This is a genomic window from Rhizobium sp. BK456 (genome assembly GCF_014194045.1).
Lineage (GTDB): Bacteria > Pseudomonadota > Alphaproteobacteria > Rhizobiales > Rhizobiaceae > Rhizobium > Rhizobium redzepovicii.
Genome location: NZ_JACIAO010000015.1, coordinates 57,004 through 114,674 on the forward strand (window position 1 = coordinate 57,004; position 57,671 = coordinate 114,674).

47 protein-coding genes and 7 pseudogenes (2 of these 54 only partly in view) are annotated in these 57,671 nt (G+C 57.4%); 27 read left to right on the forward strand and 27 right to left on the reverse strand.

Going from position 1 to position 57,671, the window contains the following annotated elements; genetic code table 11:
* A pseudogene (locus FHX03_RS30940) lies at window positions 1–223 on the reverse strand (type II toxin-antitoxin system RelE/ParE family toxin) (it extends 71 nt beyond the left edge of the window).
* Window positions 220–528 (reverse strand): type II toxin-antitoxin system RelB/DinJ family antitoxin, encoded by a 309-nt coding sequence (locus tag FHX03_RS30945; RefSeq protein ID WP_062578764.1) that lies wholly within the window; start codon window positions 526–528, stop codon window positions 220–222. The pseudogene FHX03_RS30940 and the gene FHX03_RS30945 overlap by 4 nt, the downstream one beginning before the upstream one ends.
* Before the next feature lie 679 nt (window positions 529–1,207).
* Here FHX03_RS30945 and tnpB point away from each other — a divergent pair.
* The 5 genes and pseudogenes from tnpB to FHX03_RS35135 form a co-directional block, all read left to right on the forward strand.
* A pseudogene (tnpB, locus tag FHX03_RS30955) lies at window positions 1,208–1,472 on the forward strand (IS66 family insertion sequence element accessory protein TnpB); the annotation flags it as partial.
* 232 nt (window positions 1,473–1,704) lie between these two features.
* Entirely contained in the window at window positions 1,705–2,127 is a 423-nt protein-coding gene (locus FHX03_RS30960; protein ID WP_183856922.1) for an ester cyclase, read from the forward strand.
* Window positions 2,128–2,136: 9 nt separating this feature from the next.
* Window positions 2,137–2,820: a helix-turn-helix transcriptional regulator gene (locus FHX03_RS30965; protein ID WP_183780712.1), complete on the forward strand. Its 684-nt coding sequence runs from the start codon at window positions 2,137–2,139 to the stop codon at window positions 2,818–2,820.
* Window positions 2,821–3,147: 327 nt separating this feature from the next.
* Window positions 3,148–3,747, forward strand: a pseudogene (locus FHX03_RS30970) (hypothetical protein); the annotation flags it as partial.
* Window position 3,748: 1 nt separating this feature from the next.
* Window positions 3,749–3,868 (forward strand): annotated as a pseudogene (locus tag FHX03_RS35135) (IS110 family transposase); the annotation flags it as partial.
* Between the two features lie 277 nt (window positions 3,869–4,145).
* Here the strand turns inward: FHX03_RS35135 and FHX03_RS30980 are convergent.
* Together FHX03_RS30980 and FHX03_RS30985 are read right to left on the reverse strand one after the other, a co-directional pair.
* Window positions 4,146–4,350 (reverse strand): annotated as a pseudogene (locus FHX03_RS30980) (ISNCY family transposase); the annotation flags it as partial.
* A gap of 180 nt (window positions 4,351–4,530) precedes the next feature.
* Window positions 4,531–6,780, reverse strand: a complete 2,250-nt coding sequence (locus tag FHX03_RS30985) for a methyl-accepting chemotaxis protein (RefSeq protein ID WP_246699308.1) — start codon at window positions 6,778–6,780, stop codon at window positions 4,531–4,533.
* 909 nt (window positions 6,781–7,689) lie between these two features.
* Between FHX03_RS30985 and bioB the strand changes: the two are divergent.
* From bioB to FHX03_RS31015, 6 genes and pseudogenes are all read left to right on the forward strand, one after another.
* Window positions 7,690–8,619, forward strand: a pseudogene (gene bioB / locus FHX03_RS30990) (biotin synthase BioB); the annotation flags it as partial.
* On the forward strand, window positions 8,616–9,761 hold the full coding sequence (locus tag FHX03_RS30995; RefSeq protein WP_183856926.1) for an 8-amino-7-oxononanoate synthase: 1,146 nt from the start codon (window positions 8,616–8,618) through the stop codon (window positions 9,759–9,761). The pseudogene bioB and the gene FHX03_RS30995, both read left to right, overlap by 4 nt.
* On the forward strand, window positions 9,758–10,393 hold the full coding sequence (gene bioD, locus FHX03_RS31000; protein WP_183856928.1) for a dethiobiotin synthase: 636 nt from the start codon (window positions 9,758–9,760) through the stop codon (window positions 10,391–10,393). Before FHX03_RS30995 ends, bioD begins: the two co-directional genes overlap by 4 nt.
* On the forward strand, window positions 10,390–11,661 hold the full coding sequence (locus FHX03_RS31005) for an adenosylmethionine--8-amino-7-oxononanoate transaminase (RefSeq protein ID WP_183856930.1): 1,272 nt from the start codon (window positions 10,390–10,392) through the stop codon (window positions 11,659–11,661). The genes bioD and FHX03_RS31005 overlap by 4 nt, the downstream gene beginning before the upstream one ends.
* Window positions 11,658–12,644 (forward strand): beta-ketoacyl-ACP synthase III, encoded by a 987-nt coding sequence (locus FHX03_RS31010; RefSeq protein ID WP_183856932.1) that lies wholly within the window; start codon window positions 11,658–11,660, stop codon window positions 12,642–12,644. The genes FHX03_RS31005 and FHX03_RS31010 overlap by 4 nt, the downstream gene beginning before the upstream one ends.
* A gap of 36 nt (window positions 12,645–12,680) precedes the next feature.
* Entirely contained in the window at window positions 12,681–13,262 is a 582-nt protein-coding gene (locus tag FHX03_RS31015) for a carbonic anhydrase (RefSeq protein WP_183856934.1), read from the forward strand.
* A gap of 110 nt (window positions 13,263–13,372) precedes the next feature.
* Here FHX03_RS31015 and FHX03_RS31020 read toward each other — a convergent pair whose 3' ends face one another.
* From FHX03_RS31020 to FHX03_RS31030, 3 genes are all read right to left on the reverse strand, one after another.
* On the reverse strand, window positions 13,373–14,806 hold the full coding sequence (locus FHX03_RS31020) for an NAD(P)(+) transhydrogenase (Re/Si-specific) subunit beta (RefSeq protein ID WP_183856935.1): 1,434 nt from the start codon (window positions 14,804–14,806) through the stop codon (window positions 13,373–13,375).
* A 30-nt stretch (window positions 14,807–14,836) separates the two neighbouring features.
* Entirely contained in the window at window positions 14,837–16,411 is a 1,575-nt protein-coding gene (locus tag FHX03_RS31025) for a Re/Si-specific NAD(P)(+) transhydrogenase subunit alpha (protein WP_183857068.1), read from the reverse strand.
* A gap of 424 nt (window positions 16,412–16,835) precedes the next feature.
* Window positions 16,836–17,030, reverse strand: a complete 195-nt coding sequence (locus FHX03_RS31030; RefSeq protein WP_183856937.1) for a twin-arginine translocase TatA/TatE family subunit — start codon at window positions 17,028–17,030, stop codon at window positions 16,836–16,838.
* A gap of 914 nt (window positions 17,031–17,944) precedes the next feature.
* On the opposite strand from FHX03_RS31030, the gene FHX03_RS31035 reads away from it, so the two are divergent.
* Both FHX03_RS31035 and FHX03_RS31040 read left to right on the forward strand, forming a co-directional pair.
* Complete coding sequence (locus FHX03_RS31035; protein WP_183856939.1) at window positions 17,945–19,000, forward strand: aldo/keto reductase; 1,056 nt, start codon at window positions 17,945–17,947, stop codon at window positions 18,998–19,000.
* Between the two features lie 147 nt (window positions 19,001–19,147).
* Window positions 19,148–20,068, forward strand: a complete 921-nt coding sequence (locus FHX03_RS31040; RefSeq protein ID WP_183856941.1) for a LysR family transcriptional regulator — start codon at window positions 19,148–19,150, stop codon at window positions 20,066–20,068.
* 65 nt (window positions 20,069–20,133) lie between these two features.
* Here FHX03_RS31040 and FHX03_RS31045 read toward each other — a convergent pair whose 3' ends face one another.
* Both FHX03_RS31045 and FHX03_RS31050 read right to left on the reverse strand, forming a co-directional pair.
* A complete protein-coding gene (locus FHX03_RS31045; protein WP_183856943.1) occupies window positions 20,134–21,633 on the reverse strand; it encodes an aldehyde dehydrogenase family protein in 1,500 nt (499 codons plus the stop codon).
* A gap of 51 nt (window positions 21,634–21,684) precedes the next feature.
* The gene (locus FHX03_RS31050) at window positions 21,685–22,707 is read right to left on the reverse strand and encodes a zinc-dependent alcohol dehydrogenase family protein (protein WP_183856945.1); all 1,023 of its coding nucleotides are present in this window, start codon (window positions 22,705–22,707) and stop codon (window positions 21,685–21,687) included.
* 307 nt (window positions 22,708–23,014) lie between these two features.
* On the opposite strand from FHX03_RS31050, the gene FHX03_RS31055 reads away from it, so the two are divergent.
* The 4 genes from FHX03_RS31055 (at window position 23,015) to FHX03_RS31070 (ending at window position 26,883) form a co-directional block, all read left to right on the forward strand.
* Entirely contained in the window at window positions 23,015–23,971 is a 957-nt protein-coding gene (locus tag FHX03_RS31055; RefSeq protein ID WP_183856947.1) for a Bug family tripartite tricarboxylate transporter substrate binding protein, read from the forward strand.
* Window positions 23,972–24,043: 72 nt separating this feature from the next.
* On the forward strand, window positions 24,044–24,529 hold the full coding sequence (locus FHX03_RS31060) for a tripartite tricarboxylate transporter TctB family protein (RefSeq protein ID WP_210298790.1): 486 nt from the start codon (window positions 24,044–24,046) through the stop codon (window positions 24,527–24,529).
* An 11-nt stretch (window positions 24,530–24,540) separates the two neighbouring features.
* On the forward strand, window positions 24,541–26,046 hold the full coding sequence (locus FHX03_RS31065) for a tripartite tricarboxylate transporter permease (protein ID WP_183856951.1): 1,506 nt from the start codon (window positions 24,541–24,543) through the stop codon (window positions 26,044–26,046).
* Window positions 26,047–26,064: 18 nt separating this feature from the next.
* The gene (locus FHX03_RS31070; protein ID WP_183856953.1) at window positions 26,065–26,883 is read left to right on the forward strand and encodes a glucose 1-dehydrogenase; all 819 of its coding nucleotides are present in this window, start codon (window positions 26,065–26,067) and stop codon (window positions 26,881–26,883) included.
* Window positions 26,884–26,895: 12 nt separating this feature from the next.
* On the opposite strand, the gene FHX03_RS31075 is transcribed toward FHX03_RS31070, so the two are convergent.
* From FHX03_RS31075 to FHX03_RS31135, 13 genes are all read right to left on the reverse strand, one after another.
* Complete coding sequence (locus FHX03_RS31075; protein ID WP_183856955.1) at window positions 26,896–29,025, reverse strand: xanthine dehydrogenase family protein molybdopterin-binding subunit; 2,130 nt, start codon at window positions 29,023–29,025, stop codon at window positions 26,896–26,898.
* On the reverse strand, window positions 29,022–30,020 hold the full coding sequence (locus tag FHX03_RS31080; RefSeq protein WP_183856957.1) for an FAD binding domain-containing protein: 999 nt from the start codon (window positions 30,018–30,020) through the stop codon (window positions 29,022–29,024). The genes FHX03_RS31075 and FHX03_RS31080 overlap by 4 nt, the downstream gene beginning before the upstream one ends.
* Entirely contained in the window at window positions 30,017–30,589 is a 573-nt protein-coding gene (locus FHX03_RS31085; RefSeq protein WP_183856959.1) for a (2Fe-2S)-binding protein, read from the reverse strand. Before FHX03_RS31085 ends, FHX03_RS31080 begins: the two co-directional genes overlap by 4 nt.
* A gap of 33 nt (window positions 30,590–30,622) precedes the next feature.
* Window positions 30,623–30,853, reverse strand: coding sequence for an SDR family NAD(P)-dependent oxidoreductase (locus tag FHX03_RS31090; protein WP_183856961.1), 231 nt, complete (start codon window positions 30,851–30,853; stop codon window positions 30,623–30,625).
* Between the two features lie 30 nt (window positions 30,854–30,883).
* Window positions 30,884–31,765: a carbohydrate ABC transporter permease gene (locus tag FHX03_RS31095; RefSeq protein ID WP_183856963.1), complete on the reverse strand. Its 882-nt coding sequence runs from the start codon at window positions 31,763–31,765 to the stop codon at window positions 30,884–30,886.
* A complete protein-coding gene (locus tag FHX03_RS31100) occupies window positions 31,762–32,880 on the reverse strand; it encodes a carbohydrate ABC transporter permease (RefSeq protein WP_183856965.1) in 1,119 nt (372 codons plus the stop codon). The genes FHX03_RS31095 and FHX03_RS31100 overlap by 4 nt, the downstream gene beginning before the upstream one ends.
* 54 nt (window positions 32,881–32,934) lie before the next feature.
* On the reverse strand, window positions 32,935–34,587 hold the full coding sequence (locus tag FHX03_RS31105) for an ABC transporter substrate-binding protein (RefSeq protein ID WP_183856967.1): 1,653 nt from the start codon (window positions 34,585–34,587) through the stop codon (window positions 32,935–32,937).
* A 634-nt stretch (window positions 34,588–35,221) separates the two neighbouring features.
* On the reverse strand, window positions 35,222–36,577 hold the full coding sequence (locus tag FHX03_RS31110; protein WP_183856969.1) for an MFS transporter: 1,356 nt from the start codon (window positions 36,575–36,577) through the stop codon (window positions 35,222–35,224).
* Window positions 36,578–36,629: 52 nt separating this feature from the next.
* Window positions 36,630–37,577 carry an electron transfer flavoprotein subunit alpha/FixB family protein gene (locus FHX03_RS31115; RefSeq protein WP_183856971.1) on the reverse strand — a complete coding sequence of 316 codons (948 nt, stop codon included), beginning with the start codon at window positions 37,575–37,577 and terminating at the stop codon, window positions 36,630–36,632.
* 23 nt (window positions 37,578–37,600) lie between these two features.
* Complete coding sequence (locus FHX03_RS31120) at window positions 37,601–38,359, reverse strand: electron transfer flavoprotein subunit beta/FixA family protein (protein WP_183856973.1); 759 nt, start codon at window positions 38,357–38,359, stop codon at window positions 37,601–37,603.
* A gap of 40 nt (window positions 38,360–38,399) precedes the next feature.
* Entirely contained in the window at window positions 38,400–39,797 is a 1,398-nt protein-coding gene (locus FHX03_RS31125) for an MmgE/PrpD family protein (protein ID WP_183856975.1), read from the reverse strand.
* Between the two features lie 89 nt (window positions 39,798–39,886).
* Window positions 39,887–41,023 (reverse strand): ABC transporter permease, encoded by a 1,137-nt coding sequence (locus FHX03_RS31130; RefSeq protein ID WP_409565194.1) that lies wholly within the window; start codon window positions 41,021–41,023, stop codon window positions 39,887–39,889.
* Between the two features lie 90 nt (window positions 41,024–41,113).
* Window positions 41,114–42,652, reverse strand: a complete 1,539-nt coding sequence (locus FHX03_RS31135; RefSeq protein WP_312865350.1) for a sugar ABC transporter ATP-binding protein — start codon at window positions 42,650–42,652, stop codon at window positions 41,114–41,116.
* 432 nt (window positions 42,653–43,084) lie between these two features.
* On the opposite strand from FHX03_RS31135, the gene FHX03_RS31140 reads away from it, so the two are divergent.
* Both FHX03_RS31140 and FHX03_RS31145 read left to right on the forward strand, forming a co-directional pair.
* On the forward strand, window positions 43,085–44,053 hold the full coding sequence (locus FHX03_RS31140) for a sugar ABC transporter substrate-binding protein (RefSeq protein ID WP_183856977.1): 969 nt from the start codon (window positions 43,085–43,087) through the stop codon (window positions 44,051–44,053).
* A 100-nt stretch (window positions 44,054–44,153) separates the two neighbouring features.
* A pseudogene (locus FHX03_RS31145) lies at window positions 44,154–44,852 on the forward strand (SDR family oxidoreductase).
* Between the two features lie 39 nt (window positions 44,853–44,891).
* On the opposite strand, the gene FHX03_RS31150 reads toward FHX03_RS31145, so the two are convergent.
* Window positions 44,892–46,370: an NAD-dependent succinate-semialdehyde dehydrogenase gene (locus FHX03_RS31150; protein ID WP_183856979.1), complete on the reverse strand. Its 1,479-nt coding sequence runs from the start codon at window positions 46,368–46,370 to the stop codon at window positions 44,892–44,894.
* Window positions 46,371–46,779: 409 nt separating this feature from the next.
* On the opposite strand from FHX03_RS31150, the gene FHX03_RS31155 reads away from it, so the two are divergent.
* From FHX03_RS31155 to FHX03_RS31190, 8 genes are all read left to right on the forward strand, one after another.
* Window positions 46,780–47,625 (forward strand): SMP-30/gluconolactonase/LRE family protein, encoded by an 846-nt coding sequence (locus FHX03_RS31155; RefSeq protein WP_183856981.1) that lies wholly within the window; start codon window positions 46,780–46,782, stop codon window positions 47,623–47,625.
* A gap of 66 nt (window positions 47,626–47,691) precedes the next feature.
* Complete coding sequence (locus FHX03_RS31160) at window positions 47,692–48,471, forward strand: glucose 1-dehydrogenase (protein ID WP_183856983.1); 780 nt, start codon at window positions 47,692–47,694, stop codon at window positions 48,469–48,471.
* Between the two features lie 42 nt (window positions 48,472–48,513).
* Window positions 48,514–49,293, forward strand: a complete 780-nt coding sequence (locus FHX03_RS31165) for an SDR family NAD(P)-dependent oxidoreductase (RefSeq protein ID WP_183856985.1) — start codon at window positions 48,514–48,516, stop codon at window positions 49,291–49,293.
* Between the two features lie 121 nt (window positions 49,294–49,414).
* On the forward strand, window positions 49,415–50,023 hold the full coding sequence (locus tag FHX03_RS31170) for a VOC family protein (RefSeq protein WP_183856987.1): 609 nt from the start codon (window positions 49,415–49,417) through the stop codon (window positions 50,021–50,023).
* 25 nt (window positions 50,024–50,048) lie between these two features.
* Complete coding sequence (locus FHX03_RS31175; RefSeq protein WP_183856990.1) at window positions 50,049–50,432, forward strand: acyl-CoA thioesterase; 384 nt, start codon at window positions 50,049–50,051, stop codon at window positions 50,430–50,432.
* A 168-nt stretch (window positions 50,433–50,600) separates the two neighbouring features.
* The gene (locus FHX03_RS31180) at window positions 50,601–51,059 is read left to right on the forward strand and encodes a tripartite tricarboxylate transporter TctB family protein (protein WP_183856992.1); all 459 of its coding nucleotides are present in this window, start codon (window positions 50,601–50,603) and stop codon (window positions 51,057–51,059) included.
* 10 nt (window positions 51,060–51,069) lie between these two features.
* Window positions 51,070–52,572: a tripartite tricarboxylate transporter permease gene (locus FHX03_RS31185; protein ID WP_183856994.1), complete on the forward strand. Its 1,503-nt coding sequence runs from the start codon at window positions 51,070–51,072 to the stop codon at window positions 52,570–52,572.
* 48 nt (window positions 52,573–52,620) lie between these two features.
* Window positions 52,621–53,595: a Bug family tripartite tricarboxylate transporter substrate binding protein gene (locus tag FHX03_RS31190; RefSeq protein WP_183856995.1), complete on the forward strand. Its 975-nt coding sequence runs from the start codon at window positions 52,621–52,623 to the stop codon at window positions 53,593–53,595.
* Window positions 53,596–54,182: 587 nt separating this feature from the next.
* On the opposite strand, the gene FHX03_RS31195 is transcribed toward FHX03_RS31190, so the two are convergent.
* The 4 genes in view from FHX03_RS31195 to FHX03_RS31210 are tightly spaced (at most 42 nt apart) and all read right to left on the reverse strand, a layout consistent with a single transcriptional unit that may run on beyond the window.
* Entirely contained in the window at window positions 54,183–55,040 is an 858-nt protein-coding gene (locus FHX03_RS31195; protein WP_183856996.1) for a MaoC/PaaZ C-terminal domain-containing protein, read from the reverse strand.
* A gap of 3 nt (window positions 55,041–55,043) precedes the next feature.
* Complete coding sequence (locus tag FHX03_RS31200) at window positions 55,044–56,294, reverse strand: thiolase family protein (RefSeq protein WP_183856998.1); 1,251 nt, start codon at window positions 56,292–56,294, stop codon at window positions 55,044–55,046.
* A 14-nt stretch (window positions 56,295–56,308) separates the two neighbouring features.
* Window positions 56,309–57,055 carry a 3-oxoacyl-ACP reductase FabG gene (gene fabG / locus FHX03_RS31205; RefSeq protein ID WP_183857000.1) on the reverse strand — a complete coding sequence of 249 codons (747 nt, stop codon included), beginning with the start codon at window positions 57,053–57,055 and terminating at the stop codon, window positions 56,309–56,311.
* A gap of 42 nt (window positions 57,056–57,097) precedes the next feature.
* Window positions 57,098–57,671 carry the 3' portion of an acetate--CoA ligase family protein gene (locus FHX03_RS31210; RefSeq protein ID WP_210298792.1) on the reverse strand. It continues 1,457 nt past the right edge of the window, so 574 of the gene's 2,031 nt are visible here — the last part of the coding sequence; its start codon lies off the right edge, out of view — the gene reads right to left on this strand; it ends in the stop codon at window positions 57,098–57,100.

Genomic DNA, 57,671 nt, shown 5'->3' on the forward strand with positions numbered 1-57,671 from the left:
CGGTAATTGCATACGCCGCGACGTACGGCGTGCCGTTAATTACCAGTTCGCGGGTGCCAGCAATTCTGCCAACACGACCGCTCGCGGGAAAATCTACCAACCGACGGACGGCAGCAACGATCCGTTCATCGACCAGAATGGCGGCTGAGGGATTTTCTGCTCAAATGCATGTGAAGATGGCATCGCGATCCGATAGCGCGAACGCCGACCAGGTAAGCTTCACGATTTGCGAGCACCCGCGTTAAGGCGGGCTGCCGCTCGACGTTCAGCAAAATGTGCCTCGACTTCATCATCCGAAACGTCCGGTCGAGTATCGTTCAGGGCTTCAAGTACCTTGGTGCGAAACCAAGCGTCATGGGCCTCACTGCCTGAAAGAAGCTCCAGCGGCAGCGCACCCTCATTGGCCGTCCGGGTGAGTAAGATCCGAACCGCGTCCGATACCGTAAGCCCCATATTTCCAAGCACTGCGGAGGCACGATCCCGAACCTCGGCATCAATACGAGTTTGTACCAGTGCATTTGCAGCCATAGCTATCTCCACATTTCGGTGGAAGATAATGCAAATGAATGACAAATGCCATAGCGCTTTAGACCGCCGTTTCTTTTAGTTGCTCTTGAATGTATCTGAACCGACGAGCGTAATCTCAATCGTGTACGATAACGCTTATTTATGGAACCAGAACCTATGCATAAAGCGGATTGCGTGCGGAAATGGCGACGTGGCGAATGCCTCAGACACCGAAAAAATTGAGGCTTACTCGGACAGCACTAACCGATGTTCTGATCCCAAGTTGTCCTGTTCGCCCTAATCACTGGTCGCCTTTCCATGGACAAGCAACGGGAGTTTCTCCTGGAGAATACATTGGAGGTTCTCATAAGCAGGAAGCCTGGACTCGAGATTCATCGCATTAGCCTGACGAGGTCAAGGCGCAGATTGCTTCGGAGAGCTTGAGACCCGCTTCGATGGTCAATGAAATGGCAGAGCGGCATGGCCCGAAGGCGAACCACCTATCTACCTTGCGAACAGTGGCGCGGCAGGACAACTTGGTTCTCCCTGCGCCCGAGGACGCGGTGGAGTTTGCGGCGGTGATAGTTGATCACCCGTTAAGAGAGCCAGCCGTCCCGAGATCACCATCGGCTCTGTTACTATCCGTCTGCGCATCTGCAACCCGGATCGCCGCTGTCGCGCGTGCCTTTGTGCTTCCGGCATGCTCTTTCCACCGAACCGGGTTCGGATCATGGTGGCCACCAAGCCGGTCGACTTCCGAAAGGGCCAGATGGATTGACGGCGCTGGTCAAGAACGAGTTGCATAAGGACCCGTTCACAGGAGCAGTCTTCGTGTTCCGGTCGCGCAAAGCGGATAGGTTGAAGCTGATCTACTTGGACGGCAGCGGGTTGGTTACCTACAAGCGACTGGAAGCACCTTCACCTGGCCGGGCGTCAGTGATGGTCTAATCACGCTGGGCCACGCATAGTTCGAAGCGCTGTTTGCAGGCCTCGGCTGGCGTCGAGTCCGGTCCGTGGAAAACGCCGCTTCGCCGTTGGAATTTACCGCCCGAGTCATCGTGTCGCATCTATTCGATGTCATCCGGCGCTCTCGTTTATTCCAATCGCAGGAGGGAAATCTTATCCTGACAGTCTCCTGACATAACGGTGGCAGCAGGGGTGGTGTAGGTCTATTCATCATCGAGAAGGAACGAGTAGATGACCAACAACACCGAAATCACCGCACTGTTCGACCGCTGGGAAAAGGTCTGGCATGAAGGGCGAGCCGACCTCGCCGGGTCCTGCCTTGCGAGCGTTTACATCCGGAACGATGAAACCGGCACCCGATCGGTCAAGGGAGAGGACTACGCCGCCGAGGTCGCAGCGGTGAGGAAGGAACGCCCTGATTTCCGCACCGTGGTTTATGACCACATATTCGATGGCAATCGGGCGTGGTATCGTTTCTCTTTCAAATGGAATGACGTCGCTACAGGCGAGCCGCGTACGCGCGCCGGTCTGCAAACCTATAGGATAGAAGACGGCAAGCTGGCGGAGACATGGATTGCCATGCAGCCGATGGGGACCGACTGGCCGGACCCGATAGCGCAGGAGCGCTGGACCAGCCCGCCGCCGATCAAGTAACCGACTTCGATGCGCCGCGCCGACCGACTCTTTGAGATTATCCAGATACTTCGTCGGAACAAAACGACGCGGGCGGCTGACATTGCCGTCCTATTGGAGGTTTCCGAGCGGACCATTTACCGGGACATTCGCGATATGATGTCCCGAGGCGTTCCAATCGACGGAGAGGCGGGGGTGGGTTATATTTTAAGGCCGGATTTCAATCTGCCGCCGCTGATGTTTCAGGAAAACGAAATCGAGGCGCTCTTGCTGGGCACCAAGATGGTGCAATCGTGGGCTGATCCAGAATTGGGGAAAGCCGCCGCCAGCGCAATTGAGAAAATCGGTCAGGTAATGCCGGATAAGTTGCGCCGTCAACTTGAACTGGTCAACTTGTGGACGCCTACTGAACCAGTACGTGAGCCTATCACCATTGATCAGGCAGAACTGCGCCGTGCCATCCGGCACAAGCGCATGGTTCACTTCACCTATCGCGACCTAAAGGAGAACGTCAGCGAACGGTTGGCCCGGCCGTTGATAATGGCGTTCTACGGACAGGTGTGGCTTCTGGCGGCTTGGTGCGAAACCAGGGACGGCTTTCGAGTCTTTCGTGTCGACCGCATGTCGCAACTCAGATCACTGGACGAACGTTTCCGCGATGAACCTGGACGAACGGCGGAGGACTTTTTGAAACAGGACACGAAGCGCTTTTGAACGCGTTGCTCAAGGCTAGAGCTACCGCCATGAAGGCCTTAGTTGTGTACCCTCTTGAAGGAGAGCTCCTCGACAGCGTATCTTGCGCCGGGCGAAGGATTTCGGACGCGATTTGTCCCTTGACCTCGTCTGGCCAGTGCCGCTGAAACCCAAGCCCAGCACTCCTGGTCGTGAGAACGTCCAATCTACTCTGCATGGAGAAACTCCTCCCGCTGCTCTTTGATTCATCGTCGCGCTCGGTTGGCGCTTGGCTCGGGCTGACAACGCGGCGACTGAGAGCAGTCCCAAGAGCTGGGACTGAAGCTGCGTGAGCGGTTGGCATCTCAACAACTTAGCAGCCAGATCCGCGGCCTGATGAAGACGTTCGGTCTTATCGTCTCCAACGGAAGAGGTTGGGTGTTCGATGGTAATGTGAGGGGACTCCTGGACGGAAATGAGGGCCTGGCCAAGATCATCTTGCCTCTGCTTGAGGCGTGGCGCGACATACGCAAGCGCGCAGCCGATCTGGATCGCAAGTTGCTCGCAGCGGCGCGGGGAAGCCAGGCGACGAAGCTCTTGATGACGATCCCGGGCATCGGCGCCGTTACGGCCGTCTCCTATGTCGCCGCGATTGAAGACCAGAAAACTTCAAAACCGCCAGCCAATGGGTTGAACACTTCCCCGGTCTTGAGCATGCTGTGCATGATGACTGAAAGCTTTCGGGCGGGCGACCGCCACCGCAGCGCGCTTGAAGCCGTTATCAGTCAGGCGAGGTTGACTACGTGGGACATCGGTTACGGACAGCAGACTCAAGGTACAGGGAATGCCGCTCACTGATCAGGGCGGAGAAGGCAACGTGGGACGCCATATCTCGCGACGGGCGACAGCCATCTGGGGGGCCTGCTTTATGAAGCAGCAACGGTGATCCTCACGAGAACCAGTGCCAACTGCCAATGATGCGGATGGCTTGGCGCAACTGGCCGAAACCGGCTTCTACAAGGCCGTTCGGGTTAAGGCGTTCGACAGCATGCTGACACGCACGCTGGTGGCGGCTCGCAATAAGCTCCTGAGCAGCCACAGCATAGTAAGCGCGATTTTCCATCCGCATTGACTGCTGTGACACGGCTGAATCGCCCCCGCATCGGTAGCGATATCCGGCTCTATTACGCCGCAGAGGTTTTGAAAAAGTTGATGTATCCGGCACGACCTTCGGCGCAATGTTGTCGAGCCACACCTTCAGGGCGGTCAGGAACTTGAACCGCACATTCTGCAGGACCTTTGCCTTGACCTCGATATGGAGCTGCTCGGTCACAGCCTCGTCCATGCGATGCTCTTCGAGATGGGGAGGCCAGTTCCTGATAACTCAACTGGCGATGCTGCTTGAGCAGTGCGCAGAGCAGCACTGCCTCTGCTGGCAGCCCCTCGCGGCCGTTAGCCCCAGCAAATCGCGATGTCATCCAGCCATTGCGACAGCGCCTTTAGTTCATGACCGATCTCCTGTTCGGCGAAAAGATCGAATACACTGGCTTGGACAGTGTGTTCTTGGCGCATTGTCGGCTCCGGCGGTTACGGGTTCGTCTTTAGAATCAGTAGCTCGATCTAAAGTGTGCATGAAACCGCCGGGCTTTGCCCGCCGAGATATCGATTCCGTCAATAATTTCAGCGATTTACCGTTTATGGATGGGGACTAGCTTGCGAATAACCTCCGCCCGCTTATTGGCGGGTCGCTTGTCAACCATAAAGCCGCTGCACACCCGATTCTGCCAAATGGTATGGATTTAGCTGAGCGCGGTCGACGGCGGGCTCCGACAGTTTGAATTGAGATACCAGCGTATTTAATGCACCTACCTCGTGTGCCAACCCATGGCTGGCCGCTGTGGTTTCCTCCACCATTGCCGCGTTCCTCTGGGTATCCTGATCCATCTGATTGACGGCCGCATTGATCTGCTGGAGGCCAGATGATTGCTCCTGGGCGGTTTCCACGATTGCGGCGACATGGTGATTAATTTTCTGTACCTCTAGGACGATGTTCTCCAGCGCACGCCCGGTCTCCTTAACAAGATGCACCCCCTTCTCGACCTGACCGTTCGATGTATTAATTAAGGTCTTAATTTCTTTCGCGGCCTTAGCCGATCTTTGTGCCAGATCCCGTACTTCCTGCGCAACCACTGCAAATCCTTTTCCCGCTTCCCCTGCGCGGGCGGCCTCGACGCCAGCGTTCAAGGCGAGAAGATTTGTTTGAAAGGCAATTTCGTCGATGACTCCAATGATACATGAAATCTCAGATGATGATTTTTCAATTTGCTCCATTGCTGCAATAGCGGCAGAAACGATTTCTCCAGAGTCCTCAGCGTTTTGCTTTGTATGGGAAACCAAGTCGCCCGCGTCTTGAGCGCGTTCCGCCGACAATTTGACAGTTATGGTGACTTCCTCGAGTGCTGCCGCAGTTTGTTCGACGGCCGCTGCTTGCTGCTCCGTGCGTTTAGCAAGATTGTCGGCCGCGGAGCGAATTTCCCTAGCCCCGACATCAATGTTTGTCGTACTGCCGACGACTTGTGAGAGAGCAGCCTCCAGCTTGTCAGCCGCGACATTAAAATTATCACGCGCCGACACAAGGCTCTCTACAAACCGATCATCTATGCGGTACTTCAAGTTGCCTTCCGATAGCTGCAGAAGTCCCGTTGCTAGGCGGCCTACGGCGAACTGTAGCTCAAGAGCCTCTTTCGCCTTTCGGTCTTCTTGATCAATGCGCTGCATGTCGGAAAGTTTGCGGTTTGTTTCCGCGTCCGTCTGCAATCGTTGACGTTCTACGGCGTTTTCACGGAAGACGCGGACAGCGTTCACCATGTCGCCAATTTCGTCACGTGGTATCTTGGCGTCGAAATCTACATGCATGTTGCCACCCGCCAGGCTTCTCATAAGCGAGGAAAGTTTCTGAACAGGATTTACGATCATGCGATGAATGAGGCATCCGAGGATGAAGACAAGCGCGAGAACGGCCACGAATGCGATGGCCATGGCGACGAGCTGTCGCTCAACTGGCGCGCTGATGGCGGCTATCGGCACATCCACTACTGCGACCCAAGTTACGTTGAAATCGGGTATTTCGAAGGGGAAGAACATTCGCCTCACCGCAGTTCCGTCCGACCATTTGTAGTCGTGCACGAATTGCGGAGTGCCGGAGGCTAGAGCAGCTTTCAATTCCGCGCTTCCTTGAGCTTCACCATATGGCTTGGTGAGAAGGGAGGTATCAGAATTAACAATCCAGCTACCCGCCTGCGATAGAAGGCCGATCTTTCCTGTTCCCATCGGGTTCATCTCGGCAATACTCCGAGAGAGGTGGGTCAAGTTCAGGTCGTAACCCTGGAGAGCTATTTTTTTCCCATCAACGACAATGACCCGTCCAGAGGTAATAATAATCGGATGGCTCGCAATTGGAGAGATCCACGGTTCGGTCAAGATCCACTGCTGCGATGTCTCAACCGGCACTCGATACCAGTCGGCTGTTTTCACCCGCTCGAAGATAGTTTGTGTTAGAGAGCCATCGTCCTCACGCGTGATCGCTATCGAAACGAAACCCTCCTTGTTGATAGGGGCATTCTGAGCGTCGCTGCTAAGACTCGAGGGGAATTTCGATCCGGGCAAGGAGAGGAACCAGGCATTGTAACGATCCGGAAATGCATCCATCTGCGCTTGCATCGCATTCCTAACCGAAATGGGATCGAGTATTCCTTGTTGATATTGCATCCCTAGCAAAGCGACGGTACTTTCAGTCAAGCCTTTATATTCTGCAATCAAAGCGTTGACATGGATCGAAGCCTGGGCGGCTTCTTCGCTCATAATTTTATGGGACATCTCTTCCAAGTTGGACTTTGAGCTTGCCCATAGGAAAATTCCTGCTGGAACCAGTACCGCCGCGAGCAGGAGGCTCATTGCGATGAGAATCTTGGTCCGAATTGACCTGTAAGCCGATGCTTTCATCAAAGTTTCCCCAAAATTCGCGGAGCTAACAAAACGAAGTTTTCTCAGTGTCGAAGGTTGTCTGTAGACGCTCAATAAATAATCTTAATAAGCGCTCGTTTTTGCCTGCACACGGTTTTATTACTGAATCTCATAATAAGAGATTAACGAGATGGTAGCGCATGGTGGGCGACCTTGCACCCGTCCTATTAGCGGCAAGGCCGTATCGTCTCTTTGCTCCACAATCCCCTGCTGTGCGACAGCGCGCTTGTCTTCTTCCAGCCTGCGCTTGCAGATCCTCAACCAAAGCAACGCAACCCGTTCCTGCCTTCGCTTATGAATCGCGACGTTCTAGTTTGAGCTTGCCGCTCTTGTAGAAGTTGTCTGCGCCGTTGGACCTACTTGAGCCTCAACAAATGAATGTTCATGCTCGTGGAAAACTCCGGGATACCAGCGCCGCGCATTTTCAGCCGGTTAGGACGTTTGATGCCGCGCTCGTTCATCTCGTGCGGAAAAATCTAATTGTTGTCATCATTCAACGAGCTTCTTTCCATCACCACGCCATCGAAATTTTTGCCTTGAAGCAGGCGCAGTGGAATTGTCGATCAAATGCAAGCTTATTTGTGAATCCTCTACGTCACTTCGCTCGATCAATCCCAACACGTCACCCGCAACTCAAAAAAGAGAGTGTTCAGGAATACCTCAGAGGGGCGCTAATCGATTTTATGCCACTTAGTGAGATTTTCTTATTGCGAAAGTGCACGGGACGCGTCTATTTCGTCGATCGTCAGCAAATGGTCCGACGACCGAGATGACATGCTGCCCTCGTGAACGACTGCCCGCAGGAGAGATCAATCGATGCCAGAGGAGCAAACTTTCGTGCACGCGACCAATGATGTATCGACAGCGCGTCCGCGCTTCACTTTCGATGAAGTGCAGGCGATATATTATCTGCCGTTTAATGATCTGCTCTTCCGCGCTCAAAGTGTGCACCGGAAGAATTTCGATCCCAACGCCGTTCAGTTGAGCCGGCTGCTGTCGATCAAGACGGGTGGCTGTGCCGAAGACTGTGGCTATTGTAGCCAATCCGCCCACGCACCGACCGGTTTGATCGCCTCGAAATTGATGGATAGTGAAAGTGTCGTTGCGGAGGCACGAAAGGCCAAGCAAACAGGCGCCACTCGCTATTGCATGGGGGCGGCGTGGAGAAGCCCAAAAGATCGTGATATGGGCGCCCTGGTTGCGATGGTGGAAGGCGTCAAGGCGTTGGGGCTGGAGACGTGCATGACGCTCGGAATGCTGAGCGAGCAGCAAGCGGGTCGCCTCGCAGAGGCTGGGCTCGATTACTACAATCACAATATCGACACGTCCGAGCACTTCTATCCTGAAATCATCACGACGCGGATCTTCGAAGATCGCCTCGAAACGCTTGAGCGCGTTCGAGCTGCAGGGATGAAGGTTTGCGCCGGGGGAATCCTGGGCATGGGCGAAACGGTCGCCGACCGTATCTCAATGTTGCTGACACTCGCAAACTTGCCAGTTGCCCCCGAAAGCGTGCCAATCAACCACCTCATTCCCGTCCCGGGGACGAAACTCGCTAACGCCAACTCTGTCGACCCTATCGATTTCATAAGAACCGTTGCCCTGGCACGGGTTCTCATGCCGACCTCCCACCTGCGACTTTCTGCCGGACGAATGCAAATGAGCGATGAGATGCAGGCCCTCTGCTTCTTCGCGGGTGCGAACTCCATCTTTATCGGAGATACGTTGTTGACCGCGGATAATCCTGACGAAACGCATGATGACTTGCTGTTTCAACGTCTCGGGATCTATCCTGCGACAGTGGAACCGCGAGGGTGAGCGGCGGCTCGTTGCTGTCGGCCTATGCCGCTACGCTTGACGGTCTGGAACGAAAGTCAAGACGACGGTATCTCGCGCGTCAGGACGGCGTTGATTTCACCTCAAACGATTTCTTGGCTCTCGCCGATGACGCCCGGATAAGGCTCGCAATTGCGCACGCGCTTCAAAGGGGTGTACCCCTGGGCTCCGGCGGTTCGCGGCTCCTGCGCGGGAACCACCCGGAACACGAAGCCTTGGAACTGGAGGCCGCAAAATTTTTCGGTGCAGAACGCGCCCTCTTCTTCGCGAGTGGCTATGTAGCAAATTACGCATTATTTTCGACTCTGCCACGTCGAGAAGACCTGATCGTCTATGATGCGCTTCTGCATGCGAGCGCACTTGATGGCATCAGCGCCAGTAAATCCGAAAGCCACAGTGTGCGCCATAACGATGTCACGGCCTTCGACGACGCGATCAAAGATTGGCGCCGTCGTGGGGGAAAAGGTCGTCCATGGATTGCCACTGAGAGCATCTTTTCTATGGACGGTGACAGAGGTGCGGTACAGGAGCTCACAACGCTGGCTGACCATCACGATGGCTTTCTCGTCGTGGATGAGGCTCATGCGACAGGGGTGTTTGGCAAAGGCGGGCGCGGCCTCGCTTGCAGCCTGGAGGGAAAGGAAAATGTCCTGGTGCTCCATACGTGCGGCAAAGCGCTCGGCGTCTCAGGCGCGATCCTGTCGTCGCCGGCTGTTCTGGTCGACTACATGATCAACAGGGCAAGGTCGTTCATCTATTCCACAGCGCCATCTCCTCTCCTTGCATGCGCCGTTCGTGAGGCGTTGAAAATCATCGACGACGAGCCATTGCGCCAAAAAGCTCTGCATCGTCTGATTGCCGAGGTGGGAGACTTGTTGGCCGCCCATCTCGGCATTACGCCAAGTGGATCGCAGGTCCAGCCGATAATCATCGGCGACAGCGCGCGCACGGTCAAAATTGCCAGAGAGCTTCAGTCGAACGGCTTCGATGTTCGCGCCATCCGCCCGCCAACGGTTCCCGCAGGGACATCACGTCTACGTCTGTCGATAACCCTTCATGTCGCGGTGAGCCAGGTCAATGCCATGCTCGGTTGCCTGGCAGATGTTTCGAAGGTTTCAACATGACGCGGCTTCTCGTCTCCGGAACAGACACCGGGATCGGCAAAACGGTATTCGCGGCCGCGTTGGCTGGAGCTTTGAACGCCCGGTACTGGAAACCTGTGCAATCAGGTCTTGAAGGACCTACGGACAGTGAAGCTGTTGCAGAACTGAGCGGTTTGCCGTCTGCAAATATCTTGCAGGAAGCTTATCGTCTGTCGCTACCCGCTTCCCCTCACCTTGCCGCACGTCAAGAAGGTCTGATCATCGATCCATCGCGTTTGGTGCCGCCGGTCTGCGACGGGTCACTGGTGATCGAAGGTGCGGGTGGCCTGCTTGTTCCTCTCAATTCATCGCTGCTTTTCGCGGATGTGTTTGCGGAATGGCATTTGCCGATGATCCTTTGCGCCCGCACCGCGTTGGGCACAATTAATCACACGCTGCTTTCGATCGAGGCGGCTCGTAGGCGAAACATCCCACTTTTAGGTGTGGCGTTCATCGGTCCTGAAAATACCGATACCCAAACAACGATCGCGACATTCGGTAAGGTGCCAGTTTTGGGCCGCCTCCCCTGGCTGGAACTTCTGACCGGTGAGACGTTGCGCAGATCCTTCCAAGACAGCTTCGACGTCGGTTCATTCACGGGAGGATATTTTTGAGATCTTCTAGGGTCTGGCACCCGTTCACTCAACACGCTCTGGAAGCGCCGATGAGGAGGGTTCTGAAAACAGAAGGGGCCTTCCTCTTCGACGAAGACGGCCGACGCATCTTCGACGCCATCTCGTCCTGGTGGGTCATTACCCACGGTCATCGTCATCCGGTGATCATGAACTCGATTCGCAAGGCGAGCGATCAATTTGATCAGGTCATTTTCGCCGAATTTACCCACGAACCTGCCGAGGCGCTCGCGGAGGGATTGATTGATCTCTCACCGCGCGGACTGCAGCACGTGTTCTTCTCCGACAGCGGTTCCACCGCGGTCGAGGTCGCAATCAAGATGGCGCTTGGAACATTCCATAATCGCGATATCAAACGCAATCGGATCGTCGTAATGGAAGACGCGTATCACGGTGACACGATCGGCGCCATGTCGGTCGGAGCGCGGGGGATCTTCAACGCGCCCTTCGAGCCTCTGCTTTTCGGTGTTGAACGGATACCCTTCCCGGAGGCAGAACACGAGCAGATCAGCCTCGACGCCTTCGAAGCAAGCTGCCGCTCCGGAAAAACTGCGGCCATCCTCATAGAGCCCTTAATTGTCGGGGCGGGTGGGATGAAACCCTATTCGCCTTCAATCCTGCATGAACTGCGGGCGATAGCGCGCCGATATGGCTGCCTTTTTATTGCCGACGAGGTGATGACAGGGTGGGGACGAACAGGGACCCTGTTTGCGTGTGAGCAGGCAGACGTAAAGCCTGACATTCTCTGTACGTCGAAGGGCCTGACAGGCGGGTCCCTTCCTCTTGCCGCAACCCTTTGTACCGAAGACGTGTTCGAGGCGCACTTGTCGCAGGATCGACGGAAGACGTTTTTTCACTCCAGTTCCTATACGGCAAATCCAATCGCGTGCGCCGCAGCAGTGGCCAACCTCTCCGTCTGGAACGACGAGCCGGTCAGAGCGAGGCTGGCCGCGCTGTCTGACATGCACACGCATCACCTGCGGCGGTTCGCAGGCGATCCGAGGTTTGCAAATGTCAGGAAATGCGGAACAATCGCGGCGCTTGACCTGAATGTCTCTTCGGGCGGCTACTTGGCAGAGGTCGGACCTCGGATGCGCAAGCTTTTTCGCGAGCGCGGCCTCCTCATACGTCCCCTTGGAAACGTCATTTACTTGATGCCGCCCTATTGCACGGCAGCAGCGGAGCTTGCTCTCGCCTATGACGCGATCGATGAAGTGGCGTCGGAGATTATAAGGGAAAGAGCGCCATGACGCCGGTATCGTCTCGACTGGTCGGTTTTGGTCATGCGGTTCCTGCGCGGATTGTTGTCAATGCCGAGATCGAGCAGGTTCTCGGTCTTGAGGAAAGCTGGATTGAGAGGAGGACCGGAATCAAGCAACGTCATTGGGCTGAAGATGGTGACACGTTGACGGGACTTGCCGCCAAGGCAGGCAAGATGGCGCTCGACGATGCGGCGATGCCGGCAGATGATATCGCCCTTACGCTTCTTGCAACCTCTACGCCTGACCATTTGCTTCCTCCATCCGCCCCCCTGCTCGCACATAAGCTTGGACTGGCCAGTTCCGGCGCAGTCGACCTTGCCGGAGCGTGCTCCGGATTCCTCTATGCGCTGTCGCTTGCCGATGGCTTCGTGCGGGCGCAGGGTCGTCCCGTGTTGGTCGTGGCAGCAAACATTCTCAGTCGCCGAATCAATCTTGCGGAACGTGCAAGTGCCGTTCTGTTCGCAGACGCCGCGGGCGCCGTTATCCTGACACCTTGCGAGGACGCAACGAGTGGCCTAAGGGCCGCCAGCCTCATAAGCGATGGCAGCGGTTATGACCTGATTTCGATTTCCGCAGGCGGCAGCAGTCAGCCCTTCTCTAGCCAAACATCTAGCGAGCAGACCTTGATGCAGCTCAGGGATGGTCGTGAGGTCTTTACGCGGGCCGTAAAAGTAATGACAGAGACATCCCGCCAGGTCGTCGCGCAGGCTTCAGCCAACTTCGTGGATGTCGCGCGGTTCATTCCGCATCAGGCGAACGCACGTCTATGTGATGCCGTCCGTCATAATCTTGGGGTGGACGAGGACCGCACTGTCAGCACGATCGCCGACTTCGGCAATTCCTCTGCTGCCACCATCCCTCTGTCTCTTTCAGTGCAACACCGAACGAAACCGATCGTCCGAGGAGAACGGCTGCTGATGACGGCCGCGGGTGCCGGCTTTAGTGGCGGCGCCATCCTCTTTGAGGCCTGAACAGAAGGTACCAACAGACTTTGCTGGAGAGCTTATATGATCGCTCATCTTTTCGACAATAATCGAGCCTGGTCTGCCGAGCGCACGGCTGAAAGACCTGATTATTTCGAGAGGCTCTCGAAACTTCAGCAACCTGAATATCTATGGATCGGCTGTTCGGACAGTCGCGTACCGGCAAACGTCATTACCGGGCTTCAGCCAGGCGAGTTATTTGTCCATAGAAACGTCGCCAACCTTATTCATCACACCGACTTCAACATGCTTTCAGTTCTGGAGTTTGCCGTCCGCGAACTCAATGTGAAGCATATTATCGTCTGCGGGCATTATGGCTGCGGTGGGGTGCGCGCCGCCGTCGGCCGTCAGACCATCGGACTTATCGATCATTGGCTTCAGCCAATCCGGGACACTGCGGACCGCCATTTCGGATGTCGGGAATGTGGAGAATGGAGTGAGCCCGAAATCGACAGGCTCTGCGAAACATCGGTCGTCGCTCAGGTCGAACGTCTGGCACGCACTCCGACGATGCAAACTGCCTGGCGCAGCGGCCGACAAGTGGCGATACATGGTTGGATCTACAGCATCAAAGACGGGATCTGTCGGATCTCAACTGCACGGTAAGCGGCTGCGCAGTGCAGACTGAAAACGAGTCTTTAACGGGAACAACCTTTGAACAAATTCGTGATCGGGCAACGGCACGGCTGTGAAACCAGCCGTGTCGTTGCCATTTTCTAGGCAATTTGAGGGAGCAACTCGCCCATCATTTTCTTGGCGTCACCGAACAACATTCTCGTGTTCTCCTTGTAGAACAGCGGGTTCTCGATACCGGAATAGCCGGTGCCCTGGCCGCGCTTGGACACGAACACCTGCTTGGCCTTCCAGACTTCCAGAACCGGCATGCCCGCGATTGGAGAGTTCGGGTCTTCCATTGCAGCAGGATTGACGATGTCGTTGGAGCCGATGACGATGACGACATCCGTTTCGTGAAAATCCTCGTTGATCTCGTCCATCTCAAGCACGATGTCGTAAGGCACCTTGGCTTCGGCGAGCAGCACGTTCATGTGACCGGGCAGGCGGCCGGCGACCGGGTGGATCGCGAAGCGGACGGTCTTGCCGGCGGCGCGCAGCTTGCTTGTCAACTCGGAAACGGCCTGCTGCGCCTGTGCCACCGCCATGCCGTAGCCCGGCACGATGACGACGCTGTCGGCATCGTTGAGCGCGGACGCCACGCCCTCGGCGTCGATGGCGATCTGCTCGCCTTCGATTTCCATCGCCGGACCCGTGGTGCTGCCGAAGCCGCCGAGGATGACCGAGACGAAGGAGCGGTTCATTGCCTTGCACATGATGTAGGAGAGGATCGCACCTGATGAGCCGACCAGCGCCCCGGTGACGATCAGGAGATCGTTGCCAAGCGTGAAGCCGATAGCGGCCGCCGCCCAGCCGGAATAGCTGTTCAGCATCGAAACCACGACCGGCATGTCGGCGCCGCCGATGCCCATGATCAGGTGGTAGCCGATGAAGAAGGCGAGCAACGTCATCAGGATTAGCGTCCAGACGCCCGCGTTGTTCACATACATGAGGAGCAGGATCAGCGACAGGATCGCAGCAGCCGCATTCAGAAAATGCCCGCCTGGCAGCTTCTCCGCCTTACCATCGATCTTGCCGGCGAGCTTGCCGAAGCCGACAATCGAGCCGGTGAAGGTGATGGCGCCGATGAAGACGCCGAGGAACACCTCGATCTTCATGATGGCGAGCTCGACCGGGGTCTTGTGGGCGAGAATGCCGGCGAAGCTGTCAAGTGATGCGCGCGCCGCCTCGTCCATGCCGGCAATGCGCCATGCCTCGATATGGGCGTTGAAGCCGATGAAGACGGCCGCGAGACCGACGAAGGAGTGGAGCGCAGCCACCAGCTGCGGCATCTCCGTCATCTGCACGCGGTTTGCCACGTAGTAACCGGCGATGGAACCGGCCAAGATCATCGGAAGAATGATGACCCAGTTAGCCACACCGGGGCCGAAGATGGTCGCGACAATGGCGAGCGCCATGCCGACAATGCCGTACCAAGCGGCGCGTTTGGCGCTTTCCTGACCGGAGAGACCGCCCAGCGAGAGTATGAAAAGCACAGCCGCAGAGATGTAGGCGGCCGAAACGATACCAATCGTCATATTGAAAATCCCTTGATATCCCTGGCCCGATCAGGACTTCTGGAACATGGCGAGCATGCGCCGCGTGACAAGAAAGCCGCCCACGATGTTGATCGTCGCGACCAGAACCGACAGCGCGGCCAGAATGACGACCAGCCAGTTGCCGGAGCCGACCTGCAGCAGCGCGCCCAGAATGACGATGCCCGAAATCGCGTTTGTCACCGCCATCAGGGGCGTATGCAGCGAGTGCGAGACGTTCCAGATCACCTGGAAGCCGATGAAGCAGGCGAGCATGAACACCACGAAATGATTCATGAAGCTTGCCGGGGCGTAAGCGCCGACCAAAAGCAGCAGCGCGGTGCCGATCAGAAGCAAGAAGCCCTGACTCTTGGTCTGCGCCTTGAAGGCCGCGGCTTCGCGTGCACGCCTTTCCGCAGGCGTCGGCTCCTTGGCCTTCTCTTTTGGCTTCTGGGGGGCGATCGCCTGGATCTTCGGCGGCGGTGGGGGGTAAGTGATGGCCCCCTCGAAGGCGACCGTCGCCCCGCGGATGACGTCGTCTTCCATGTTGTGGACGATCTTGCCATCCTTGGCAGGTGTCAGATCCGTTATCATGTGGCGGATATTGGTGGCGTAGAGCGTCGACGACTGCGCGGCCATTCGGCTTGGGAAATTGGTATAGCCGACGACGGTCACGCCATTGTCGGAGACGATCTTCTGGTCCGCGACGGTGAGGTCGCAGTTGCCGCCGCGTTCGGCCGCGAGATCGATGACGACGGAACCCGGCTTCATGGCGGCGACCATACCGGCCAGCCACAACTTCGGCGCGTCGCGGCCGGGGATCAGCGCGGTGCTGATGACGATGTCAATCTTGGGAGCCAGTTCGCGGAACTTCTCCAGCTGCTTCTCGCGGAACTCCGGCGAGGAGGGTGCTGCATAGCCGCCGGTGGCAGCGCCATCCTGCTGGCTCTCGTTAAAATCGAGAAAGACAAACTGGGCGCCCATGCTTTCGATCTGCTCAGCCACCTCGGGGCGAACGTCGAAGGCATAGGTGATGGCACCGAGCGAGGTGGCGGTGCCGATAGCGGCAAGGCCGGCGACACCGGCGCCGATGACCAGCACCTTGGCCGGCGGAACCTTGCCGGCGGCAGTGACCTGGCCAGTGAAGAAGCGGCCGAAATTGTTGCCGGCTTCGATGACGGCGCGGTAACCGGCGATGTTCGCCATGGACGACAGAGCGTCCATCTTCTGGGCGCGCGAAATGCGCGGCACCATGTCCATGGCGATGACGTTGGCACCCGTCGCCTTCGCCTGCTCGAGCAGGGCGGTGTTCTGGCCGGGGTAGAAGAATGAGATCAGCGTCCTGCCAGGCCCCAACTGCTCAGCTTCGGACGGCTGGGGTGGGCGCACCTTCACAATGACATCACAGAAGGACCAAACCTCTGCCGCTGACGACAGGACCTCAACGCCTGCCGCGCGGTACGCGTCATCTGTAAATCCTGCGGCCAGACCAGCACCGGTTTCGATCGAACAGCCATATCCAAGTTTCTTTAGTTCGATAGCGCTGTCAGGGGTAAGTGCCACCCGCGCTTCATCGCGATGGACTTCCCTGCAGCTTCCAATCTTCATCGTCATCGAGTTCCCCTCCTGCGCATCCGGCCGCGATGCGATGCGACCGTTCCGACATCAAATGCGGGAACCTCCCAAGCAGACTTCAAAGCCGCTGTCCAGTACAGCAAGGCGTGTTATTCGGCTCGAAACCGATTTTCGAAAATATCTAAATCGATTTTATTTTCAAAGGCTTGGAGAGCTGTCATAGTCGGTTTGCGTGATCGCGGCCGGACAGCGAAAGGCTTCGCACAGATGTTAAAGCGGAATTTATACGGGATCTTCTGCAGCAGGCGCTCGCTACCGGCCTGCAGTCTGTCCTGCATGCCGCAGATGGCTCACAAGAGAGAAATATCGTTTTCGCCTACGAGAACGCCCTCGTCGGAAAATGGACAGCTAGGTTCCAACGCTACGTTCTATTGTCGCGCGATTGGCGACGTAAGGCTCAGCGGAACTGTCTGGTTTTGTCCTTCTGATCGTTCGAGAGCTGAGGCGTGTCATCAACCTCAGCGATGCCTTTCTTGAAGTTCTTAATCCCACCGGCAAGATCGCCCACGAGTTCCGGGATCTTACCGCGCCCGAAGAACAACAGCACGACAACAAGGACGATCAGCCAGTGCCACAAGCTTAGAGAACCCAATTCTTACTCCATTCAATCTTGAAATCGCGCTCACGCTCAAGAGCAAAGCAAGCGTACGTTTTAGCGTTGGATAGGCGTTGAAACTATAACTGTTTTCTGCTTGGCGTCATGAGCAGTGTTCATCAATGAATTGACGGCTTGAAAGCCTGCTCGGCGTTTGCTGTGGTTCTTCGAACGCTTTTCAGTGTGTTTCGGAGCGGTAGGAGTTCGCGAAGCCAGCTCTTTCGAGCGCCAACGTGCAGTGCGTGACGACTGGGATCTCCTAACGCTTTATGGAGCGTTGCATGTAAGGGCGCGATTGGTGCACGGCGTTGCATGACGTCATAAGTTCTACTCATGAATATTGTCGATCTTGGCGATTCAGAACGAGCTAAACGCTGGTTTTCGTTAAAGAGCAGATCTTTGATCTTAGACCATTGTAGCCCACTGCCGCAAAGCGACCGGTTGCGAACAACCCTGCTGAGCCTTGAGGCGTGGAAAAACCTGAAGCAATCGATAAGGGGCATGATGCGTTCTCGCGCAAAAGGTAGCCTGTGGGTATCGACATCGATTCCGAACTGCATGCCCGTCCGTCGATTTACTTCGAGGGGCCGAGCTTCGTTGAACACGTAGCTTTGCTGCCGCTCCCGCGCGCTCTTGCATCGCGGTGCTGCGCATGAAGCACGCTTTGAAGACCGAGCCATGACCTGTTCAACTAGTAAGACGCACCCGGCTCTCGCTGGGCAAAAAGCATGTTATGGGGTTTGTCGGCAACATATCTTCCGAGATCCCGCTTGACAAACATATCTCACAATAAGAGACTAATTAACAACTGAAGCCCACTGTGGACCGGAAACAGTCAGACACAGGTGGAGCGGTAATCCAGGGCGAGACGCCCAAGTGATAAAACGGTCATAGATTATTGGGAGGACATAATGGAATACCGACTGCTCGGTAATACGGGATTGAAAGTCTCGACGATCACCATGGGCACCATGACGATCGGCGGCAAGAACTGGGCGAAGATGACGGGCGAGCTCGAAGTGAATGAGGCGCGCCGGCTTGTCGATCTTTGTGTCGATAAGGGTGTCAACCTGATCGACACGGCTGACATATACTCTGATGGCCGATGCGAGGAGATCCTGGGCGAAATCATCGGCGGCCCCCGCAGGAACGGTTTGCTCATCGCCACGAAGGCGCGCTTCCAGATGGGCGCAAGTCCCAATGATAGCGGTGCTTCACGCTACCATCTTATCAACGCCTGCGAAGCCAGCTTGAAGCGCTTGAAGACCGATGTCATCGACCTTTACCAGTTGCATGAACGTGATGGACTGACGCCTCTCGAAGAGACTATGGAAGCCTTGGACACGCTCGTGCGTCAGGGCAAGGTACGATATGTGGGCTGCTCCAATTTCTCGGGCTGGCACATCATGAAGGCCCTAGGGATCAGCGCGCGCGAGATGCGCGCACGCTTCGTTAGCCAGCAGATCCACTACACGCTCGAGTCACGCGATGCCGAGTACGAACTCATCCCCATCAGTATCGACCAGGGACTGGGTGTGCTCGTGTGGGCACCGATTGCCGGTGGTTTGCTGTCGGGCAAGCATCGGCGCAATCAAGCGACGCCTGAAAACACCAGACAGTTCGCCGGGTGGACGGAGCCGCCGATCCGCGATGAACACCGCCTCTGGAACATCGTCGATGAACTTGTTGCGATTGGCGAAAGCCGGGGCATCTCAGCAGCGCAAGTTGCCCTCGCCTGGACGCTTGGACGCACCGGTGTGACATCGCTGATCGTCGGCGGCAGAACTGAGGCGCAGTTTGTCGACAATCTCGCGGCGGCTGAATTGAAACTCTCCGATGAAGAACGGGCTCGGCTGGACCGCGTCAGCCAGCCGCCTCTCATTTATCCCTACTGGCACCAGCTGAATGCCCAAGACCGCCTCAGTGACGCCGATCTCTCTCTCATCAGGCCGCATCTTGGCAATTGATCAACGATGATGTGAAGCCGGTCAGCCCCTGCTGAGGCTGGCCGGAACCCAAGCTCTAAGACTTTAACAGAAGCGAGCGCGCACAACACCTGATTACGGAATCGAATAACATGTGACTGCCTCATTGTGTGACGGAGGAGAAACACAATGGATCCCAGAAAACTTCTGTATATGAAATCTGTCGTTGAGCACGGAAGCTTCAGAAAAGCAGCAAAGGAACTGCAGGTTTCCCAGCCAGCGCTTTGTTCGTCGATGGATCGGCTGGAAGCCTCGCTTGGCGTCAAGCTTCTGGAGCGCGGTCCAATGGGGGTTGTTCCAACCTCCGCTGGCGAAATGCTCTATTCCAGAGCCTGGTTCATCCAGGACGAAATCGATGTTGCGGAAAAGCAGATACGCGCTCAATCGCAAGGCACGGCGGACCGCTTGACTGTCGGCGCGATTGTCAGCCTTGTCGCCCATGTCGTTCCAAACGCCGTCTGCAAGTGGCGCCTGGACTACCCTCATCTTCCGCTCAGGATCTTTGAGAACGCCCATCCGGAATTACTGGTTGGCTTGCAGCGATCGGAACTTGACTTCATTATCGCGCAGACGGGTTGTTTCGACAATATCGAAGGTATCAAGCAGCGCGTCGTGTTCAGGGACCGTCTTGTCGTCCTTTGCAGATCGGACCATCCATCTCGGACGGGCAACATCGCCTGGTTTGAGCTCATGCAATATCCGTGGGTCACGCATCTGGTCGGCCGCAATATCTCTCCCGTCGAGCAGGTCACGTCCGATGAGCAGGTCGATGTCCCGGCGCAAATGACCGAATGCAACTCCGTGAGTTTCATGAAAACGGTGATCCAAAACTCCGATCACCTCGGAATGCTTCCGGAGCATGTCGTCAGCGAGGAACTTGCGAGCGGCAAGCTCGTTGCTCTGCCGATCACATCAAGGATCATGAGCCGGGACATCGCCGTATTCTTCCGCGAACGCTCATTCCTGGACGTGGCCCGCCGCAAGTTCATCGAAGCCGTCGCCGAAGAGGGTGTTCGTCTTGACAGGAAGGCTCGGGATCTGAGGCATTGAATGGCGCTCCGGACGAGCGTCTGGAGCGCTGGCTTCATCTCTAGGAAGAGATGCCGATTGGAGCGTCAGGTGTCGATATAGACTGTCTTCGTGTACAAATATGTGTCAAGGTGAGCCTTGCCACCCTTGGCCCCGTACCCGCTGTGCTTCGTCCCTCCGAAGCCCACCAGAGGGTCGACAAGCCCGTAGCAGTTCACCCACATGACGCCCGTATGGATGTGGCGGACGACATTGAGTGCGGTCGAGATGTCTCGCGACCAGACAGCTCCGCCTAGTCCGTATTCCGTCTGGTTCGCGAGGCTGATCGCCTGGTCTTGGGTATCGAACGGAATGACCGACAGGACCGGACCAAAAATCTCTTCCTGGGCAATCCTCATACCGTTATCGACATTGGAAAAGATCGCTGGCTTTACGAAAAAGCCTTCAGCCAGATCACCACCCGGTCGATCTCCGCCATAGACAAGCTGCGCGCCCTCTTCTGATCCGAGCTTGATGTACGACATGACGCGATCGAGCTGTTTAGCTGAGATCAATGGGCCCAGCTGAGCGCTGGGGTCAAGACCGTGTCCGACGCGGATCGTCTTGGTAAAGGCGGTGAGGCGTTCGCAGAACTCCGGCACGATCGACCGTTGCACGAAGACGCGCGTTCCCGCGTAACAAACCTGGCCGGAATTTGCAAAAACGGCCATGGCTGCGCTCGGAACGGCCTTGTCGAGATCTGCATCGGCAAACACAATATCGGGCGACTTGCCGCCGAGTTCAAGCTGCAGTCTTTTGATGTTAACTGCCGATGCTTCGATGATCTTGCGCCCGGTGACCGTCGATCCCGTGAACGCTATTCTGTCGACGTCTGCGTGTGCGGCGAGCGCAGCCCCTGCGACGCTACCATGTCCTGTCACGACATTGATAACACCCTCGGGCATGCCCGCTTCATGCAACAACGCAACGGTGCGCAGGACCGAAAGTGATGCGTCTTCTGCGGGCTTGAGCACAGCCGTGCAGCCGCTTGCAAGCACTGCGCCGATAATCCACCACTGGCTGCCAAGTGGTCCGTTCCAAGGGATAATGCCGCCGATCACGCCAACCGGTGCTTTCAAGGTCATCGAGTGAACCGCACCCGGCAGGCTGTTGGGCAGCGTTTCACCCGAAACTGAGCCGCACTGCGAAGCAAAAAAGGCGATGACTCGCAAAACGAAGGATTTAAAGCCCAAGGTGCGCGACAACGGCGCACCCATGTCCATGGTTTCGATCTGGGCAAGCTCCTCGAAATTGGCGTCGATCACATCGTGGATCCGGTGGAGCAAGGTCTGGCGCTCGTAGGGCGTCCATAGCCGCCAGTTGCCTTCAAACGCCGCGCGGGCAGCCGCCACGGCTGCGTTGACGTCGCTTTCATTGCCTTCTGACAACTGTGCCAGGACATGACCTGATGATGGGTCATAGGTCTCGAACGTCTTTCCTGAAAGCGACGGCGTGTCCTTGCCATCGATCAGGTGAAGAAACCGGTCCTGCGCCAAGAACTTCGTCGTTGCGGCAGAAAGTGGAATACGGGTCGTCGACTGGTTCATCGCTTGTTCCTCGGCTTAGCAATTTCGAATGCGAGTGTCGTTCTGACGGTTTTAGGGAATGAAAACCCCTTTGCCGCTGCTTTGCTTGTTAAACAGTCGGTAGGCTTCCTCCGCCTGGTCCAATCGCCATCGCTGCGTGAAAAGTTGGTCGAGATCAATGCCGCGTTCCATGACAAAGTCGGCGCAGGCGCGCTGCGCCTGGATCGACATCGTCCAGGAGGCAACGACATTGAGTTGCCGGCGTAGCACCTGGGACAAGGTCATCTTAAACTCAGCGCCAAGCCCCACCAGTCCGATCGTCCCCCAGGCGCGCGCAACACGCACGGCATCGAGAGATGCTTGAACCGCTCCCGATGTTTCGAGGACCTTACTGGCTCCCTTACCCTGTGTGTGTTCCTTGACCGCCTCGACGACATCTTCCTTACCCGGGTTGACGATGTGGTCGGCTCCGAACGCCCTTGCGACCGCAAGCCGCTCCTCATCGATGTCGACGGCGATCACCTTTGCACCCTGCGCTTTTGCGATCAGCGTAGCGGACAGTCCGACCGGTCCCTGCCCGAAGACGGCGACGGCGTCACGCCCGGTCAAACCCATGCGCTCGAACGCACCCCATGCCGTGCCCGTTCCGCAGGAAATCGCAGCACCAGCAACGAAACTCAGTCGCTCGTCCAGGGGAACAAGCGTGTCCGCCCTTACCTTCATGAACGGCGCGTGAGCGCCGTGCCCATCAATGCCATAGACGGTCACCGGGACCTCTTCGCACATCTGGGGCCAGCCGGAATTGCACTGTTGGCACCCCGCGCAGCCGGCATAATGATGAACCATCACCCGAGCACCGATGCGCGCATGCGGCGCGACAGACCCGGGCCCAACTGCCACTACCACACCGCAAGGCTCGTGTCCCCTGATCAGTTCGGCGGAAATCACTCCCGGAGCGGAACGATATTGGTGGAGGTCGCTTCCGCACATGCCCGAAGCCTTGATCTCCAGCACCACCTCCCCCGGTCCCGGCGTCGGGTCAGGAAAATCGGCAAGGCGAACCCCACAATCACCCGTAAAGACGATGCCCTGCATTGGATTCCCCTCCTGATGTGCTGAACCGCATCCGAGGCTTTAAGCCACCGGCGCCACTTTGGATGGCAGAGCAACGGGCGGCATGCAAGGTCAGCCGGCTCATGGCGATACCCCCGTGTTATCGCCTGTCGGTGCCTCGGCGTTGCGATGGAGACGCTTTGCCCCATAAGCTGTCACTCGGTTGGATGCGCCAGGCTCCACTACGCTTAACAACGCGTTGCTAATCTGCTGACAGCCAGGAGGTGGCCCAGCATCGGTTGACGACGCCGAATGGAGGAGAAGACAAATGCGATTGACAAGAATGGTCATGGCGATTGTGGCGATGGCAGCGGCGTCGCCGGGTTTGGCGGCGCGCGCTGACGGCTTTCCCGAACATCCCGTCAATGTCATCCTGCCTTATCCGACAGGCACAGGACCTGATACCGTTATGCGCCTTGTTGGAGACAAGCTTAAGGGCTATTGGGGCCAACCGGTTACCATTGAAAACAGACCCGGCTCCAATTATTGGAGCGCAGTTGACGCGTTCAAGCGCGGCAAGCCTGACGGCTACACATTGTTCCAGACCGAAAACTGGATGATCGCCTTGCAGCGACACCTCTTCAAAAAGCTACCCTACGATCCTGACAAGGATTTCGTGCCGGTCGCACCAATGTTCGAGGCCACCTACTTCCTGGCGGTTGCCGCCGATTCACCGTGGAAGACCGTGGCTGACGTTGTCGCTGCTGCAAAGGCGGATGATGGCAATCTCACATTTGGCTCTTCTGGTGTGGGCAGCGCCATGCACATTGGTGGCGCAAAACTGCAAAACGCCACCGGTATCAAGTTGACGCATGTCCCGGTGAAGGAGACCCCACAGATCTTTGTCCAGATCGCCAACGGTGAACTGGCGATGGCATTTGGAACAGCCTCTACGGCTGGCCCGATGCTGCGTGCCAACAAGGTCAAGTTCATCGCCATCGCCGACAAGGTCCGCAATCCCAACTTCCCTGAAATCCCGACCTTTGCAGAGGCGGGCGGACCTGCCGATTTCGTTCATAAGTCCTGGCTCGCGCTCTACGCACCGCAGGGAACGCCGCAGGCCATCGTCAACAAGATCAACGCCGATGTCAGCCGCGCTCTGCACGAGCCGGACGTTGAAGCAAAGCTGGCATCGATCGGCTTTACGTCTTGGACGAGTTCCCCCGAGGAACTGGCAAGGACGCTCGGGGAGGAAACACGGGCAATGGGCGAGATCGCCAAGAGCCAGAACATCTCGCTCGATTGATGATCGGCAGCATCGACGGGAGCATGATCCTCATCATGCCCGGTCGATGTGGTGGCTAAAGGGGGATTGTTTATGCGACTGGGTCTACGCGGAACAAGAGAATTATGGCTGGGGTTGATCTATACCAGTTGTGGCATCGCGGGGTTCGTCCTTAGCCGGGATTATGCCTTTGGAACTTCGGCCAGGATGGGACCTGGTTTCTTTCCGACTATCATATCTGTACTCCTTCTTGGTTTCGGTGTCATCGCAGTCGTTCGCTCCCTCGTTATCGACAGCGAGACGCCCAGCACCTTTGCCTGGCAATCCGGGGCTCTGATCATTGGCGGGCTTGCCGCCTTTGCATTTCTGCTTCCGCGTATCGGATTTGTCGTGGCAAGCATCGGCCTCATTCTGTTGTGCGCTTTGGCGAGCGCGCGCTTCCGGCTGTCGTGGCCAACTTCGCTTGCGGCGCTTGCATTGATTGGCGCATGCGTCTTCGTCTTCATCGACGGCCTCGGTGTCCAGATGCAGGCTTTCGGTCCCTGGCTTCAGGCGCTGGCGCCCTATCCATCAAATTAAGGGCTCTTGCGATGGACATCCTGTCAAATCTCGTAATCGGCGCGGAATCGGCGCTTTCGATGGCCAATCTCTTTTACTGCTTGATCGGCGTGCTGCTTGGGACGGCAATCGGCGTTCTCCCTGGCCTTGGTCCGACCACCACCATAGCCATGCTATTGCCCCTAACGACGGGGTTGCCAGCAGATTCCGCCATGATCATGCTCGCGGGCATTTACTACGGTTCACAGTACGGGGGATCGACGACAGCGATTTTGATCAATCTGCCGGGAGAGACCACCTCACTGGTGACGGCACTCGACGGCTATGAGATGGCAAAGCGCGGTAAAGCCGGACGGGCGCTCGCCGCCGCAGCCATTGGTTCGTTTGTGGCCGGAACGATTGCGACTTTGATCATCGCACTCTTTGCCCCGCCGCTCGCCGAGCTCGCGCTGAGTTTCGGGACACCCGAATATTTCTCTCTTCTCGTCCTTGGTCTGGTGTCTTCCATCGTCTTGGCTCATGGATCGCTCTTCCACGCCGTTGCGATGGTGCTGTTTGGGCTGCTTCTCGGTATGGTCGGCACGGATGTCAATTCCGGGATTGCCCGTTATACCCTTGGCATCCCTGAATTATCCGACGGGATCGGGTTCGTGCCGCTGGCGATGGGGATGTTCGGCATAGGCGAGATCATTGCCAACCTAGAGCACGAGACGTCCCGACAAACGCTCGTCAAGAAAGTAAACGGCCTGCTCCCGACCCGCGAGGATCTTGTCCGGATGACGGCACCGGTGCTGCGCGGCACATTGCTTGGATCGGTCCTTGGCCTGCTGCCGGGAGGGGGCATGCTGCTTGCCTCGTTCGCATCCTATTCGCTGGAGAAGAAGGTCTCCAGAAACCGCGCCGAATTCGGTCACGGGGCGATCGAAGGTGTGGCCGGACCGGAAGCCGCCAACAATGCAGGGGCGCAGACTTCCTTCATCCCGATGCTGACGCTGGGTATTCCGGCGAATTCTGTGATGGCTTTGATGATTGGCGCGATGATCATCCAAGGCATTCAGCCGGGCCCGAGTGTCATGACGGAGCAGCCGGGCTTATTCTGGGGTCTGGTCGTGTCGATGTGGGTTGGCAATCTCATGCTTGTCGTCTTGAACCTGCCGCTTATCGGCATCTGGGTAAAGATGATCTCGATCCCCTACCATTTTCTGTTTCCGGCGATCATTCTCTTTTGTGCCATCGGCGCTTATAGCCTCAGCAATTCGACCTTCGATATTTACCTGACAGCGGTGTTCGGTACTGCAGGCTATGTTTTGCGCAAATTGGATGCCGAGCCGGCGCCATTGCTGCTTGCGTTCATCCTGAGCCCGATGCTGGAAGAATATTTGCGTCGCGCACTCCTGGTTTCTCACGGCGATCCAAGCGTCTTTGTCACGCGACCCGTCAGCGCCACCCTTCTCGTTATCGCAGCTGGACTGGTTGTTGCAGTCTTTTTGCCGGTCTTGAGAAGAAACCGGAAACTTGCATTCCAAGATGTTGATTAAGCCACCAAGGAGGACTGAATGACGACTATTCATGATTTCAAGGGAAAGGTGGCGTTCGTAACGGGCGCCGCTGGTGGGATCGGGGGAGCTGCGGCTGTCGCATTTGCTCAAGCCGGTGCAGCCGTCGCGCTTGTTGACATCGATCAGGCAGGCTGCGATGCCTCGGCTTCCGCTGTTCGCGACGCCGGCGGCAACGCTCTGGCACTGCGGTGTGACCTGACCGTCGAAAGCGACATTAGGTCTGCGCTTGATCGTACCGAACAAGAGTTCGGCGGTCTTGATTTCGCATTCAACAACGCCGGCAAATACCAAAATGTCGCGTCCGCAGCAGACATCACCGATCATGAATGGCGGCGGATTATCGACATCAACGTCACCAGCACATTTTTATGCATGCGCAATCAGATACCGAGGATTCGCAAACGCGGCGGCGGTGCGATCGTCAATACCTCCTCAGGCGCAGGTATCATGGGGATCAAAGGGGCTGCCGCCTATTCCGCAGCAAAGCACGCGGTGATCGGCTTAACCCGATCCGCCGCTCTCGACTATGCTGAAACCGGCGTCCGCATCAATGCTGTCTGCCCAGGAATTGTGCACACAAGCATGGCCGTCGAGGTTTCCGGCGGGACAGTGGAAGGTCTGGCCCGAATGGCAGCTGAGGAGCCCGTTGGCAGGCTCGGTCGCCCTGAAGAGATCGCCTCGGCGGTCCTGTGGCTGTGCTCGAGCACAGCAGGCTTTGCTATCGGCCACGCATTGGTCGTCGATGGCGGCCACACCATCGGTGCGATCACGTCGCAAGGCGATCGGCTCGCGGAAGTCATCGGACGCGCACAATAGACTCGGCGCCCGCTAAAGCAACGTGTCGGGTGTAATCGGCAAATTGCGCATCCGCTTGCCTGTGGCGTGATAAACAGCGTTGGCGATGGCTGGTGCAATCCCGGCCATCGCCAATTCACCGATACCTTTCACGCCAAGTGGATTGACGTGGTGATCTTCCTCGTCGACGAAGATCACATCGATATCAGGTGGGCAATCGGCGTGGACCGGGACCGCGTATTCCGCGAAATTGGCGTTGACGACACGACCGGTCCTCTTGTCGACCACGGCATGTTCCATCAGCGCCATTCCGATCCCGCCGATCATGCCGCCGACGCATTGGCTGCGGGCAATTTTCGGGTTCACGATACGCCCAGCGCCATAAGCTCCTACCATTCGACGCACCCGAACTTCACCCAGATCCTTATCGACGCCAACCTCGGTGAAAATCGCAGAAAACGCGTTCATCGAATAGCGGTCACCGCTATTGCCAGGCTGAACCTCGACCAGGCAGTCGATCGGGCGGTCCAGGATTTCTAACGCGCGTGCGAAGTCTTCAGCACCGGTATAGGCTATCGCCTCGGCTTTTACGCGCTCGCAAGCAGCTTTGACAGCACTGCCTACACTTGCCATTGTCATCGATCCACTGTGGATCGGGGCCCTTGGAAGTTTGTTGTCGCCCAACGTGAATAGCACTTTGTCGAGGGAGAACCCGAGCGTTTGCGCTGCGACCTGCGTCATCGAAGTATACGTGCCCGGTCCCATATCGCTTGCCGCACTTGAGACCTCCGCCCTCCCCCCAGGAAAGATCTGCGCTCTCGCTGATGCTGTGGCGACGTAGACAGGATAAACGCCGCTGGCCATTCCCCATCCAATCCGCAAGTGACCATCTTTCATCGAGCCTGGACGAGGATCGCGCCTGTCCCAACCGAAGCGTTCGGCGCCAAGGCGGTAACATTCTCTCGTCGAACGGCTCGAAAAAGGCAGATTGACCGATTGATCGAGCGACGGTTCGTTTAAAATGCGCAAGGCCACAGGGTCGATCCCTATTTGCATTGCCAGCTCGTCGATCCCAGATTCCAAAGCGAAAAGTCCGCTGGCCTCCCCTGGACCACGCATATAGGTCGGCGTGTGAACGTTCATCGGGGAGAGGCGATAGCGGGTGTAGAGGTTCGGACAGGAATGCAAGACTTGCGTTGGAAGGAGAAGCGATTCCTTGTATTCCTCATAGGTTGACGTCTCATGACAGACCTCATGCCTCAGCGCACAAATCTGTCCTGTGAGAGACGCTCCGATGGAGAGCGTCTGTCGGCTTTGCGGGCGGTAACCGGTCGCGTAATACATTTCTCGTCTTGTCAGCACGATCTTGACAGGACGATCGACGGTTTTCGAGGCCAAGGCAGCGAGGATGACATGAGACCAGACGCGGGCGGCTGACCCGAACGCGCCACCCACGAATGGCGATATGACACGGATATCGGACGCCTCGATACCGAACACCGCCGCGACCTCTTCTGCGACGTTATGAACCCATTGGGTCTTATCCCACAGGGTAAGTGCACCGCCTTCCCATCGAGCAATCGTGGCATGGGGTTCGATCGGGTTGTGATATTCTCGTGGGATTGAATAGGCCGCATTGATCTGAAGATCGGCCGCCGCCATAGCCTGACCGCAATCGCCACGAATGGTTTCTTCCGGTGCGGGTTCGCCGGAAAGCTGATTTGTCGGGTCGGACTCCGGGACAATGCCGAAATCCGTATCTGCGGCTTCAAGCGCGTATCGAACCTTGACGAGTCGTGAGGCGCTGTCGGCTTGTTCAAGGGTTTCCGCCACGACTACTGCCAAAGGCTGTCCCTGATGGCTGATGCACTCGTCCTGCAGGACGTGAAGTCGTTCGCCGATCGCTGCGTCAGGTAGGTCCTTGTGAGGTCGGTACGGCAATTTAGGTGTGTTTTGGTGCGTAAGCACGGCGATCACTCCGGTCGATCCCATCGCCGCCGCAACATCAATTTCCAGCGCTCGCCCGCATGCGATCGTGCTTCGCACGACGGCGGCGTGCACGAGCCCAGACACATCGAACTCCGCTGCGTAGCGGGCCTGCCCCGTGACCTTGGCTCGTCCGTCGACACGCGATGCAGCCTTGCCGATTTGATCAGATTTCATTTGATGCCTCCAGCCGCTTGAACGGCCCGCACGATCACCCGTTTCATAAGATCAATCTTGAAATCATTGTCGCCGTGCCCGACCGCGCCACGCGAGGCGGCGTCCGCGGCCAACCTCACACGACGCTCTTCCAGCCGTACGCCTCGTAGTCGGTCTTCAACCAACGGCAAGCGCCAAGGTCTTGTCGCGACGCCACCGACCGCCACCCGCGCTTGGCGGATCAGCCCACCCTCGAGATCGAGAGCAACGGCCGCCGAAACTACCGCGAATTCAAACGACGCCCGGTCACGGACCTTGATGTAGGACGAGGTAAGACCTTCCATCGCTGATGGGACAATGACCGCAGCGATCAGCTCGCCAGGCCCCAGCGCCGCTTCGATATGCGGCGTGGTCCCGGGGAGTTGATAGAAATCCTCAAGGCTGACGTGCCGCGCCGTGCTGGGGCCCTTGATCGAGACCGTTGCCCCGAGCGCAAGCAGTGCCACGGCAAGATCGGACGCATGGGTCGCAATGCAATGTTCGCTCGTACCCAGCAACGCGTGCCAGCGGTTGGCACCGCCAATGGCGGCGCATCCGGAGCCAGGTGCCCTCTTGTTACAGGCGTGGCAGCCCGTGTCACGAAAGTAAGGGCAACGTGTTCGCTGCAGGAGGTTCCCCGCGATGGTCGCCTGATTTCGGACCTGCGGACTTGCTGAGTTCAAGAGCGCATCGACGATCAGCGGATAGCGTTTGTTGACAAGCGCATGCGACGAGAGCTCGGCCATGGTTGCGCCAGCCCCAACAGAAAGACCCGCCCCGTCCAGCTTGATCGTCTTGTCGAGGACGTTCCCCAACGAGACAATCGTTTTAGGCTGGACAACGTCTTCTCTCAACAATTGGATCATGTCAGTGCCGCCGCCGATGAACATCCGGTCGCTATCGGTGCGGCCCGCCACCGCACCCGAGCTGATCGCCTCATCGAGAGTGGCGACACGCAAAAGGTCGAACGATCTCATCGCTCCTCCTCGCTCATTTGAGCGACATCGCGTATGGCCGCCACAATATTGTCGTAGGCACCGCAGCGACAGAGGTTGCCGCTCATCCAAGCCCGGACGTCCTGCGCCGAACCAGCATGTCCTTCGGCAAGACAGGCGAGACCCGACATGATCTGGCCGCTGGTGCAATACCCGCACTGGAACGCGTCCCTGTCGATAAATGCCTGCTGCAAGGGGTGAAGCTTCTCACCGTCCGAAAGGCTTTCGATGGTCTTGATCTGACGGCCCTCGACCAAGGCAGCAAGAAGAAGGCAAGCTTTAAAGCGGCTTCCATCCAGCAGAACGGTACAAGCGCCGCACTGCCCTAGCCCGCAGCCTTTCTTGGTTCCAGTCAGGAGAAGCCGTTCCCTCAAGGCATCGAGCAATGTCGTTTGGCTCTCGACCGACACGCGGCATTGGCGCCCATTAACGTTGAGATCGATTGAAACCTCCTCTTCTGCGGCGATGTGACGGACCGGTATGATCGCGGCGCTGGACGCATTGACGTCCTTACTTTGCGTTTCATCTGCGCTTTGTGTCTGATCGCTCATCCCACCTCCTGCTAGGCTACCGAAAATCCACCATCAACCATCGACAGAACGCCTCGTCGTAACGTCGAGTTCGACCGTGTTGACGCGGGAGTCGGAACCAAGTTTGCCAGCCGTGGCTGTCAGCTGACCGGCATCCTTGTCGCCCAACACGACAGTTGCACCGAGTTCGATGCAGCTCTCCGCCACTGCCGCGCCAATGCCGCCGGCGCCGCCAGCAATGAACGCGACCTTGCCGTCGAGGCGGAGTCTTTGAGACAGTGACAAAAGTATCTCCTTGCGGCCGGGGGTCCGGCTTTATTTGACGGCACCAGCCGTCAGACCCTTGACGATGTATTTTTCCAGAAAAATACCAACGAGAATGAGCGGCAGGATGGCTGCAAAGGAAAGGGCCGCCATCGTCCACCAGGAGACACCCTGCGAGCTGGTTTGACTGGCGACCATCACGGGCAGGGTGGTCGCGTTCGTGCTGGTAAGCAAGGCAGCGAAAAAGTACTCGTTCCAACACAAGACTGTCGAGAGAATGAACGCCGCGACCGCGCCGGGCATGGCAAGAGGAACGACAACTCGCAGAAAGGCACCCCACACTGTGCAACCGTCGACCAGGGCCGCTTGCTCAAGCTCGGTCGGCACCATGCTGAACTGATCCTGCATGATCCAGATGACGATCGGCAAGACCGAAAGCGTGTAGATGACAATCAGGCCTGTGCGTGAATCGAGCATGTCAAGTCCCTGATACAAAACGAGTATCGGCAGGGCGAGCACGACAGGCGGCAAGATCATCTGCGAGAGGAAGAAAAATGAGATGTCGTTATTTCCCATCACGCCGAACTTGTAGCGAAAGCGCGACAGCCCGTAGGCCGCAGGCGCGCCGAGCAGGACGGCCAGTGCTGCCGCGGTCAGCGATATGACAACGCTGTTTTCGAACCGCAAAAGGAACTCGTCGCGCACGGTGGATGTCATCCCGATCTTGTCTGGAGACAGTCCGAGAGTGCGCCATCCAATCCAGTCAGGGGAGAAGTCAAGCCAAGGAACCAGATGCCCGCGCAGGACGTCGGGGGCTTTCTTGAAGGCTGTTGTGAACGTCCAATAGATGGGAAAAAGGCAAAGGAATGCCCATGAACACAGCAGGCCGTAGATCAAAACACTGCTATATACCCGGCGTTTGTTGCCAATCATTTGCTGCCCTCTTTCCAATACGAAAACCGACGTAACAAAGACAATACGATCGACAGGAAGACCACGATGATGACGAGGTAGACCATTGCCAGCATCGTCCCATAGCCGACGTTTGACCGATCTCGGTACTCGCGAAAAATGAAGCTCGACACCGTGTCGGTTGCACCTCCCGGACCGCCATACGTCGTGTTGATAACGATATCGGCAAGCTTCAGCTGGAAGATTACGCGCACGATCAAGGCCGTGACCGAGACTGGCAGCATCAGTGGAAATGTGATGTGCCAGAAAGACTCCCAGGGACTGGCGCCGTCAACCTTGGCCGCCTCTTGAACCTCCTTGGAGATCGCTTGCAAGCCGGCCAGCAGCAGTATTACGGTAAAGGGGATCCACACCCATGCATCCAGCATCGCGATGCTCAGGCGGGCGATCATCGGCGACGTGAAGAAGGTGGGGCTTTCCCAGCCGAGTGCGCGCATAACAGCTGTCAGCGGTCCAGAACGAAAATCCATGATGGATTTACCAATCATCCAGCTGACGGCAACGGGACTGAGCATGAACGGCAGAAGGAACGCGACGCGAAAGAATTTCCGGGCGCGGATCTCAAGATTGAGGAGCAGAGCAAGACCGAAAGCGATCGCATATTGGACAAAGACTGTCGCAACATAGAAGACCATGTTTGCCAGGGCATTCCAGAAATATGCGTCGCCCAACATCTGGTAGAAGTTTGCCAGTCCGTTGAACCGAGGCCCCGTTGCTCCGGACAGGTTCCAATCCGTGACCGCAACGAAAATCCCGAAGATCGTCGGGAAAATTACCACCGCGATCGTAAACAGAACCGCAGGGAGGACGAAAAGCGCGCGCTGACCGGCCTCCCCTCGCGCGACGATCTGGTTTACACCCATGGCGATCGCCCATAGGATATATGCGTAAAGCACGGGGCGCCAGGTTTCGAACCCTGCTACGATAACGCCCTCTTTGTAAAGAATTTGTCCGACCAGTGTTGCCACCAGGATGGTTGATGCAGCTGCGACCAACAGCTGTCCAACGCCTTTTCTCTCCAGTCTCTTCGCCGCCGTTTCTATCAAACGGCTGTTCTCGATATCCGTCTTTGCCACAGTGTCGACTACCCTTTGAACGGCGCCGACCACGATTGGTCGGCGCCGGCTTCCTTATTGAACACCGAGCGACGCCTTGTAGAACGCTACCTGCTGCTCTCGACCCAATTGATCGGTAATCTTTTCCCAAGCTGCTGCAATTGCATCTGCACCGGCTTGTGCGGCGACTTGTCCGGAATAGACTTTCGCAAGCTCGTCTTCGGCAATGCTGTAATACTGGTAAATTCCGGGCAGTCGTGGCTCGATCGCTGCGTTCGGGTGATTGTAGGAATTTGAAAGCGAACTGAGGTAGGCGGTAATGAACGCTTCGTCGTAACCGGCCGACACCCATTCCTTGATGTTGAATTGGCTGTTGCGGTAGGGTTGAAGCCCAGATGGATAAGCGGCGGTCCACAATGAAAGGTCCTTGCCGCCCAAGTGGGCGACCGCTGACCACGCCGCCTTGTGCTTCAGTGTATCGCCGTCAACGCGTGCCATGACATAGAGGCCATAACCAATAAACGCCATGTTGGGCGCATGATTAGCACCGGAGGCCGGAACGTCCCATTGGCCCGTCTTGGCGTTGAACACGTCATTCGATCCCGGAAGGATGGAAAAGCCTGTCGTGTCGCCGACAACCGAGTTGTCGTTTGTCTGGACGTTCGAGCCGATGTCACCCCACCATGCCAGCATCGAACCCGTCCCGCCCATGAACTGCGTAAAGCCGGTACCAAGCGGGTCCATACCGAGTTGATCGGCTGGTTCGTATGGCAGAGCATCAACGACGTCCTGGATCGCCCTCACCCAAGCTGGATTGTTGACCCTGGGCTTCATCGTCTCGATGTCGAACAGCCATGCTTTGTCCTCGGGATGTTTGGCATAAGCTGACGCGCGTGAGGCCAGGTAGTAAAAGCCGAAACCGCCCCATGGCTTGCAAGCATCGAGATAGCCGTAGGCATCCATTCCGGCGACCTTCTTGCCTTTGAGGAACTTGGTCGCCGCTTGCACCTGCTGCCATGTCTGGGGTAGACCCCACTCGGTCATCCCGGCTTTGTCACCGACTTGTGCCCATGCCGTCGCCAGTTCGGCATCAGCAAACACGTCGGTGCGGTAATTGAAGTTGTGACAGTCACCGTCAGTTGAAACACGATAGGTCTTGCCGTTCCAGGTGCCAACCGGCGCCTTCAGGTAGTTGACATAGTCATCCATGTCGACCTGTTTCTTGACCCAGTCTGGCACCTCCGACATCAGTCCACGGCTGCACGTGTCCCCCTCGAAAGCAGCGCCCATTTCGATGATATCGAAATCAATCGACTTCAGTGCAATAGACTGCTGCAAGCGAGCGTTGAAGTCAGGGACGCTGAGATCGATCCAGGTGATCTTTGCGCCGGTGTAAGCTTCCCAAGCCTTGAGCAGGCCACGTGACAAGACGTTGTGAACGTTACTGGCATTTGTTCCCAGGAACGTAAGTTCTACGCCTTTGAACTCACCTGGCTTGACGCTTTCTTTGGTCGGTCCGAGGCACAATTCGCCGACTTCTTGCCATTCCGCATCACCCGGCGAACCGCTCCCAACCCCTGGGATCTTCAAAATCTTCGCGCGTAGATCGCCTTGTGCGAACGCCGGCGCGTAGCGGCTCGTCGCACTCAGGAGGGCGGCGGCCCCGGTCAGTTTCAACAGCTCTCGCCTGTTAAGGCTGCAGAGATGCTTGTAAGTTTCCACTTTCATCGAATTCCCCTCCCTTGGATGATGTCCACACCGCTCCGCAGAGCACACGCAACTGTCGGCAAACTGAAGCTTTGCCGGGCCCCGCGCGCAGGCGGTCGTACCGCTTGAGCCCTTTCCTGGTCACACAATGGCAAAGGTCGAAATCTGATGCTGGACCGGCGGCCTGAACTCTTCCACATCGTCGAACAACGATGCTCCAGGCGAGCTATCCTCTTGGAGACGAAGGTAACTTCCGGCTCGCCCACGTGTCAACATAAGCCCGCCTTACGAGATTTGCTGGTGTTATCACCCGGGTTTGGAGGGGTCTGGACTTAGCAGAAACTGCTTCGACCTATCGTTCCGTACCCGCCAAGGCAATCGCGTTCGCCATACAAGCGGCCGCTCTCTCTTTAGGTAAGTCGGGCTTCTGTCCCTTAGCCAAAGGGGGCCTTGCGGATCTCAGACCCGTGGCATTGCGCATCGGCGCCGTTTTGCCGATGCGCCTCCAGGAAAGCCATCTTACAACGGGCTCGCCAGCCGGCTAACATCCGCCGGTAATACCGATGAAGACGACCTGCTGCAGCCGCGGGATATGTTCCCGCTTTCGAGTTCCCCATCGCGAGCGTAGCGCACGCTGCACATCTTATGACCAAGGTCAAAGAATGGGTGGCACCTTTTTGTAGCAGCTCGACGCAAACATATCTTCGCTGCTTGTTTCAGGATCATGCGCTTTTCGGTGCGCAGTACGATCGTGGATAGAATCGCGCAGACTGACATCCCTGGTTTCGGGGACCCATTGTACCAGCAGGAGGTTGATGACGGCGACAATCGTCACGTACCAACCCGGGGCCATCGGTGTTGCCATCGCACCGACGAGCCATGTGCCAACCAACGGTGCTGTACCACCAAAGATGGCGACAGTCAGTTGGTAGGCGATGGCATGGCCTGTCGCACGAAAAGCAGTGGGAAACAATTCCGCCGCGGCAACGAAACAGGCACTCCCGTAAAGTCCTATCCCAGAAGCCAGGATGATTTGCCCGAGAAGGGCTTCGAAAAAACTACCGCTGACCGAGAATGCCATTGCCTGGTACGCGCCGATCGCAAGCCAAAATGCACCGACTGAAAGGATTGTCTTTCGGCCGAACCGATCGCTGAGTGCGCCTCCAATCGGGATAAATACTGCATAAACCGCGAGTGCGCCCGCATTCGATAACAGCGCTGCGGTTGATCCAAGGCCCCCTTCCTTCATCAGGAATGTGTACATGTAACCAAGCAACACGTAAGACGCGACGGATTGCAGCGGCAACAGCAGCGCGACGAACAACATGGATTTCAGACCGGGGCGACTGAATGCCCGCAGCGGTCGATACTCATCGGCATTGCTCACGGCCTGTTTGAACTCGGCCGGATCGTCAAGGTTGCGTCGTAGCCAAAATCCGACGACACCAATCAGCCCACCGAGCAGGAACGGCAGCCGCCATGCCCAGTCGACGTAAGTGTCTTTGCCGACGAGCAGTTGCAGGCCAAGAAGCATGAGCGCGACAAAAGCGTTGGGTATGTTGGCGAAAAAGTAGATGATGCCGACCCAGAAGCCGCGCCGATTTTCCGGCGCCGATTCCAGGATGAAGCTTGTACTCCCCGTTGTTTCTCCCCCCATCGCGATCCCTTGCGCAATCCGGCATGCGACCAGCAACACCGGCGCCCAAAGCCCGATAGTTTGAAATGTCGGCAATAGCCCGATGATTGCTGTTCCCCCGGCCATCAGCCAGATCGTCACTGCAAGCACCTTGACCCGTCCTACACGATCGAGAAGGTATCCAAACATCAAACCGCCCACGGGGCGGGCAAAAAACGCCACCGCGTAGACGGCGAAGGTGTTAAGAAGCGCCGCCGTGGGCGTGTCTGCGGGAAAAAAATGGGTGGCTACGAACGGGATGGAAAAGCCGAACACGGCAAAGTCGTAGAGTTCTCCAAAGTTTCCGACCGAGGCGGCGCCCAATGTTCTTTTCATGATTTCCTGCCGATGTTTTTGATGTCGACGAAACAGTGCGCCACCTTGAGCGTCAGAGAGCTTTCTGCAGCTCGGGCAACACCTCGAAGAGATCCCCGACGAGCCCGTAATCGGCGATTCGGAAGATCGGCGCTTCCTCGTCCTTGTTGATGGCGACGATGACCTTCGAGTCCTTCATGCCGGCGAGATGCTGGATGGCGCCCGAGATGCCGCAGGCGATGTAAAGATCGGGCGAGACGACCTTGCCGGTCTGGCCGACCTGCCAGTCGTTCGGGGCGTAGCCTGCATCGACGGCAGCGCGCGAGGCGCCGACGGCGGCACCGAGCTTGTCGGCGACCGGCAGGATGACTTGCTTGAACTTCTCGGCAGAGCCGAGTGCACGGCCGCCGGAGATGATGATCTTGGCAGAGGTGAGTTCCGGACGGTCGGAGGCCACCGACGTTTCGGAGACATATGTCGACAAGTCAGAAAACAATGCCGCCGACGCGATATGTTCGATAACGGTCGGCTGGTCAGACGTGCTCGCACCCGAAAATGCGGCCGTTCGAACGGTGATGACATTCTTGGCTTCGGCTGACTGAACCGTCTGGATGGCGTTACCGGCATAGATCGGGCGCTTGAAGGTGTCTGCGGAGACGACTTCGATGATCTCGGAGATCTGCGCGACATCGAGCAGAGCGGCAACGCGCGGCAGCACGTTCTTGCCGGTCGAGGTCGCGGCCGCGATGATCGTGTCGTAGCTGCCAGCCAGCGAGACGATCAGGTTGGTGAGTGGTTCCGCCAGATTGTGGGCGAGCGCGTCACTTTCGGCAAGCATGACCCTGGCAACACCCTGCAGCCGGGCAGCCGCATCGGCGGCAGCCTTGGCGCCCTTGCCGGCGACCAGCACATGGACGTCGCTTCCCTGATCCTTGGCGATCTTGGAAGCGGCCGTCAGTGCCTTGCCGGTCTGGTCGGAAAGGGTTGCGTTGTCGTGGTCAGCCAGAAGAAGAATGGCCATGGTCGTAAATCCTTTCTCGAACCTTAGAGGACGCCAGCGGACTTCAGCTTTTCGAGAAGCTCCGCAACCGATGCGACCTTGACGCCTGCCTTGCGGCCGGAAGGCTCCTCGGTCTTCAGCACCTTGAGGCGCGGCTCGGTGGAGATGCCGAAATCAGCCGGGCTCTTCTTGTCGAGCGGCTTCTTCTTCGCCTTCATGATGTTTGGCAGCGATGCATAGCGCGGCTCGTTGAGGCGAAGGTCGGTGGTGACGACAGCGGGGAGTTTGACGTCGATTGTCTGCAGGCCGCCATCGACTTCGCGGATCACGGTTGCCTTGCCCCCAGCACCGGTACCTTCGATCTCGATCTTCGAGGCGAAGGTGGCCTGAGCGGTGCCGAGGAGGGCTGCCAGCATCTGGCCGGTCTGGTTCGAGTCGTCATCGATCGCCTGCTTGCCGACTATGATGAGGCCGGGCTTTTCGGCGTCGGCGACGCCCTTCAGGATCTTCGCAACGGCGAGCGGCTCGACGGTATCGTCGGTTTCGACGAGAACGGCGCGGTCGGCGCCCATGGCGAGCGCAGTGCGCAGCGTTTCTTCGGCCTTGGCCGGACCGATTGAGACGACGACCACTTCCTCAGCCTTGCCGGCTTCCTTCAGGCGCAGAGCCTCTTCGACCGAGATCTCATCGAACGGGTTCATCGACATCTTGACGTTGGCGAGCTCAACACCCGTGCCGTCAGACTTGACGCGGATCTTCACGTTGTAATCAACCACCCGCTTCACTGGGACGAGAATTTTCATGGGGTCCTTTCCTAAGATCATTATACCGTCGATGATGATGCTAATGGACGTTCGACGGTTCACAGATCAGACGCATCAGCTTGGCTACGTCGTCGAGTCCCTCAAGCTCACTCAGCATGTCTGTCACCTTCACGCGTGTGGCTGCGGGTTTCGGATTTGCCGCGAGGCTTGCGCAATGATGAAATTTGCGAACAAGGTCGTCCCAGCCAAGCGGATTGGATGCCGAACCCGGCGTTCCCTCACTGGTTGCGACGAAAGTCTCACCATTTTTGAGATCAATCTCGACGCGAGCCTCAGGCATCGCGCCGACCCAATCAAAGGCACTGTCGTCAATTGGTGTAACTTTGTCGGTCATTGCAAGTACGGCGGGATCCGTCAGGCTTGCCGTGCCAAAGTGTTCGACCTTCACGTCTCCATAGACGGCTGCGACCGCCAGGCAGAAGGGTAGGCTGAAACGCGCGTCCATGGCACCACTAGGACGGCATCTTTCGTTCAGCGGCTTGCACATGCGTTGCTGGAAATCGCCGACAAAAGGGCGGATCGCCACAATATCGCCCGGGCCTATACGCTTTTCCCGAACACCTTTGAGAACAGCGTGAATATAGGTGTTTGCGATGCCGCAAACCGGCCAAGGCTTATATTGCATGGCGCGACCATAGAAATCCTCGCCGAGTCCCTCCAGGACCTTGCTACGGTCATAGTCGTTACCGAAGTAGACAGGCATGATACCGGCCTGACCCTCGAAGACTTTCTGCACTCCGGTGATGCCGGCGGCTGCAAGCATACCAGCCATCACAGCACTCTTGGCAACAAAACCCGCATAGAGTTCCCCAAGATCGCTGCCGGTGCCAAACCGCATCTCAAGGGTTCCGGAAGAGCTAAGCGTCGCAATCCCAAGCGAATGCGCAATCTGCTCTTCGCTGGACGTCAGCACGTATGAAACGGCCGCGGTTGCCGAAAACACGCCGAGAACAGTCGTTACCAGCCAATCCAATCTCTGATGAAGGCTGCGCCGCAGTCTGAGGAAAATGTCTTGTCCGAGCGCAACGGCGGTGATCAGTTGCTTTCCGGAAACGGCGCCTTTGAATTCGGCGACAGCAAGGACTGCCGGAATAAGGGAACTGCTTGCATGATTGCCATCGGGCGCGACGTCATCATAGTCAAGGCAGTGGGCCATGGCGCCGTTGGCGAATGCTGCCATCGCGGGTGGCAAGCGGTCCTCGAACCCGAGGACGCTACAATGCGGTGTACCCCCATGCGCCCTGACAAACTCCATCACGCCCTTTATTGCGGGAATGGTGCCGCTTGCGGCCAAGCTTACGCCGAGCAAATCGAGTATACTTTTCTTTGCAGTGTCAACGGCAGCCTGCGGAAGATCCTCGAAACGGGTCTTGGCAACATGCCGGGCTAAGTGAAACGAAAGATCCTGATGATCCATAATTGGTTGTCCTACCTCTGCGACAGGTGAGTCGTCAGCTGCGAGCCGGCGTGTGTTAACAAGTTGACTCCATAACTACTGTGCGGGGACTAATGTCGCCTTTTGTGCCCGCCGACCGTATAGATCGCCGCAGCGCAAACAACGACAATGCCCTCAATTAGCCCCTGGTAATTGGCGCCTAGATTGAGAATGTTGAATCCGTTGGTCAGGGAGTAAAGCAGCAAGGCGCCGCCGAGGGTCTTGACGACGCTGCCGGCGCCTCCGAACAAGGACGTGCCACCAAGGATGGCAGCCGCAATCACTGTGAGCTCAGCCCCCTGCAAGCCCGTTGGGTTCATGGAGCGAAGGCGTGCAGCAAAGAGAATTCCGGCAAATCCGGCGACACCACTGCAGAAGATAAAGGCGGCGAGCCGGTACATGGTGACATTGATACCGGATAAACGGGCCGCCTCGGGGTTGCCGCCGACAGCATAGATTTTCCGGCCGACGGTGGTGAAGCGAAGCACGAACCAGACGATAAGAGTGAAAATGGCAAGGTAGATAACCGGCATCTTGACCGAAATGACAAAGTCAGCCGCCCAGCAAAAGCCGACAAGAGCCGCACCCCACAGCAAGAGCCCGGCCCCGCGAGGCGTCAATCCCCTTTGCCTGAGAACGTTTTGAACCCCGCAGAGCAGCAGCACGCCGCCAAGAAGAGCCAGTATGATACCGATATCCAAGCGATTGGACTCGAAGGCTTTTAACAGTTCCACGGCTTCAGGCGACTGGACTGTCAGGGATGCCCCGTCCGTATAGATCAGAACAATGCCTCTAACAGCGGTCAAGGTCCCTAGCGTGACGATGAACGCATTGATGCCGAGGAACTGCACGATTGAGCCATTGACCAAGCCGACGAAAACGGCGACGCCCATCGAGAAGAAAACTGCAGGCACTAACCCCAATGAGTTCGCCGTTCCGACGAAAATCGCGGCCGACAATGCGCCAACGGAAGCAACAGAGAGGTCGAAGTTCCCGGTGATGAGAACAACAGTCATGGCAATCGCCATGAAAGAAATGAGCGATGCTTGGTATATCACGTTGGTGACGTTGATAATGCTGAGGTAGTTTGCGCGACCGAGATAAGTCGTCGTGAAGGACAGGATGACGACAAGGAGAAGGAGCGCGTAAAACACGCCCATCTCACGCAAGCCGAAAGTCTCACGCCAACCGCCACGGGTCTGTTGCATGGCGAGCTTTTCCCCATCATTGGGACCGTCGTCGGCTTGCTTAGTCTGCTTGAAAATTTCAGCCATGATCTCTCTCGGAATTCTTCGTTGTCAGCTCAGCTGCGTCGAAGCAGCCGTTGCTGCTCCAGCCTGTCCACCAGACAGAAGTACCAGCTCGTGTTCGGATGTGTCGGTGACCGCTCGTTCAGCGACGAAGCACCCATCGCGCATCACTAAGATGCGGTCGCAGACCGTCATCAGTTCCTCGAACTCCGACGACACGATGATCACAGCCTTCTTTTCAGAGGCGAGCTTGCGTACCAGGGCAAGGATATCTGCCTTTGCGCCGACATCGATACCCGCGGTCGGCTCATCAAGGAGAAAGACCGATACGTCGCTATAGAGCCACTTCGCGATCGTTACCTTTTGGGCATTGCCGCCACTGAGCTCGGTTACCGGAACATCCGGCGATTGCGCCTTGATGGAAAGTCTCTGGATAGCGTCACGGGCTCTTTCATATTCCTTGTCAAAACGCGGCAGCAGGCCGCCCGCCGAAACGCCTTCTAGCGCCGGCAGCGTTGTGTTGCGCCAGATTTCGAAGGAGGGAACAAGTCCCTGACGCATTCGGTCTTCCGGCACGAGCGCAATGCCCGCCTTTACTGCAGCACCAGTCGTTCCGCGAAGCTTCTTGCCTCTCAACACAACATCCCCGGTTGCCGCAGGGTCGGCTCCGAAGATGGCATGCAACAACTCACTGCGACCCGAGCCGAGCAAACCTGCTATTCCCACGACTTCACCTTCACGCAGATGGAGCGTTGTCGGCGCGAGCTTGCCCGGTGACGACAGGTTGCGCAATTCGAGCAGTTGCGGAAGCTCTCTGAGCTGATCCAGACTGCGCGCTCGAGACGTCGATTCCATCGCGGCAAGGCGGCGCCCGACGATTGCTTCAGCGATTTTTGCCTCATCAAGGTCGCAGGTCTGGGCGCGCAGGACGGCTTGTCCGTCGCGCAGCACAGTGACTTCGTCGGTCAGGGCGATGATTTCGTCTAGGAAGTGCGAGACAAAGAGGATCGCTTTGCTTTCACCTTGGCTCAGTCTACGGACGGTGCGGTAGACCAGTTCACGTTCCTCCGTCGCCAAAGACGCCGTTGGCTCATCCATGACGATCAGGTCCGCCCCTGAGCCGAGAGCCTGAAAAATAGCGACCATCTGGCGTGCTCCAATCGGCAGATCAGCGACCAAGACGTCAGGGTCCAGTCGATAGCCGACACGTTTACAGATCGTGTCGAAGTTGCGCCGCTGTTCGCGGGTCTCGCGCCATCGTCCCGGCGATCCTAAGAAGACGTTTTCCAGCACCGAAAGTGTTTCAACAAGTGGAATATGCTGGTGGATTGTCGCCACACCCCGATTGTTAGCATCTTTCGGGCTCGACCACGTTACCGCCTCGCCCCTCCAAAATATCTGCCCGGAACTTGGTTGGTAAGCACCGGATATGATCTTGATAAGGGTCGACTTCCCGGCGCCATTTGCCCCTAGAAGCCCGTGAACGCGCCCGCTAACAATCTCAAGATCGACACCTTGCAGGGCCACGAGGCTGCCAAAGGATTTGACGACCCTCTGAAGGCGCATGAGAATTCTTTTCTCGGTCACAGATTGTATCCCCCAGCGTCGATCGATCTGATTACGCTCCCAGTGACGGTCTGGTCGGCGGATCTGCGCGGCCGATCTCCTCCCCGTCGTGCTGTGGTCTTGACGTGTTCCAACTTCATAACCGCGCCTATCAACGCCAGCTCGAACCTAACTTAGCATGACAATATCCCGAAATGTGAGATTACGTCAACAGACTTGACGCCAGTCGTAGCTTAAAGGCGCTCATCTTACGGAGCACCACGACGCAACCGCGGCATGAAAAACCAAAGGGGATATTGACAATGTCTCGAATAATAAGATTATCTTACAGATGCGGTGCTGGAAGCAGCGCTCAGAAGAGGAGATGCGCCTGAGGCGCCATCTCTGAGTAAGCCCGCACAGCCGGCAATGCAGCGGCCGGAGGAGACGCTGCTGATTTTGGGAGGAACGAACATGTCATCAATCATCAGAGCAGCGACGATCGCGAGCACAGCAACGGCCTTGTCCTTTGCGTCCATTCCGGCGCAGGCGAAGGATGTGACGCTCGCTTTTGTCGTCACCAATTTTCAAAACGTTGCAGAAGTCAGCCAAGCGGATGGCTTTAAGAAGGAGGGCGAAAAGCTCGGTGCGAAGGTTTTGCTGATGGACTCCAAAGGCAGCGTCGAAAAGCAGTCCAATGCGATCGACGATGCTATTGCGCAGAAAGTCGACGGGATTGCCGCGATCGTCCTCGACAGTACGGTGGCAAAAAGCTGGGTCGACAAGGCCAATGCCGCAAATATCCCGTTCACGGCTGTCCTCGTTCAGGTTGGCGAGCCAAGCGCAAAGTGGAAGGACGTCTATCCGGGACTCGCATCGCTTGTCGGACGTGACGACTACCAGACTGGCGAGGAGCTCGCAGGTTTTGCGGCAAAGCAGTTCCCCACAGACCGTGCCGCGAAGGTGGGGATCGTCGAGGGCATGGCCGGCTATTCGACGGTCGTCAACCTGACGAACGGCTTCAAGGCGGGGCTTGATAAGGCCGGCGCGAAATATGAGGTCGTATCCTCCCAGCCGACTGATTGGACCCAGGCTAAAGGCCAAGAAGTGTGTCAGAATGCGCTGGTGGCCAATCCAGACATAGATGTTTTCTACGCTCACGCGGAAACAATGGCGGTCGGCTGCGCCGACGCGATCAGCGATGCCGGTTCAAAAGCCAAGGTCGTGACCGCGGCAGGCGGGCTGGCTGCCGGTGTGCCTTATGTGAAGTCCGGGCAGATTACGGCATCGGTCTGCGAGCTCTGGCGCGAATATGGCGCGGCTGGCGCAGACACGCTGTATAAGGCCGCAACGGACCCCAAGACCCCCAAGGCTCAGCTAGTCAGCATTCAACCTCCGATCTATAGCGCCAGCAATGTCGAGAGCTGCAAACCACAATGGTAAGCAGGTCTGCATGATCACCCGGGCGTTGCGCCCGGGTGATTCTGTCATCATTGGAGCTTCCGCGCATGACGGACCCGTCGCTTGATAACAAGCCGTACTCATTACCGGCGCTCTCGGAACGATCGGACAAGCCCTTGTTAGTCGCTATTACCAAGAAGGCGCCAACGTCATCGCGCTCGACCTCCCGCAGGGAGATTCAGCAAAGATTGCCGGCAAGGCGCGCTACCTTGGCTGTGATCTCGCCCATTTGGTTGCGACCGAACGCGCTATCAAAGGGTTGTTGGCCGACGAGGTGGGCGGCATCGATATGCTCGTCAATAAAGCCGCCCACACTACCAACAAGCCGTACGAAGACTATTCGGTTGCTGAATATGAGGAAGCGCTCAAGATTAACTCTTCTGCTGCTTTTGTTGTGACGCGCATATGCGCCGAAGGGATGAAAGCCTAACGCAGTGGCAAAATCATCTGCCTGACATCCCTCACCCTCAATGGTCAGTGGGAAGGCTTCGTGCCCTACGTCGCTTCGAACGGTGCGATGCTCGGTCTCGTCAAATCATTTGCGCGCGAGCTCGGCAAAAACGGCATCAACGTCAATGGCATCTCGCCGGGTGCCGTCATGTCGGTGCCGAGTGGAAGCTGTTTGAAGATCGACGCAAGGCGTACCACCAGTGGATTCTCGAACACCAATGCCTGAAGCCGCATCGAGCCGGATAACATTGCGGACCTCGCGGTTTTCCTGTCATCCGCTCAGTCCGACCTGATCACCGGACAGAACATTAGCTGCGACGGCGGCTGGTGACCTAGACGTCGTCGCAATGAGCGCACCATCACCTGTCCACTAGACGGCGAAGCTGTGCTGCAGGACCGTCTTGTACACCTGATATGCGTCAAGCGACGTTGGTCCACCCTCCCGCCCAATACCGCTATCTTTTACCCCGCCAAAGGGGGTATCGGAATCTGGCGTATCAAAATGGTTGATGGAAAGAGTTCCAACTTCCAGGCGACGCTCGATCGTTTCAGCCTCTGACAGTGAATTCGTAAACGCATAGCCAGCCAGTCCGACATGAACACTGTTGGCCACCGAGAGTGCGGCCTCAAGGTCAGGAACGGAAACGCACGACGCAATGGGGCTGAATGGCTCTACGGTCATTGCCTCCGCATCGAGCGGTGTATCGGCGATCAGTGTGGGTTCGAAATAAAAGCCACGATTGCTAATTGTCTGACCGCCAGTGACAATGCGAGCGCCGCGCTGAGACGCATCGCTAACGATCGCCTGCGCCGCGTCGAGGCGGCGAGCATTGGCGAGCGGGCCCATCTGAGCCTTCGGGTCAAAGCCGTCGCCGACCCGAAGAGCCTCAAGTGCGCCGCCGAAGGCGTCAACAAAGGGTCGGTAGACACGTTCGTGGATGATAAAGCGAGACACGGATGCACAGATCTGTCCAGAGGCGCGCGTTTTGGCCTCCGCCGCCATCACGGCGATCCTTTCAGCATCGACACCGGCGCTGACGATCACGGGCGCGTTCCCCCCAAGTTCCATCAATACGGGCTTCATCGCCCGCGCGGCCAGTTCCGTCAGGTGTTTGCCCACCTCTGTCGACCCGGTGAACGTGACGAGCCTGGAAATCGGCGAGCCGATCAGCGTGGTCGAGATTTCTGAGGGATTGCCGAAGACCAGATTGAGGACGCCGGGGGGAAGGCCGGCCTCCTCGAAGCAGCGGACGAGTTCAACAGCCGTACCTGGCGTTTCATTTGCCGCTTTGACGATGACCGAACATCCAGCGGCGAGTGCTGCGGACGTCTTTCGCGCGAAGGCACTCATCGGAACGTTCCACGGGGTGATCGCGATCACTGCTCCGACCGGTTGGCGCAGGATACGCTTTTGCAGGGTTGCATCGCCTGGCACGATCCATCCGTAACTTCTCAGCGCCTGTCCGGCTTCCCAGTCGTAAAATCGGCAACTACGGGTGATCTCTCCCTCAGCCGCCGCAAGCGTCTTTCCATGTTCAAGAGTGAGGATCTTGGCGATGTCGCTCACACGTTGCCGGATCAGGGACGTCGCCTTGCTGATAATTTCGGCGCGCTTGAGGGGGGCAGTGTCACGCCAGATCCTGAAACCCGCATCGGCACATTGGAGGGCCGACTCCAGGTCGGACAGGGTGGCTTTCGGAACCTGTCCAATAACGTTGCCGGTGCTCGGGTTGAGGACATCGCTCCACTTCTCGCGGTCAAAAATCCAGTTTCCGCCGATGTAGAGGCCGATTCTCGGATAAAGGCTTTGCTCGACAGCTTCGGAGGGACGTGCGGTAATCTCTCTCATGACATGCTCCTTTGCCGCATCTGACGTCGTCGCAGCGGTGTTTTTTCATCCGCCCGGCATTGCCCTGTGAAGAATGTCGAGACATGATGCATGATCGGTCTACGGTGCGTTGAGACGGCGATCGAATGCAGTCAGGCCCCGGCAGGCGCCGAGCGGCGCCGATGTAAAAACCGGCGGCATTGGCGAGAATGTCAAAAAATCCCGTATTATGCAACCATGCACTCCGGCTACCCGGCAGGAGCAGCATGAAAGAGTTGTGATACGCGGTTTCCGTCCTTAAAGGAAATCCCGCCAATTGACATCTTGTTCCAAAGTTGGTAGCTATGGCGAGATAGTGACGCGTCGCCTGGAGGGGTATCGCGTCAGGGCGGAGGCGGTTGGCCCGGGCCATGTTGAGGAGGCAACGATCATGACGACTGGCGATGCGCGTGTACTAGCATCAGATTTCATATTCCTTGAAGCGCCTCGATGGCATCAAGGCGCTTTGTGGGTCGCCGACGTCTTTGACGGCGTTCTCTACAAGGTGGATATGAGTGGGTCGAAAGAGGTTGTCCTATCACAGCTGCCGCCACGGCCAAACAGCATCAATTTCCTTCCTGATGGCACTCCTCTGGTGGTTTCCTCTGTCGCGCGCCAGATCAATCGGATTGTTGATGGGCGCCTTGAGCTTTACGCCGATCTCTCGCAGCATGCCACAGGCGACCTTAACGACTTCGCTGTCGATGACGCCGGGCGCCTCTATGTTGGCAATTTCGGCTATGACATTTTTGCAGGCGAGGCCATCAGACTGACGGACATCCATGTCATCGAACCGGGGGGTGGCGTAAAGTCTGCGGCAAGCGATTTGGAGTTCCCAAATGGCGCAGCCATCATCAATGGGGGGCGAACGCTTGTCGTCGCCGAGACCTGGTGTGGGAAACTGACGGCATACGATCGCGACCTCCGCTCGGGGACACTTTCCAATCGACGGCTGTTTGCCGATGTCAGGGGACGCCATCCCGATGGTATCTGTGCTGACAGGGAGGGGGCCATTTGGTTGCCGTCCTTCAATACCGGTGAAGTGTTGCGTATCCTCGAAGGAGGCCAGATCACCGACCGCCTGCAGTTCAACGGAAGTGCGATCGCGTGTCAGTTGGGAGGCCCCGACGGCCGAACCTTGTTCTGTACCACCTATGACGGGACACTGGAGGAGCAGCGGGACAGGAAGCGGCTTGGGCTTATCAATACCGTGCGCGTGGATGTTCCCCGCGAATAGATGTTCAAACGAAATTGTTCGGACCAGCGCCACATGGTCTGGTGGTAGCCGTTGGAGAAGATGATGATGAGCAGCCCTGTAAGCTATGATTTTGCCGGCAAGACGGTTTTCATTACCGGCGCCGGAAGCGGAATCGGTCGCGCCGCCGCCTTGACGTTTGCTGCCGCAGGTGCTGCCGTGGCGGTGGTTGATGTCAGCTCCTCCGCAGCATCAGAAACAGTCAAGCAAGTTGAAAGTGCGGGCGGTCGGGCGCGAGCAATGGTATGCGATGTGACGCAAGACGATCAGGTCGCCTCAGCGGTCAGAGAGACAGTCTCGGCGCTCGGGGGCCTGGATTTTGCTTTCAACAATGCTGGAATCGAGCAGGGCGTTGTCCCCTTGACTGAAGTGACTGAGGACCTGTTCGACCGCCTCTTCGCCATCAATGTCAAAGGCGTTTATTTGTGCATGAAGCATCAAATTCCGGTCATGACCAAACGAGGTGGTGGCGTCATCATAAACACGGCGTCGACTGCGGGTGTTCTGTCTATCCGCAACCAGGGCTCTTATTGCGCGACGAAGTATGCCGTCGTTGCCCTGAGCAAGTCGACAGCGCTCGAAGTGGCAGAACATCGCATCCGCATCAACGCTCTGTGCCCGGGCATTACCGACACGCCGATGATCGAGCGCGTGTCGGGAGGCACAGACGAGGGACGAAAGAGACTGATTGGGCAGGAACCTGTCGGGCGCTTTGCAAAGCCCGACGAGATGGCGCGCGCCGCCATGTGGCTGTGCTCGAACGACGGGGCGTTCGTTACCGGTGCAGCGCTCAATATCGACGGCGGGCAAAGTGCCGGTATCGGCTGATCGGCAATGCACAGATGAATACACCTGCAACATCGAGCGAAAATGACGATGATATCTCTTGACTTGAATTCGGCGGTCGTGCCCGTGTCCGGGGGCGCTTCCGGGATCGGGCTTTCAATCTGCCGGGCGCTGCGTGCTGAAGGCGCCAAGCCTGTACTTCTCGATGTTGATAAGGGTCAACTCGAAAAGACGCTGGAAGAGCTCTATCCCAACCAGGCGCATTCCCGCTTCGGTTACCTGGTCGATGTCAGCGACATGGTCGCCGTCGATGCCGCCTTCGCGCAAATTCATCATGACCTTGGTCCGGTTACCCATGCGGTCGCCAACGCCGGCATCGTTTGGCGCGGAAACCTTCTTGATATGCCGGTGGAGAATTGGAAACGGGTGATCGATATCAATGTCAATGGCGTCCTCCATGTGTGTCGAGCGGCAGCCCGCCATATGGTCGACAAGGATGGCGGTTCCATCCTGACCATGGCGTCCATCGGTGGGGTCCTCTCCAAGCCTGAGCGTGCGGCCTACACAACGTCAAAGGCGGCAATTGTGCAGATGACGCGAGCGATGGCGCTTGATTTCGCCGCGCACAACATCCGCGTCAATTGTATCGCGCCTGGGCTTATCAAGACGCCAATCCAGGAAGCGCAGGCTAAGGATTATGGTGAGGGTTTCGTCACCCAGCTGGCGGCCCGCGCAGCAATGAGGCGGCTTGGGGAACCCGAGGAAATCGCCAAGGTGGCGTTGTTCTTGCTCTCACATATGGCGAGCTACGTCACTGGAGAGACGGTGGTGGTGGATGGGGGCCTGAGCATCCACTACGCCTAGGGCCTGGCAACGATCCGGCGGGGTTCCTCCCAGCTCGCCGGCATGCCAGGCCCCCACTTCTTGAAACCGCCGGCTCCGCTCGTTGGCGAGTGGCTCCTGATATGAACGCAAGGTAGCGACGATGATCAACCTGCCCACCAGCGCATTTACCGAAGCCTTCCTCGGAACGAGCTTCCAAATATCGTACGTGGTTCGGGATCTGGAAGCATCGATACGCCTGTTCACTGACAAACTTCAGACGGGACCGTTCGTGGTCATCGAAGATGCCGCGTCCGACCGGATGATTGAATATCGTGGAGCTCAGAGCAAAGTGGGGCTTTCGCTCGCGTTCAGCTACGCCAACGATGTGCAGATCGAACTCATTTCGGTTCATGGTAACGGCTCGTCGCCATGGGCAGACTTCCTCAACGAGGGCCGGGAGGGTTTGCACCATCTCGGCTTCTGGCCGGAAAACTATGAGGAAAGTTGCGAAAAGCTGGAGGCTATCGGTTTTACCCGGGATTGCGCGATCAAGACCACGGACGGCGCCATCAGCTCCATCTACTTTAAAGCCCCAGCATCGCTCGGTCACTTCATCGAACTTGCGCCCAATACAGCCGGGCGGGTGCGCTATTTCCAAGGGATCAAGGCGCTTTCGCAGGCTTGGGACGGCGATCGTCCCGTCCGTCGCTACATAACACGCGAAGAATATCTTTCGTCGGCGGACTGCGTTTCAACGCCAGTGGAATGACTATGGAAACAGGAAAGTTAACTTCATGGACGAGATAGAAGGATTGGGCGAGGCTGTTATCCGCACCATCGCCATGCCCGCCGATACCAACCCTTCCGGCGACATCTTTGGGGGGTGGTTGATGGCGCAGATGGACCTGGCCGCTGGCAATATGGCTGCTCGTGTAGCCCGTGGGCGCTCGGCGACGGTGGCTGTCGAGGCAATGTCCTTCATGCGTCCCGTCAAGGTTGGTGATGAAGTCTCTCTTTTCGCCCGTCTCGAATCCACCGGCCGGACGTCGATGCGCATCTTCGTCCAAGCCTGGCGACGGGATCGCTACGGCGAACATCGTGAACAGGTAACGCATGCTACCTTTACATTCGTTGCCATTAACGAGAAGGGGCAGCCTAGACCACTTTCGCTTCTATGAGCGGCAAACCGGCGCCGATTCGAGAAAGGGCTTCTGGCTTTCGTAACCAAATGCTACAATATGAGATAAATTTACATGCGAAATCCTTGACTGAAAGGTGTTGGGTGAGGCCGCGGCGGAGGACGAAAGCCGCTAAATGCTTGGTCGATCGATTTTTGGGAGGAACTGATGGAGAGAAGCTTCTTGGTAACCCGAGATTTCATGGCGGGATGTCTCTTCGTGATACTTGGCCTGGCGTTCCTATGGGGGGGGTCACAATACAGTTTTGGAACGGTCCAACAAATGGGACCGGGATACTTTCCTGTCGTCCTCGCGTTCCTCCTTATCGCGCTTGGACTCGTCATCGCCCTTAAGGCCATCATCGCGATAGGCGAACCGATCTCCGGTCTGAATGTCAGAGGCATCGTATTCGTCCTAGGTGCGACGTTGGCTTTTGGCCTGCTGATGCGACCCGCTGGGTTGCTGATTTCGGTATTCGTGCTCGCGGCCATTGGCGCAATCGCGAGCGCTCAATCCAAGATCAAGGGCGCCGCGCTTCTTGCCACGGCCTTGTCAGCTTTCTGCGTCCTTGGTTTTTGCTACGCGCTCGGAATGCCTTTTGCGGTGTTCGGCTATTGGTTCAGGTAGGAGGAAGACAGTGGATCTCCTGACACATCTTACCATTGGCTTTGAAGCCGTGTTGACACCAGTCAATCTCGGCTATTGCTTCCTGGGCGTTTTCCTGGGCACGCTGATCGGTGTATTGCCTGGCCTTGGCCCGATGCCCACGATCGCAATGTTGCTGCCCGTCACATTTGCCCTGTCGCCTGTCACTGCGTTGATCATGCTGTCAGGAATTTACTACGGGGCGCAGTATGGGGGGTCGACGACAGCAATCTTGATCAATCTGCCCGGCGAGTCTTCGTCTGTGGTGACGGCGCTCGATGGTTACCAGATGGCGCGCAAGGGCAGAGCCGGGGTGGCCCTGGCAGCAGCGGCAGTCGGATCATTCTTCGCGGGCACTGTCGCGACATTCGTGCTGGTACTCGTTGCGACTCCCCTCGCCCATATGGCGTTGAAATTTGGTCCCGCTGAGTACTTTTCGATGATGTGCCTTGGCCTCGTCGCTTCATGTGTGCTGGCACGCGGCTCTCTCATCAAGGCAATCGCGATGATCGTCCTTGGACTGCTCCTCGGACTGGTTGGGACTGACGTAACGACAGGCGCGCTTCGCTATACGCTCGGCATTCCGGACCTCGAAGATGGGATTGATCTGGTTATCGTGGCGATGGGCATGTTCGGGCTGAGCGAGATTATCCGAAACCTCGAGCATGCTGAACACCGGGAAACCGTGGTTACCAAGGTCTCCGGGCTGCGACTCAGTTTGCAGGATCTTAAGCAAATGGCGATGCCCGTGCTACGCGGAACGGCACTCGGATCGATCCTCGGCGTGCTGCCAGGTGGGGGCGCTATGTTGTCGTCTTTTGCCTCCTATGCGCTTGAGAAAAAGATTGCCAAGAGGCCTCAAGAGTTCGGTCACGGCGCCATTCAGGGCGTGGCGGGCCCGGAAAGCGCAAACAACGCTGGTGCGCAGACGTCGTTTATCCCGATGCTGACCCTGGGCATCCCTTCGAACCCGCTCATGGCCTTGATGATGGGAGCGCTTATCATTCAGGGCATCCAGCCAGGGCCTACTGTTATGGTTGAACAGCCGGAGTTATTCTGGGGTGTGATCGTATCGATGTGGATCGGCAACCTGTTTCTCGTGATCCTCAACCTGCCACTGATCGGCATTTGGGTGAGGTTGTTGACCGTGCCTTATCACGTTCTCTTCCCCGCCGTTCTGGTCTTTTGCGGGATCGGTGTCTACAGCCTTGGAAACTCGGGCTTCGATGTCGGCTTGCTCGCGCTCTTCGGCTTGGTTGGTTACATATTTGCGAAGCTCGATTGCGAACCCGCCCCGTTGATTCTCGGCTTCATGCTCGGTCCAATGATGGAGGAAAACCTTCGCCGCGCGATGCTGTTGTCGCATGGCAACGCGCTTGTCTTTGTCGAGCGGCCGATCAGTGCAATCCTTCTGGCTCTGGCCCTAGCCTCGGTATTGCTGATTGCGCTACCGAGCCTGCGCCGGACACGCGAGGTCGCTTTTACCGAAGATTGATGGTGTCAAGGAAGAGATAAATCCAATCTGTATGTCAAGGGAGGAACTATGACCTACATTGCAAAGAAACTCGCAGCCGGAGTTTGCGCTGGTGCGCTCTTAGCTTTCGCCGATCCGTCCTACTCTGACGATTACCCGTCGCGGGCGATTGAGGTAATTGTCCCGCTGTCAGCCGGCGGCGTCAGTGACATTGCCGTGCGCAAGCTGGCCCCGGTGTTCAGTCAGGCACTTGGCGTTCCTGTCGTCATCGAAAATCAGCCCGGTGCCGGTGCGACCCTCGGGACGGCTGCCGCCGCAAAGGCAGAACCGGACGGCTACACCATGGTCCTGGCTGCTGCCTCTGCCTTCTCCATCAACCCGCATCTTCGAAAGAGCTTGGCTTACGACCCGGTCAAGAGTTTCGAGCCGGTGTGCCGGATTGGCGGATCACCGAGCGTCCTGGTGGCAAATCCATCGCTGCAGGTAAAGACGCTGCCCGAGCTGCTCGAAAAGGCAAAGACCGAGACTCTCTCCTTTGCTTCGGCTGGTCCTGGTACGCCGGGTCATCTGGCCCAGGAGCTTCTCAAAGCTCGGACAAAAATTGAGATCATGCATGTCCCCTACAAGGGCACGTCTCAAGCCGTAACGGACACGATCGGCGATCACGTGCCTCTGTTGTTCGAGTCACCAGGTCCGCTGCTTGGTGCTATCCGTACAAAAGAGCTGGTGGGCCTTGGTGTCATGAGCCCGAAAAGGCTTCCGTCGATGCCAGATGTGCCGACATTCGAAGAGCTTGGCTACAAGGACATGGAGCTGATCGGTTGGATCGGTTTCGCGGTCCCGGCCTCCACGCCCTCTGACGTGGTAGATAAGCTTGAAGCAGCGTGCAAGGCGGCAGTCACGTCGGCGGACTTTCAAAGGCTTGCTGACGATCAGGGCCTTCTTGTCGCTTATGCGCCGCATGAGGAATTCCGCGAGCATATCGAAAGTGAGCTGAAAAAATGGGGCGATTTGATCAAGCAATCCGGGCTCCAGCCTGAATAGATCAAAATCTGTGGAGCAGGTCTTAGGACCTGCTTCCGTCTCAATGCACTACGGGCCGCGCAGTTAGCCGATGCCGTCGCTCTCGCCACATCGCCAGGCTTTCACTGATTGCCTGTCGAGAGCTAGGCTTACGCTCCCACTTCCCGATTCGCCCGCTAGCAAATCTTTAATTCTTTCACATGCAGCAGCCAATGCGAAATTCGCCCTCATAGAGCCGGGTGGTCTCATCCGTACCAACTCTCCAGCGGCGCCCCGCTCGACGCCGTGCTCGGGTCGTAGACAAATGATGGGATGGCGCGATTTGATAAAGCTAAGCGCTGCTTGCAATCTTTGCGGCCGCAACCGCGGTTCCCCCTACCGCTGACGGTCGAAACGGATCGACTGTGTATCCCTGATGGCGTTGACCGGCAGCACGACATTGCACCACACCCGGGAGCAACCCCGTCCGGGTTATCTCAGCGTTTAATCCCTTTATACGAAGATTTACGTCATGTCCGCATGAGGGCGCTGATCTGCACCGCCCTCTCTGTGAAGATTAGGCTACGAGGTGACGCCACCGGGCCCGTATCGAAGGTCGAAGAGCTCACTCAGTGACAGAGCATTTTGCCGTTGTCGAGCACCGTTTCGCCATTCCGGCTACTAAGGGCCTTGAATGAGCCATCCTTCCAAGCTTCGATGACCAGATAGTCGCCTGGAAAAAAAGGCGCAGAAAAACGCATCTCGACAGCTCGGACACGGGCGGGATCGTCCTGCGCAAGCAATCTCATCAACACCTGAACTGCAATGCCGGCCACGCACATGCCGTGCAAAATCGGCCGCTCGAAGCCGGATTTTCGGGCCATTTCGGGGTCGGCGTGCAAGGCGAAAAGATCGCCGTTCAGTCGGTAAAAAAGCGCCTGGTCCAGATTTGTCGCAACCTCGACCCTGAAATCGGGGTCGGTAAGCGGCAGCGCATGCGGCGCGGGTAGTGGTGTCGTATCTCCGCCGAACCCGCCTTGGCCGCGCAAGACGTGAACTTGCGTCAATGTCGCGTAGCGCTCTCCCGTCCTCGCATCTTCAATGACCCTTTCGGAAACGGCCATTGCGTGTTTTCCCTCACCCCGATCGACAAGCTTCACCAGCTTTGTCTTGCCGATCACCTCACCTGCCGCAGGCAAGGGTTTGTGCAATTCGACGGACTGCATGCCGTGAAGGACACGCGTAGGGTCGATTGTCGTGTCTGGCCGAACAAGCCAGAAGCCGGGATAGCCGAGGACAAGTGCCATGGACGGCAGCACCAATTGGCCGTCGCCTCTCAAGGGATCGACAAAGGCCAGACGATGCTCATCCAATGGATCATGGCCCATGCCGACCGACAGCGCGTAAAACGCGCTGTCTTTGGCTGTGTACGACTGATGGATATCCTCGACCTTGTAGGACAGGAGATGCGTAGCGTCGATGGCCATGGGTTAGTCTCTCGAAGGAGCTTCGAAGAGCGAAACCACGCATGCTGCCTCTTCAAAGCCGTAGAAGCCGCCGCCGTTCTCGCAAAGTCCGATGCGGGCGCCCTCGACCTGGCGCTTGCCGGCTTCGCCGCGCAGCTGCATTACAATTTCATTGACCTGGATTGCCCCTGTTGCACCGATCGGGTGCCCCTTGGACAGCAGACCACCAGAAACGTTGATCGGGATTCGCCCGCCGAGCCGCGTTGCGCCGCTTTCAGCCAGAGGTCCACCTTCGCCATAAGGGGCAAAACCGCAATGTTCGCTCTGCATGATTTCGGCGAACGCCGTGGCATCGTGAAGCTCGGCAACGGATACGTCGGATGGACCTAAGCCGGCGAGCGCATAAGCGCGGTTCGCGGCCGTCCTTGTCAAATGCTTGTCCAGTTCATCCGGCTTTCGGTTGCTACCACTGCTGACCGAAACGGCCCGAATGCCAACGGCCCGTTTGCGATCAAAGCGCTGCATGGCGCGTTCTGAAACTACCACCAGCGCTGCCGCACCGTCGCTCATCGGTGCACACATGGCACGCGTCATCGGATATGAGATCAACTTGTCAGCCAGCACTTCCTCAGGATCCATCGGCGTGCGGTACTGTGCAAGTTCGTTCCATTGCGAATGCCAGTGATTCTTGGCCGCAACCTTGGCGATCTGTTCCTCAGTGGTGCCAAAGCGATGCATATGGTAGCGCGCCATGGCAGAATAGATATCCATGAACACCGAACGCTGACCTGTCTGGTTCAAGGCCTTCTCTGGCAATGGAAGATCTTCACCGATCGCCAGGAGAGCCTGCATTTGCTGATCAGCGAGCTCCCGATCCCAGCTGCCCTTGAACGCATCGAACATCTGCTGTTCCTTATCGCGGAAGTTCATCTTCTCCGCTCCGACCACCAGAACAACGTCGTGAATTCCCGAGCGGACGGCCGCCCAGGCTTGTGCAAGCCCGGAGCTCGAGCTCGCGCATGCATTGTCAGTGTTGAAGATTGGAATATTCTCGAAGCCATAGGCGCGCAGCACGGTTTGGCCACGGATGTTGTGCTGCCCTTCCAGCACGCCGAGCCTCGTGTTGCAGAACCATGCGGCTTCGATCGCATCAGGTCCAATACCAGCATCAGCCAAAGCGACGTCTATCGCGCGCGCGGAAAGCTGCTTGACGCTCTGGTCCCAGTGCTTTCCAAGGGGGGTCATTCCAATTCCGGCAATGTAGGCTTCGGTCATTGTATCATCCTCTCCTAATAGCGGCCGCCGGTCACATGCAGTACGTCGCCGCTGATGTAGCCTGCCCGTTCTGACACCAGAAATGCGACCGCGTCGGCGACATCTTCAGGCTCGCCGACACGCGGTATCGGTGTCGTCTTTTCCGCATTTTCTTTGATCTTTTCCCAATGTGGCAGGGATCGGATCATGTCCGTATTGATGATCCCAGGCGCGACCGCATTGACTGTAATGTAATTGCGCCCAGCCTCGAGCGACATCGCGCGCGTGAAGCCGATGATCCCAGCCTTCGCGGCCGAGTAGTTGGCCTGGCCGGGATTTCCGAGGTGGGCGCGCGACGATATGTTGACGATACGACCCCATTTACGCTCATTCATATGCGGCAGCACAGCCTTGGTGCAGTTGAACGAGCCTTTCAAGATCACATCAATGACGATGTCCCAATCTGCTTCGTTCATCTTCGTAATTCGCATGTCGCGCGTCAGGCCCGCATTGTTGACAAGGATGTCGACCGCACCGAAGTCTGCGACAGTCTCGTCGACCATCGCGTTGACGTCAGCCTCCTTGACCACATCGACCTTGATCGCCTTTGCCTTGCCTCCATCCCGGCGCAAAGCTTCAGCCTGTCTTTCTGCATTGTCCAGATTGATGTCAGCTACGACCACATTGGCGCCTTCGGCGACCAGTCTTGCTGCGATCGCCGCACCGATACCGCTTCCCGCACCCGTCACGATCGCGGTCCTACCCATCAAACTCAATTCCATCTCACATCTCCTTACCCTGTGGCCCGATTGTTGACCGGGTCCTCAATTCTTCAAAAGTACCAAGCCGTCTACCGCGACCACCCCCTCGCCCTTCGCCTTGACGAAAAGGGGGTTGATCTCGGCATCAGCGACCGTGTCGAGCCCTGCGAGCTGCGAGATCTGTACAATTGCCTTTGCGAGCGCATCGCAATCGCCCTCCGGCAGTCCGCGATAGCCGCGAATGGTCGCCAACCCTCGGACTTCGGCGATCATCTCGTGAGCCTCGTCAAGCGTCGCAGGTGCCAGTCGGATGGCCGCGTCCTTGTAGATTTCGGCCAGGATGCCGCCTGCGCCCAGCACGACAACGGGGCCTACTTCAGGGTCTTGTCTGACGCCGAGGATGACTTCCGCCAAGGCGCCACGCTCCATCTGCTGGACGAGGAAGCCCTCGATCTTGGCTTGCGGATGTTTCTTGCCGACCCGCTCGCTGATCGTTTGGATGGCCTGGGTGAGATCTTCGGCATTGCCGATGTTCAAGACGACGCCACCAGCGTCCGTCTTGTGGGGCACATCAGCCGACAGGATTTTCGCGACCACGGGAAAGCGAAGATCAGCTGCGTTTCCCGCGGCGGAGAGA

Bases quoted from the DNA above. Each gene is read 5' to 3' on its own strand.
- FHX03_RS31035 (WP_183856939.1), top strand. From the start codon at position 17,945: ATGGAATACCGACTGCTCGGTAATACGGGATTGAAAGTCTCGACGATC.
- FHX03_RS30960 (WP_183856922.1), top strand. From the start codon at position 1,705: ATGACCAACAACACCGAAATCACCGCACTGTTCGACCGCTGGGAAAAG.
- FHX03_RS31115 (WP_183856971.1), bottom strand. From the start codon at position 37,577: ATGGCCATTCTTCTTCTGGCTGACCACGACAACGCAACCCTTTCCGAC.
- FHX03_RS31125 (WP_183856975.1), bottom strand. From the start codon at position 39,797: ATGGATCATCAGGATCTTTCGTTTCACTTAGCCCGGCATGTTGCCAAG.
- FHX03_RS31025 (WP_183857068.1), bottom strand. From the start codon at position 16,411: ATGAAGATTGGAAGCTGCAGGGAAGTCCATCGCGATGAAGCGCGGGTG.
- FHX03_RS31175 (WP_183856990.1), top strand. From the start codon at position 50,049: ATGGACGAGATAGAAGGATTGGGCGAGGCTGTTATCCGCACCATCGCC.
- FHX03_RS31055 (WP_183856947.1), top strand. From the start codon at position 23,015: ATGGCGATTGTGGCGATGGCAGCGGCGTCGCCGGGTTTGGCGGCGCGC.
- FHX03_RS30965 (WP_183780712.1), top strand. From the start codon at position 2,137: ATGCGCCGCGCCGACCGACTCTTTGAGATTATCCAGATACTTCGTCGG.
- FHX03_RS31040 (WP_183856941.1), top strand. From the start codon at position 19,148: ATGGATCCCAGAAAACTTCTGTATATGAAATCTGTCGTTGAGCACGGA.
- FHX03_RS31070 (WP_183856953.1), top strand. From the start codon at position 26,065: ATGACGACTATTCATGATTTCAAGGGAAAGGTGGCGTTCGTAACGGGC.
- FHX03_RS31105 (WP_183856967.1), bottom strand. From the start codon at position 34,587: ATGAAAGTGGAAACTTACAAGCATCTCTGCAGCCTTAACAGGCGAGAG.
- FHX03_RS31160 (WP_183856983.1), top strand. From the start codon at position 47,692: ATGAGCAGCCCTGTAAGCTATGATTTTGCCGGCAAGACGGTTTTCATT.
- FHX03_RS31110 (WP_183856969.1), bottom strand. From the start codon at position 36,577: ATGAAAAGAACATTGGGCGCCGCCTCGGTCGGAAACTTTGGAGAACTC.
- FHX03_RS30945 (WP_062578764.1), bottom strand. From the start codon at position 528: ATGGCTGCAAATGCACTGGTACAAACTCGTATTGATGCCGAGGTTCGG.
- FHX03_RS31010 (WP_183856932.1), top strand. From the start codon at position 11,658: ATGACGCCGGTATCGTCTCGACTGGTCGGTTTTGGTCATGCGGTTCCT.
- FHX03_RS31045 (WP_183856943.1), bottom strand. From the start codon at position 21,633: ATGAACCAGTCGACGACCCGTATTCCACTTTCTGCCGCAACGACGAAG.
- FHX03_RS31060 (WP_210298790.1), top strand. From the start codon at position 24,044: ATGCGACTGGGTCTACGCGGAACAAGAGAATTATGGCTGGGGTTGATC.
- FHX03_RS31165 (WP_183856985.1), top strand. From the start codon at position 48,514: ATGACGATGATATCTCTTGACTTGAATTCGGCGGTCGTGCCCGTGTCC.
- FHX03_RS31140 (WP_183856977.1), top strand. From the start codon at position 43,085: ATGTCATCAATCATCAGAGCAGCGACGATCGCGAGCACAGCAACGGCC.
- bioD (WP_183856928.1), top strand. From the start codon at position 9,758: ATGACGCGGCTTCTCGTCTCCGGAACAGACACCGGGATCGGCAAAACG.
- FHX03_RS30985 (WP_246699308.1), bottom strand. From the start codon at position 6,780: ATGAAAGCATCGGCTTACAGGTCAATTCGGACCAAGATTCTCATCGCA.
- FHX03_RS31180 (WP_183856992.1), top strand. From the start codon at position 50,601: ATGGAGAGAAGCTTCTTGGTAACCCGAGATTTCATGGCGGGATGTCTC.
- FHX03_RS31170 (WP_183856987.1), top strand. From the start codon at position 49,415: ATGATCAACCTGCCCACCAGCGCATTTACCGAAGCCTTCCTCGGAACG.
- FHX03_RS31075 (WP_183856955.1), bottom strand. From the start codon at position 29,025: ATGAAATCTGATCAAATCGGCAAGGCTGCATCGCGTGTCGACGGACGA.
- FHX03_RS31200 (WP_183856998.1), bottom strand. From the start codon at position 56,294: ATGACCGAAGCCTACATTGCCGGAATTGGAATGACCCCCCTTGGAAAG.
- FHX03_RS31120 (WP_183856973.1), bottom strand. From the start codon at position 38,359: ATGAAAATTCTCGTCCCAGTGAAGCGGGTGGTTGATTACAACGTGAAG.
- FHX03_RS31085 (WP_183856959.1), bottom strand. From the start codon at position 30,589: ATGAGCGATCAGACACAAAGCGCAGATGAAACGCAAAGTAAGGACGTC.
- FHX03_RS31190 (WP_183856995.1), top strand. From the start codon at position 52,621: ATGACCTACATTGCAAAGAAACTCGCAGCCGGAGTTTGCGCTGGTGCG.
- FHX03_RS31050 (WP_183856945.1), bottom strand. From the start codon at position 22,707: ATGCAGGGCATCGTCTTTACGGGTGATTGTGGGGTTCGCCTTGCCGAT.
- fabG (WP_183857000.1), bottom strand. From the start codon at position 57,055: ATGGAATTGAGTTTGATGGGTAGGACCGCGATCGTGACGGGTGCGGGA.
- FHX03_RS31155 (WP_183856981.1), top strand. From the start codon at position 46,780: ATGACGACTGGCGATGCGCGTGTACTAGCATCAGATTTCATATTCCTT.
- FHX03_RS31020 (WP_183856935.1), bottom strand. From the start codon at position 14,806: ATGACGATTGGTATCGTTTCGGCCGCCTACATCTCTGCGGCTGTGCTT.
- FHX03_RS31150 (WP_183856979.1), bottom strand. From the start codon at position 46,370: ATGAGAGAGATTACCGCACGTCCCTCCGAAGCTGTCGAGCAAAGCCTT.
- FHX03_RS31195 (WP_183856996.1), bottom strand. From the start codon at position 55,040: ATGGCCATCGACGCTACGCATCTCCTGTCCTACAAGGTCGAGGATATC.
- FHX03_RS31130 (WP_409565194.1), bottom strand. From the start codon at position 41,023: ATGCAACAGACCCGTGGCGGTTGGCGTGAGACTTTCGGCTTGCGTGAG.
- FHX03_RS31015 (WP_183856934.1), top strand. From the start codon at position 12,681: ATGATCGCTCATCTTTTCGACAATAATCGAGCCTGGTCTGCCGAGCGC.
- FHX03_RS31095 (WP_183856963.1), bottom strand. From the start codon at position 31,765: ATGATTGGCAACAAACGCCGGGTATATAGCAGTGTTTTGATCTACGGC.
- FHX03_RS31080 (WP_183856957.1), bottom strand. From the start codon at position 30,020: ATGAGATCGTTCGACCTTTTGCGTGTCGCCACTCTCGATGAGGCGATC.
- FHX03_RS31065 (WP_183856951.1), top strand. From the start codon at position 24,541: ATGGACATCCTGTCAAATCTCGTAATCGGCGCGGAATCGGCGCTTTCG.